Here is a 57,671-nt window from a genome sequence, read left to right on the forward strand (position 1 = left end):
TTCCAGCGTGAATTGCTGCGCGTAGTTGCGGAATTTCTTGCCGTCGGCCGAGCCGATCAATTCATTCAGGCTGGCCCAGCGCCGCTCGATGACGGCTTGCGCCTCGATCTGCGCCAGCATAGCTTGCGCGCTGTGGCGCCGCGCATCGTCCTGCGCGATGGCCAGGCGCAGGCGCGTCGCTTCCTGGTTGGCCGCCTGGCGTTCGGCGCCAAGCGCGTCGAGCGCCGCCTGCAGCGCGGCCTCGTCCATTTCGAGGGCCTCCGGCGGCTGTTGCACATGCGCGGCCAGTTGCTGCCGGCGCTCGGCCAGCACGGAAACGGCCGCCGTGTGGCGGTCGGCGATCGCTTGCAGGGCATCGCGTTCGGCGCGCATGGCGTCCGGCGCGATGGCCAGGCGCGCGCGCAGCTCGTCGAGCGTGGCGGGCGCATGGCCGGAGTGACGCTGCCGGAACTGCTGCAGCCAGTCGTGCAGGGCGGCGGTGGCGCCGCGTTCCTGTTCATGCAGGGCGGCCAGGCGCTGTGCCAGCTGCACGCATGCTTCATCGAGGCGCGTGCGCTGCTGGCTGGCCGACTGCGCCGCCGTTTGCTGCTGCGCCAGCAGCTCCTTGGCCTGCGCGATGGCGCCAGCCAGGCTGTGTTCCACCTCGGCCACGTTCTGGCCCTGCCATAGCGCGTTGCGCTCCGCTTGCAATGCCGTGCGCCGTTTGTCGGCGGCGGCAAAGGCGGCGTGGGTCTCCTGCGCCGTGTGCTGTGCCTTGCCGGCGGCCAGCAACGCCGCTTCCAGCTGCGCGGCCAGGGTCGCCAGCGCGTGACCGCGATTGTCCTGGTCCGCCTGCTGTTTCAGCCATTGCCGGCTTTCCGTTTCGCGCGCCGCGCGGAAGGCGGCGGGGCCGGCGCGCCAGTTGTCCTTCCAGCCTTCGGCGCCTTCCACGTCGGCAAACGCGGCATCGAGCTGCGCCAGCAAGCCGTCAAGCGCGCTGCGCGACGTTTCCGCCTTGTCCACGCTGGCCGCCTGCTGCGCCTGCAACTGCGCCAGCCGTGTCTGCGTTTCGGCGACGGCGCTTGTGCAGCGCGCGTGTTCGGCGCCGGCCAGTTCGTGAGCCGCCTGCGCCTGCTCGCGCCGCGCGCTGGCCTGGCGCAGCGCCGCCTCCTGCTGCGCCAGCGCCTGCAGGGCTGCCGCATTGGCTGCCAGTTGCTGCGCGAACCAGTGCGCGCGCTGGTTTTCCGGCGGCAGATGCAGGGTATCGGCATGCGGCTGCCATTGCGCGTGCAGGCTGGCGATGGCGGGCGGCAGGGCCGCCAGTTCGGCATCCGTCTGCACCTGTTCGCGCGCAGTCGCGGCCAGCGCCGCCCTGTGCGTGGCCAGTTGCTCCAGATTGCCGCGCGCGTGTGCACGGCAAGCCAGTACTTCATCCTGCAAGCTGGCCAGCATCGCCTGCAAAGCGTGATCGGCGTGGGTGTACGGGTGTTCCAGCGCGCCGCAGACGGGGCAGGGCTGCTCGTCCTGCAAGGTGGCGCGCAGCTGCTCGACGCTGGCCGCGCATGCCGCTTCCGCGCCTTTCAAGGACTTTTCCGCCTGCGCCAGGCTCGCTTCCAGCAGCGCTGTTTGTGCCGCCGCGGCGGCCAGCGCCGCGTTTTCCGTCTGCGCGGCCTGCGCCAGCTGGGCGGCCCTCGCTTGTCCATGCGCCAGCGCCTGCTGCTGGCGCGCCAGCTCCGTCCACGTCTTTTCCGCCGCATTCAACTGGCGCGCATGGTTTTCCAGCTGTCCGCGCTGTTCCTGCAGCAGTTGTCCGTCGATGGCTTGTACGGCGAACAGCGCTTCGCGCCGCTGCCCATCGTGCTCGGCGAGCGTGGCGGCGGCGGCCGTCAATGCGGCTTGCGCCGCGTGGCCCGCGTTGGTTGCCGCGCGCACCAGCTGCGCCGCTTCGGCTGCCTTGGCGTCGGCCGCATCGGCTTGCGCGGCAGCCTGGCCGGCCTGGGCGAACAGCTGGTCCGACAATTGCCACGACGTGGCCAGCGCTTGCCAATGCTGGTGCGATGCCAGCCACAGGCGGCCCGTTTCCTGCTCCGCCTGCACGGCGTGCTGGTGCTGCTGCAGATCGTGCAAGGTGGCGCGCGCCGTCTCGTTGGCCTGGTCTGCCGCCAGTGCCGCCTCCCTGGCCTGGCGGTGCGCGGGCAAGTGGGCGGCAATGCCGGCATCGAGCGCCTTGGCGGCATCGAGCTGGGGTGCCGCGTCGCGCTGCGCCGCTTCCCTGGCCTGCAAGGCCGCTGCCGCTTGCTGCACGCCGGCAGCCAGTTGCGTTTCGCTGGCCACGGCTTGCGCCGCCTGCGCGCGCGCCGTTTCCAGCGCGGCGCCGCTGCCGGCGATGTCGCTCGCCAGGCGCGCCACGTCATCGACGAAGGGGCGCGCCGGCTGCAGCAATTCCCACTGCGCCAGCGCCGTGCGGCGCTCTTCGGCAGCGGCCCGTTCGGCATCCGCGCTATCGAGCGCCTCTTGCGCCGCCGCGACCTGGCTTTGCAGCTTGTGCGTTTCCTGGTGCCAGCGCTGCTGCAGTTCCAGCACCGCCTTGCGCAAGTCGATGGTGTGCAGGGTGGTCTCGGCCGCGCTGCACAGGGCCTCGGTATCGGTACGTTCTTCCGGCGACAAGGGCCGCTGGTCGGCCAGTTTTTCGCCCAGGCGTTCGAGGACCTGCTTTTCCTTTTTTGCCCGCTCGAAGGCGCGCATGGAAATGTCGGTATAGATGCTGCTGCCCGTCAGGGTTTCCAGCAACTCTCCCCGTTCATTGTCTTCCGTCTTGAGGAAGGTGGAAAACTCGTTTTGCGCCAGCAGCACGGCGCGCGTAAACTGGTCGAACGACAGGCCGATGCGCTTTTCGATCTCTTCCTTGACTTCCGTCTTGGTGCCGCCGATGGGCTGCAGCGCTGGCAGCTGGTGCAAGCTCATGGCCGTGGCTTGCAGCGCGCCTTCGGCCTTGGTGCGCGAACGGCGCACGCTCCAGCGCGCGCGGTAGCTGGCGCCATCGTTGCCGACGAAGTCCACTTGCGCGTAGCCGTCCGGCGTGCCGCGCCGCAGCAGGGTGCGGGTGTCCTGGGCGTTGACGGTTTCCTTGCCCACGTCGGGCAGGGCGCTGCCCCGGCCCAGTACTTTCAGCAGGCGCGGCGTGGCGTCGTACAGGGCCAGGCACAGGGCATCGAGCAGGGTGCTCTTGCCCGCGCCCGTGGGCCCGCTGATGGCGAACAGGCCGGAAGACGCGAGCGGTTCCCGCTGGAAGTCGACTTCAAATTCGCCGGCCAGCGAAGCCAGGTTCTTGCCGCTGATTTTCAGGATTTTCATGGTTCTTCAGGTGTGCTCATGAGCCAGGCAGCAGCAGTTCGGCCAGGGCCGACAGTTGTTCGGGCGGCGCGGGCTGGCCGTATTTTTGCTGGTACAGGCGGCGGAAGATGTCGTCGGGCTGCAGCTGGCCCAACTGGTCGAGCGTCATGTTCTCGGGCGCGCTGCTGCGCGCGGCGCTCGATGTTTCGATCTTCGCCAGCCGCACGTGCTTGCCGTCGAGCGCCGTTTCGATGCGCGTGCGCAGGCCCGGCTCCGGCGCATCGAGGCGCACGCGCACTTCCAGGAAAGGCTGTGCTTCGGCCGGCGCGTCCGGCACGTCGAGGGCGGCAAGCTGTTCCAGCACTTCGGCAATCGGCGCCGGCGTGGCGGGCACGCGCAGCAGCGGCACGGCGCGCGGCACCTCGATGGCGCGTACCTCGCGTAATTGCTCGCCGTCGATATCGAGGCACAGCACCTGGTGGCGATAATTGACTTCGGCGAAGGACAGGGGAATCGGGCTGCCGCAGTAGCGGATATGCTGCTGGCCGCCCACGGCCTGCGCCTTGTGCAAATGGCCCAGCGCCGCATACGCGATGGCGGTATCGAAAATCCCCGACGGCAGCATCTCGGTGCCGCCGATGACGATGCGGCGCTCGGAGTCGTTCGACATTTCGCCGCCCACCATATGGCAGTGGCCCATGGCGATGATGGCTTGGCCGGGCTGGCGGCGCGCCAGCGCCAGGTCCGCCAGTTGGCGGTACAGCAGGGCGATGCCGCCCAGGTAGGCATCCTGGGTATCGCCGGCCGGCAGCTTCGGCACGTCGCCGGGGCGCAAAAAGGGCACGGCCAGGCACCAGGCCTGGACTTGCCCATCGGAGCCGGTGAGCGGCAGCAGCAGGCGTTCCAGGTCGATCTGGCCATCGTCGCCACGCAGCAAATGGCCGACCACGTGCGTGCCATGCGCGGCCAGCAGGGGGCCGGGCGCTTCCAGGCGGCCGGCCGAATCGTGGTTGCCGGCGACGACGACCAGCTGCAGCGCTGGCAGGCGCGCGCGCGCCTGCTGCAGGAATACATATAACTGCTTTTGCGAGGCGGCGGAAGGGTTGGCGTTGTCGAACACGTCGCCGGCCACCAGCAGCACGTCGACCTGTTCGGCCACGAGCGTGTCGAGCAGCCAGTCGAGGAAGCGCTGGTGTTCGTAGCCCCGCTCATAATTGTGCAGGGTCTGGCCCAGATGCCAGTCGGAAGTGTGCAGCAGGCGCATGGTGGGGCAAGGGTAGGGAGGACAGGCGCCAATATAGCAGGAATGGCGCCTGTCTCACGCCGTCAGCACGCCTGCGCGATAAGTATTGCGCCCATCCTGTTTCGCCTGATACAGCAGCACGTCGGCCCGCTGCAGCAGCACGGCGGGGGAAATGTCTTCGTCGCGGTAGAAGGCCAGGCCGATGCTGGCGGAAATGCGCACGCTGATGCCATCGAGTTCGAACGGCTGCTGCATGGCGGCGACGATTTTTTCCGCCAGCACGGCCGCGTCGTCGGGCCGGGTGATCTGTTCCATGATGATGGTGAATTCGTCGCCGCCCAGGCGGGCGATGATATCGGTGGCGCGCATGGTCTGCGTCAGGCGCTGGGCGAAGGCGCGCAGCAGGGCGTCGCCGGTGCCGTGGCCATGCGTGTCGTTGACGGGCTTGAAGCGGTCGATATCCATGTACATGACAGCCATCAGGTGCTGCTGCTGGCGGCTCGCGTGCATGGCGTCGCTGAGTTTTTGCTGGAAGCCGGCGCGGTTCGACAAGCCCGTCAACGCATCGACCTGGGCCAGCTTCAGCAGGCGCTGTTTTTCGCGCTTTTGCACGGTAATATCCTGGCGCATCACGTGAAAACCCACCACCTGCAGCTTGTCTTCGCCGATCTGCGGGATGTAGATCACTTCCATGCAGCGCTCGATGCCTTCCTTGTCGTCTTCTTCCTCGAAGCTCAGGGTTTCGCCCGCCAGTACGCGTTCGATATACGGCGCCACCGTGCGGTAGCGCGCCTCGCCCACGGTGTCGCGCACGCTTTTGCCCAGCGCCTGCCGGCCCGTCAGGCCGAATTCGCGCTCATAGGCGATGTTCAGGAAGCGGTAGACTTGGTCGGCATCGATGTACGCGATCATGGCCGGCAAGGTGTCGGCGATGGTGCGCAGGCGCGCTTCGCTTTCCAGCAGCGCCACTTCCGATTCGCGCAAGGTGGTGATGTCGTCCAGGGTCCCCACGTAGCCTTCGATCCGGTCGTCGATGAGGATGGGGGCGATTTTGACGGAAACCCAGACCAGCCTGCCATCGCGCTGCAGGCAGCGCAGGGTGGACTGGAACGGCGCGTGGCTGCGCGTGAGCTGTTCCAGCGCCACGTGCATCAGCGGATAGTCGTCCGGGTGCAGGGCGCTGGTCCAGCCGGCGCCCAGGGCGGCGGCGCGCGGCAAGCCCGTGATCGATTCGAAGGTGCGGTTGACGTAGGTGCAGCGGCGCTGGCGGTCCAGGCGCACCAGCCCGAGCGGCGAAGCGTCGTTGACGGCGGCCAGTTCGGCCTGTTTCTGGCGCAGTTCCAGTTCCTGCTGGCGGCGCTGCGAGATATCTTCGGCGATGCACAGGATATGTTCGATCTGCTGGCGCTCGTCGAACACGGGCACGGAGACGGCGCGCAGGTAGCGCAGGCTGCCGTCAGCCAGGCGCAGCGGTTTTTCCGTATGGTCGATGACCCCGCGCTCGGCCAGGATGGCGCGGTCGTCCTCGGCGTCGTGCAGGCCGAAGTCGGGTGGGAATGCCTGGCAATCGGTCTTGCCGATGACGTCGGCGGCCAGGTGGCCGGTGATATCCTCTGCGGCCTTGTTCCACACTTCCATCTTGCCGAAGTTTTCCGGGCGCGCGCTTTTCACGTAGACCAGCACGGGCAAATGGTCGATCAGCGACTGCAGGAAGCTGCGGTTGTCCTGCAGCGCCAGTTCGTCGTGCTTGCGCGCGCTGATGTCGCGCGAGGTGACGGCCACGCCGTCGGCGATCGGCACCACCTGGTGACGCAGCCAGCGCGTGCCGCCCGAGGCCAGTGGCAGCTCGAATTCATCTTCCAGCGGCTGGCCCGTTTCCATCACCAGCACGAAGCGCTTGAAAAAACGCTCGCCGCGCAGCAGCGGCATCTGCTGCAGCACGCGCTGGCCCAGCAGTTCGGAGCGTGGCTTGCCCAGCATGTCGGCGGCCCGCTCGTTGATGTCGGCGAAAATGAAATCTTCCACCGGCTTGCCCGGCGCGGGGCGCCAGGCTTTCAGCAGCAGCACGGCATCGAGGCTGCCCTGGTGCGCCGCGCGCAGCAAGGCCTGCGTCTCCTTGGCCTGGCGAATGCTGCGGCGCAGGCGCGCGCTCTGGCGCATCAGCAGGGTCGTAAAGCCGGCAATGAGCACGCTGGCGGCAAGCAGCGCGCCGACATAGACCAGGCGGCGGTGTTCGAAGCGCGCCAGGGCGACGGCGCGGTTCACGCCCACCACGGCCAGCAGCGGGTAGCGCGGCAGCTCGTGGTAGCTGTAGATGCGTGACGTCGCGTCGACGGGCGGCTCGATCAGCAGTTCTTCGGGGGCGTGCTGCGGCGGTCCCGGCATGCGGAAGTCGATGCGGTCGCTGAGGATCAATTGCTCGCCGATGCGTCCCACCGTCAGCCCGCTGTCGCGCGCCACCAGCATCAGCGCGCCCTGCTCATCGAGGTTCAGGCGGTCGTAGTCGTCGACAAAATACGTGGGGTCGACGAGGATGACGATGGCGCCGGCGAAGCGGCCTTGGGCATCGTTCAGGCGGCGCGCCAGGCGGATGGTCCAGCGCTTGCTCTCGGCGTCGAGCATGGGCGTGTCGACCAGGGCCGTGTCGGATGCATTCGCGGCCAGCGTCCTGAAAAATGCCTGCTTGGCCAGGTTTTCCGGCAGATAGGCGTGAGCGCTGTCGACCACATTGCCGTGCGCGTCGATGAGGGCGATCGGCAATTCGAGCTTCGATGGCAGCACGCTGTCGAGCAGGCCCTGGCGGCGCGTGAATTCATTCAGGCGCAGGCCACCGTCCGTTTCCTCGTATTTGAGCTTGAACAGTTGGGTGGCGTGATCCGTCTGGCGCAGGGTGAAACTGGTATGGTCGGCCAGGGTGCGCGCCAGCGACTGGCTGACGGCCACGGCGTCGCGCACGGCGCTGGCCCGCTCCTGGCCAACCTGGTAAAAGACGGCCGCCCACAGCGCCAGCAGCAAGATGAGCGCGAACAGGGGTACCAGGCTGAGACGGTACAGGCGGCGGGCAAGGCGTTGCAGGGGTCTTGTTATCGCTATCACGGGCGCTTGCAGGCTAGGGTCATGGAAAAGGGGAAGGGCGGCGTGGCGCGCATCATAGCCGAAATATGCTGACCTGCGCGCTGCCTGCTGCCCCAGCGTCTGTTCGTAGTCTGTCGCTGGCCTTATTTTGCGTTAAATCAAGTATCTGTGGTGCCGCGCACGCTAAAAAAAGCACGCCGGCGGCGACACGGGCTGGCGGCGTGGCAGAAAAAGTACAATTGCGATCCCATCCTCATTAAAATGGGCGCTTCTACCTCCCATATCGAAAGTTGTCATGCAGAGTAAAAAGCCCGACGCGGCAAGACTGGACAAGATCGTGGCCGAAGCGCGGCGCGCCGCCGACCAGCGCGAGAGCGGCTACCGCGAGCGCTCGCTGAAGATGTATCCGTGGGTATGCGGCCGCTGCATGCGCGAATTTACGCGCGCCAACGTGCAGCAGCTGACGGTGCACCACCGCGACCATAACCACGACAACAATCCGCCGGACGGCAGCAACTGGGAACTGCTGTGCCTGTATTGCCACGACAATGAGCACTCGCGCTACCTGGAAGCGGACCGTGGCGCCGGCCTGCTGTCGGCCGAGGTGGCGCCCGCCACGCACAATCCGTTTGCCGCGCTCGCTGGCCTGATCAAGAAAAAGGACTGAGCGGGCCGCGCCGCTTCCCCCATGCGCATCTTGCTGACCGAAGACGACCCGCAGCTGGGCCGCGCCACGCAGATCGGCCTGGAACAGGGCGGCTATGCCGTCGACTGGGTCACGAGCGCCGAACACGCGCACACGGCCGTGCGCCTGCACGACTATGGCTGTATTTTGCTTGACCTGGGCTTGCCGGGGCAGGATGGCATGCAGGCGCTGGGCGTGCTGCGTGACAATGGCTACAGCGGCGCCGTGCTGGTCGTCACGGCGCGCGACCAGGTGGGCGAGCGCATCGCCGGGCTCGACGCGGGGGCCGACGACTTCATCGTGAAACCGTTCGACCTCGACGAGCTGGCCGCGCGCATCCGCAGCGCCTGCCGCCGCGCCGCCGGCCGCCTGCGCGAGCACCTCGTGCATGGCGACCTGGTGCTCGATATCGCGGACCGGCAAGTGACGCAAGGGGGATTGCCCGTGACCTTGACGGTGAAGGAATTTCGCATCCTGCAACTGCTGCTGGAGCACGGCGGCCGGGTGCTGAGCCGGGAACAGCTGGAGAAAAACCTGTACAGCTGGGGTGACGAAGTGGAAAGCAATGCCGTGCAAGTGCATATCCACCACCTGCGCAAGAAGCTGGGGCGGGACTTGATACGCACCGTGCATGCGATCGGTTATTGCATCGACAAGCCCAAAGCGGCTTGACACAAAAACGGGCTACCCTGAGGCAGCCCGTTCGATGTTGGCGCTGATGGCGCGTTACGGCATCAGAAATCGACGGTGGCCGACAGCCACAGACGGCGGCCGTCCAGGCTGTTGACATAGCGGTTGGCGTAGGTCAATGCCGGTGCGCGGTATGGCTGGTAGTCGATGAAGTCCTTGTTGAGCAAGTTGTACACGGCCGCGTTCAGGGTGACGCGCTTGTTCAGCTGGTAGCTGCTGCCCAGGTGCAACATGGTGTAGCCCTTGTAGTCGCCCAGCGCGGCCTTGGCGGCGCGCGTGGAAGCCGAGGTGCCCGGATCGCGGAAACGCTCGCTGCGGTACTCGGCGCGCAGCCAGCCGTTCCACTCGCGCGAGATATCCCACGACAGGCGCGCGTTGACGGCGTGCTTGGGCGTGTCGCTCAGGGGCTTGCCGGCGTTGCTGCCACTCTTCTGTTCGCTTTCCGTGTACGTGTAGTTGGCGCTGGCCGACAGGGTCTTGCCCAGCGGGAAGCGCGTGTTCAGCTCGACGCCGCGCGTGACGGCCTCATCCACATTGACCGATTGGCCAAATGCGTCCACGTTGGGCCAGTTGCCGAAGCTGACGCAGCCGGGACGGTTCGGCGAAGGGCGGTAGTCGCAGTTGACGAGGCCCGTGCCCGTCGTGATCTTGTCCTTGAAGGTATTGTTGAACAAAGTGCCGCTGGCGGTCCAGCCGGCCAGGTTGTCGAAATATGCACCGATTTCCGTCGTCGTGCTCGTTTCCGGCTTCAGGTCCGGGCTGCCGACGAGGGGGATCGTGCCCTGGCCGCCAAAACCGTTGATGCCTGGCGACAGTTGCTCCACGCGCGGCGTCTTGTAGCCCTTGCTGACGCCGCCCTTGACGGTCCAGCTTGGCGCTGCGTTCCACACGGCATAGGCGCGGGGGCTGGTCTGGCCGCCGAAGATGCTGTGATCGTCGTAGCGGGCGCCGACGGTCAGCGCGACGTTGTCCAGCACCTGCCATTCGTCTTCCACGAACAGGGCTTTTTGCGTGAATTCGAATTTTTTCGGCGCCACGCCGTCCGTCATTTCCGCTTTCCACCATTGCGCGCCGATGGTAGCCATGTGTTTGCCCAAAGGCATGACCAGCTTGGTATCGAAGACCTGGCTTTCCACTTCCAGGGTGCGCGCGCTGCCGGTCACGGCGCCTGGCGTGCCCGGCGGAATCGTGCGGCCCAGGGTTTCCGTCTTGTTCACCATGTAGCTGCTGTCCAGGGTGCCGAAGCCGAAGCGGCCCGTGTGCGACAGGGTCCACTGGTCGCGCTTGTATTTCTGTTCCGGGCCGTAGCCGCCCTGTACGGTATTGGTGCCGAGCTGGCCCTTCGAATTGTCGTAGGTCTGGCGGCCCGCGTCCGCGTCGAGGATGACGGTGTGGTAGCGGTTCGGCGTGAAGGCCAGGCGCGCGCCAAAGTTCTCGATGTCCGAGCGCACGGGGTTGGCGCCCATGCTGGCGGGCACTTGCGCGCCGGCCGCGTTGAGGACGCGGATGTCGGCCGCGTCGCGGCGCTGCTTGCTGCCGCGCAGGGACAGGCCCAGCAAGTCGGTGGCGATGGGGCCGCTCAGGTAGAAGCGACCGCTTTTCACGTCGCCGAAATCGGACTCTTCCTGCAAGGTGTAGTCGGCCGAGACGGAGCCCATCCACTGCTTGCCCACCTTGCGCGTGATGATGTTGATCACGCCGCCCATGGCGTCCGAGCCGTACAGGGTCGACATGGGGCCGCGGATGATCTCGATACGCTCGATGGCGGCCAGCGGCGGCATGAAGCTCGTCTGCGTGCCGCCGAAGCCGTTCGGCGTGACGTTGCCGGCCGCGTTCTGGCGGCGCCCGTCGATCAGCACCAGGGTGTAGTCGCTGGGCATGCCGCGGATGCTGATGTTCATGCCGCCCGTCTTGTCGCCCGCCGCGCCCACGTCGATGCCTTCCACGCTTTCCAGCGCCTGCGTCAGGTTGCCGAAGCGCTCCTTGGACAGCTCCTGGCGCGTCAGCACCGTGATCGAGGCTGGCGCCTGCTTGATATCCTGCTCGAAACCGGAGGCGGAGACCACCACTTCCGGCATGCTGGCAGGCGTGCCCGTCTGGGCGTGAGCCGGCAGGCAGGACAGGGCGGCCAAGGCCAGGGCCAGGGTGGTGGGACGCGGCAGGCGCGCGCTGCGGGTGCTGTTGGACATGCAAACTCCTGATGGTGGATGAGTTATTGGTTTTGCTGGTGCAAGCTAATAGGAATCATTGAGGCAATAAGAATCATTTACAATTGCAGCCATGGCTTCCCAAAAAATATTTCGCTCCGGATCTTGCGCAGAAGTTCTTAAGAGATTCTTAACGGCTGGCGGCGGCCTGAAAACCTGGTCGCTGCGGCGCACTTTGCTGGGTGTGCTGCTGGGCCTGACCCTGGCCCTGTGGGTGGGCAGCGCCGCCATCGTGTACGTGGAAGCGCGCCGCGAAAGCCAGGAACTGTTCGACCAGTCGCTGATCGAGACGGGCCACCTGCTGCTGTCGCTGGTGGAAAAGGATGCGCGCCAACACGGCTTGACGGGGCCCATCGACGTGCCGCTGCGCGGCCACCCGAATCCCCATCAGTATTTGTTGTTCAAGGTGCGTGACGCGCAGCAGCGCGTGCTGTACCGTAATGACGCGGCGTCCGATATCGCCCTGTCGCGCAGCGCGCCGGACGGCCTGTCCTGGACCCGCATCGGCGGCCAGCGCTGGCGTCTGTTTTCGTTGTGGGACCCGCAGCGCACCCTGCAGCTGCTGGTGGCCGAGCCGACCAGCCACCGCGACGATATCAGCCGCGGCTTCTTTTACCGCATCGCCGTGTTCGGCCTGCTGCTGGTGGCGCTGGCCACCATTGCCATCTGGTGGAGCATCCACCGCGTGTTTCGCGTGCTGCAGGCGTCCGCCGATGAAGTGTCGGCGCGCACGCCCGATGACCTGGCCGACGTCAGGCTGGCTGGCGCACCCACCGAGCTGCATCCGCTGCTGCTGGAAATTAACCGCCTGTTCGGCAGAGTGCGGCAAAGCCGCGACAACGAGCAGCGCTTCACGGCCGATGCGGCGCACGAATTGCGCACGCCGCTGGCCGCCATCAAGACCAATCTGCAAGTGCTGCAGCGGGCCCGCAGCGAGGCTGAACGCGAAGAATTCATTGCAGCCCTGGGCGTCAGCGTGGAGCGCGCCACGCGCCTCGTCAACCAGTTGCTGGCGCTGGCGCAGCTCGACCCGCATTCGGGCGCGGCGGCCGACTTGCGCGCGGGGGACCTGTCCGACCTGCTGGCCGAGCAGGCCGCGCAGTGGCAGGCGCTGGCCGCGACGTACCGGCTGTCGCTGAGCGTGATCATGGCACCGGCGCCCTGCGCGCTGCATGCGGACAGCCTGCAGATGTTGTTGCGCAACCTGGTCGACAATGCGCTGCGCTATACGCCGGCGCCCGGCTGTGTCGTCATCAGCTGCGGCGTGGAAGCGGGGCGCAGCTATTTGCGCGTGGCCGATTCCGGTCCGGGCATCGCCGAGGAACTGCACGCGCGCGCGTTCGAGCGTTTTGTGCGCCTGGGCCGCGGGCAGCTGCCCGGCAGCGGCCTGGGCCTGTCTATCGTGCGCCGCATCGCCGAGCGGCATGGCGCGGACATCCTCCTCGGCGCCGGCTTGCAGGGCAGGGGGCTGGCGGTGACGGTCGTGTTTCCATGACGGTCCCGCCAGGGCAAGGCGTTCAGGCCGACTTTACAGCGACTTGAGGAAAGCCAGCAGCGCGTCGCGGTCCGTCTTCGACAGGTTCTCGAAACGCTGGCGCGCTTTTGTCCCTTCGCCGCCGTGCCACAAGATCGCTTCCGTCAGGCTGCGCGCGCGGCCGTCATGCAGGTAGCCAGCCTTGCCGCCGCCATTGCCCATGACTTTTTCCGTGTAGCCGATGCCCCACAGCGGTGGCGTGCGCCACATGCTGCCTTGCGCCTGGCCTTCCGTGAAGGTATCGGCCAGCTCGGGACCCATGTCGTGCAGCAGCAGGTCGGTGTACGGACGGATGGTCTGGTTGCGCAGTTCCGCAAACAAATGTCCCGCGCCCGTCTTCATTTCCACCGTGTGGCAGGCAGCGCAGCGCATGCCCTGGAACAGCTTCGAGCCGGCGGAAACCTGCTGCGGGTCGACCTTGAGCTCCTCGATCGGCGCCACGCCTTTCGGGAAACCGCTGGCGATGCTGCGCTGGGCCGGCACGGCCACCAGGGCCAGGTATTGCGTGATCGATTGCAGGTCCGCTTCCGAGATGCCTGGCTGGGCGCCGCCCGCCGCGCAGGCTACCGGCCCCGTCATGCAGGCGCGGTTGCGGTACACGGGCGAGGTGACGGCCATGTCCAGCAGCAGCGCGTCGGCGGCCTGGTGGCGCAAGGTGGCTTTCGAGGCCTTCCAGCCGAAGCGGCCCAGGCGCACGGCACCCGTCTCTGGTTCATATACATAGTTGGGCAGGCCCTTGACGCCATCGGCATCCGGCGTGCTGCGGGCGCGCGCCAGGATGTCGGCTTCCGGCACGGCTTCCAGTAAGCCCGCGCCGATCATGGGCGGCGCCGCGCGCAGCGAAACGACTTGCGGCACGGGGCCTTCGAAGGCCAGGGTCGGCTTGCGCAGTTCGACCTGCGTGCCGTCGGCCAGGGTCGTCTTGCTCGTCGTGAAACCGCCCACGCTGACGCCGTTGCCCCAGTTTTGCGGCACGCCGGAAGGCGAGACGGCGTTCATCTGGATCGCGGTGCCGTATTGCGGGTGCGGCACCTGCTGCCCCGCCGCATTGATGCTGGCGACGCGCACGGCCATCGTGTCGAGGCGCTGGTTCAGGGCCATCGGCGCGGGGCTGCGGCCATTGTTGACGTGGCAGGCGATGCAGGCCGACTGTCCGTAGCGCTGTCCCTGCAGGCCGACGGCGGGCGCGTAACGGTCGTTGCCGCCTTCGTTATGCTCGCCGGTGGTGAAGTTGGTATGCACCAGGCGCCGGCCCTCGACGAAGCGCTGCATGTTCTGCATGCCGATATTGTTGTGCGGCTGCTGGAACATGAAGAGGGCGTTGTCCGAGTAGTTATACGACACGGAACCGAGGCCGCCGGAGAGCGTTTCCTCCGGCAGTGGCACGGAATTGAGGCGCGGCTGCACGCCATACCAGGGCCGCAGTCCCGCGCCCACCACATACGTCCATTCGTACGAGTAGTAGCGGATGCCGCCGGCATCGCCTTTCGACGCCATCGAGGCGGTGGTGGAAAACATCGATGGCGACACTTCGATGATGTCGCCCGCCGTCAGCGCGCGCGCCTTGACGTCCGTGCCATTCGGCATGCCGCCGGCATCAAGGCCGCCATGGCCCGGGTACTCCTTGATCAGCAGTGTGCAGGCGCCATTGATGCCGTTGGCGTTCGTCAGCCTGTCGTTGGCCGGGTAGGCCACCGGCTTGCAGACGGGGACATTGCGGTCCACCAGTTCGCCGGGCGACATCCAGCCGTAACCCGTCACGCCGGGACGGTCGAAGCCGCGGAAGAAGGCCACGCCGCCGGACAGAAAATCGACGGTGGTGTACTGGTTGACGATCAGCGTGGGCTTGGTAACGCCGCGTACCTTGCTGTTGTCGATGATTTCCACGCCCCAGGTGCGGTTCTTGAAGTATTGCGGCACGAAAGTGAGGTAATTGCCCGGCCCCTTGTCTTGCGGCAGGCCCGTGACGGGATCGACCGTTTCATTCGGGCCGTAGCCGATTTCATTCCATTCCTCGCCCCGTTCGCGGCCATGGCGCGCCAGGCCGCGCGCGCCGAAGCGCGTCACCAGGGTGCCGTCTGCCAGGGTGAATTGCAGGCTTTCCAGCGGCTGGGCGGCGGCCGGCAGCGGTGTCCAGCCGGTGCCGTTGGCGGGGAATTTCAGGGCCGATGTCGCAGTCGACGGCAGGCTGTTGTCACTGCCCGGCGTCTTGAAGCTCACTTCCAGCAGCGAGTAGCCATACTGCGTGGCGCGCGCCACGCCCTGCAGGCTGATGTAGCGGGCATTGATGCCCAGGTTGAAGAATTCCTCGGTGCCGCCGTGGCCATTCGTCACGTAGCGCACTTGCGACCATTTCTGGCCATCGTCGGAGACCTGCAGCGCGTACTGCTTGCCGTATGCGTTTTCCCACTGCAGTTTCATGTAGCCGACGGGCGTCTTCGCGCCGAAGTCGAACTGGATCCACGCGCCGTCCTCGAACTTGCTGGCCCAGCGGGTGCCCGTCTTGCCGTCGATCGCCATGGCGGCCGACATGCCGTTGTTTTCCACGGGCGAGGAAGTGGCGGCCACGGGGCGGATATCCACGCCGGGCTGGCCCGGATCGATGGTGACCGGGGGCGGTTCGGTAACGGGCGCCGTCACCGGCGGCAGCACGGGCGTACCCGCAAATGCCTGGATTTCAAAGATGGAGTAGCCGTACTGGCCCGCGCGTTTGACGCCCTGCATGCGCAGGTAGCGGCCTTGCGCGTCGAACCCCGTGACGTCCTCGATGCCGCCCTTGCTGTCGCTGACGTTCTGGATGGTGGTCCAGTGCGTATTGTCGTCCGATACCTGCAGCAGGTAGGCGCTGGCGTGCGCGTTTTCCCAGGCGATATGTACGCGGGTAATGCGCTGCGAGGCGCCGAAATCGAGGGTCAGATATTCGTTGTCCGTAAAGCCGCTGCCCCAGCGCGTGCTGTCGTTGCGGTCGATGGCGGCGCTGGCCGACAGGTCGCCCCGTTCCGCCGAGCTGGCCGTGGCGCCGACGGGCGTCAGCGCCGTTTCCGCCGACGTTTGCGCCAGCAGCCGCTGCGCCGTGGAGGGCGTGGCCGGGTTGTCGCCGCCACCGCCGCCGCACGCGGCCAGCAGCAGGGCCAGGGCCAGCGGCAAGCGCCGCCTGGAAAAGTGGATAAAGCCGGCCGGGTGCTGCCGGGGCCGAAGCAGGGATGTGTGCATGCTATCTTCCTTGTTTTTATTGATTATGCAAGATTGGTCAGACTGGACGTCTCCGCATCCCCGTCGACGGTGTTGCGCATGCTCCACCGTCACGGCAGCGCCTTGCGGCCGGGGGGCGGCAAGGAAGGACATGGCGGCAAAGATGGGGGGAGCAGTTTTAATTGCCGTATGGCAATAATTTTCTTAAGTTATAGAAGCGCATGAGGCATGTCAAGCGGTCTCGTGGACTTGTCATCAACTGTTCATGTCGCCCGGGTTTTTTGCACTATGCTGGTGCGCAAGATGAATAATAATGGGTGATAGCATGAATAAAATTCAGCAAGAAATGCGTGGCGCGCGACGGGAATGCGGTATCTTCCTGAAATGCCTGCCGACTGCGCGTCCCCTTTTTTGAGGAAGAACTGACCTTGCCGATTCCACCCGCCATACCGATACTCCCGCCGCTCTCGCTTCCCGCCGCGCGCGCCTTGCACCTGGCCGCGCAGGGCTTGCTGCAGGCGCGCCGCAGGAAAGCCGCCAAGGCAGACGTGCTGGCAGCCATCCGCCAGATGGGCGTGCTGCAGATCGATACCATCCACGTGGTGGCGCGCAGTCCGTATCTGGTGCTGTGGAGTCGCTTGGGCGACTATCCGCAGCCGTGGCTGGAGCAATTGCTGGCCGAAGGCGCGTTGTTCGAATACTGGGCGCACGAGGCCAGCTTCGTGCCCATCGAAGACTATGGCTTGTACCGCCACCGCATGCTCGACCCGGCCGCCATGGGCTGGAAGTATTCGGTCAAATGGATGGCCGAGCAGGGCGAGGCCGTGGCTGCCGTGCTCCAGCATATCCGCGCCAACGGCGCCGCGCGCTCCGCCGATTTCGAGCGCACGGATGGCCAAGCGGGAGGCTGGTGGAGCTGGAAGCCGGAAAAGCGCTCGCTCGAAGTGCTGTTTACCTCGGGCGTGCTGATGATCGCCAAGCGCCACAATTTCCAGCGCTATTACGACCTGGCCGAACGCGTTTTGCCGGGTTGGCACGATGGCTTGCTGCCGCCCGAAGAGCAGGTGCGCCGGCGCCTGCTGCTGGCCAGCGTGAAGGCGCTGGGGCTGGCGCGGGCCAGCTGGATCAGCGACTACTTCCGCACGAAGCAATCGCGCGCCAGCCTGGCGCACGACCTGCAGGCGCTGGTGGACGAGGGCGCGCTGCTGCGCTGCACGGTCGATGGCTGGAGTGATGCCGTGTACGTGCATGCCGAGCATGGGGACTTGTTGCGCGACGCGGCCGCGGGCAAGCTGGCGCCCACCCTGACGACGATCCTGTCGCCGTTCGATCCCGTCGTGTGGGACCGGCGCCGCGCGCTGGAATTGTTCGGCTTTGACTACCGGCTCGAATGCTATACGCCGGCCGAGAAGCGCCGGTATGGCTACTTCACCTTGCCGATTTTGCGGCGCGGCGCGCTGGTGGGGCGTCTGGACGCCAAGGCGCACCGCGCGCAGGGGCGCTTCGAGATCAAGTCGCTGGCGCTGGAAGAGGGCGTGCGCCTCAGTTCCCGCCTGGTGCAGGACGTGGCTGGCGCCGTGCAGCGACTGGCGCTCTGGCATGCCTGCCCGCAGGTCGAGATAGCCCAGGCGCAGCCGGCGGCTTTCGGTGTGCAGCTGGCCGAGGCCCTGCACGACGGCGGCGCTGCCGCAAGGCGGGCCGCATGATGCTGCCGCCGGCGCCTGCCCACCTGCTCGACGCCGATGGCGTGCCTTGTTTTGGCCGCTACACGGGACAGCTGGATGCCTTCGACTGGGTGGCGCTGGCGCCGCCGCATGCGCGCGGCGCCCTCTGGCGCCTGTTCCACCACAAGCGCTGGCATTACGTGGCCCTGTCCACGCCCACGCTGTTCTGCGGCGTGGCCATCGTCGACCTGGGCTGGACCAGCACGGCCTTCGCGTATGCCTTCGACCGCCACAAGGGCAAGATCGTGGCCAGTTTTTCGCAGGATGGCATTCCCGGCCTGTGCGCGTCCGTGGCGCCGCATGCGGGTGCCAGCAGCCGTTTCCGGTTTTTCTCGCAAAAAATCAGCATCGAAGCCCAGCCGCAGCAGCGCTACCGATTGCGGCTCGATTGTGGCCATTTCGGCATCGACGCGGAATTCGGCCCGCCCGTGGCGCCCACCTTGCTGGCCGTAGGACCCGTGGGCGAGGGCGGCAGCGTGCACGCCACGCAAAAGTCGGGCGGCTTGCCCTTGTGGGGCACGGTGCGTTGCGGCGCCATGGGCTACAGCTTGGACGACGGCGTGGCCAGCTTCGATTATTCGAACGGCTTGCTGGCGCGGGAGACGGAATGGCGCTGGGCCTCGGCGCACAGCCTGGACCTGGGTTTCAACCTGCAGGCAGGCTATTTCGGCGCGCATGAAAACGCACTGTGGCTCGATGGCCAGCTGTATCCGCTGGGCCGCGCGCATTTCGACTTCAATCCCGACAATCCGCTGGCGCCGTGGCATGTATGGACGGACGACGATCTGCTGGACCTGCACTTCAAGCCGGAAGGCGCGCGGCGCGAGGATAAAAACCTGTGGATCGCCGCCAGCCGCTACATCCAGCCGATCGGCACTTTCAGCGGCTGGGTGCGCACCAGCGCGGAGTCTCCCAAGCGGATCGTGGCGCAGCTGGCCGGGGTAACGGAAAGCCACCGCTCGCGCTGGTAGGCGCACTGTTTTTTTGCGAAACGCGCGACAAGGTCAAGTTTTTTTGGCAAGGCATCCTATACACTGGGGCGTTACCAAGTAAGCCATTCCGGCAATCCATGAGGCCAGAACATGAGTATCCGTAATCTCGACAAGCTGTTCAAGCCGGCCTCGGTGGCCCTGATCGGCGCCACGGCGCGCGAGCGCAAGCTGGGCGCCATCGCCCTGTACAACCTGCTGGGCGGCGGCTACCAGGGAGAGATTTGGCCCGTCAATCCCAAGTACGACGAGCTGATGGGCCTGAAATGCTACCGCAGGCTGGCACACTTGCCCAAGGCGCCGGACCTGGCCATCATCTGCACGCCGCCCGCCACCATCACGGCACTGATCCGCGAACTGGGCGCGCTGGGCACGCGCGCGGCCATCGTCATGACGTCCGGCCTCGACCCCGTGCGCGAGCAGTCGCTGCGCCTGGCCATGTTGAAGGCGGCAAAACCGCACCTGCTGCGCATCCTGGGCCCCAACAGCATGGGCCTGCTCGTGCCGAAACTGGGCTTGAACGCCAGCTTCGCCCATGTCGGCGCCACCAGCGGCAAGATCGCCTTCGTGTCGCAGTCGGGCGCGCTGGTGTCGGGCGTGCTCGACTGGGCCAACGCGCACGGCGTGGGCTTTTCCAAGTTCATTTCGCTCGGCGCCAGCTACGATATCGATTTCGGCGATCTGCTCGACTACCTGGCCGGCGACATCGACACGGCCGCTATCCTGCTGTACATGGAAGACATCCAGGCGGCGCGCAAATTCATGTCGGCGGCGCGGGCGGCCGCGCGCAGCAAGCCCGTCATCGTCCTGAAAGCGGGGCGCGAGGCGGAAGGCGCTGCCATGGCGGCCTGGCATACGGGTGCGCTGGCCGGCTCCGACGCCGTGTACGACGCGGCCATCCGCCGCGCCGGCATGCTGCGCGTGTATTCGGCCGAAGAGCTCTTCGACGCCGTGGAAACGCTCACGCATATCCGTTCCCAGCGCGGCGAGCGCCTGGCGATCCTGTGCAATGGCGGCGGCCTGGGCGTGATGGCCACCGATGCGCTGGTGAGCAGCGGCGGCAAGCTGGCCGAGCTGTCGCCCGATACCGTGATCGCGCTGGAAAAGGCGCTGCCACGGGGCTGGTCGCACGACAACCCCGTGGGCTTGCCCGGCGACGCGGCCGTGCAGCGCTATGCCGACGCCATCAAGCCGCTGCTCGACGAGCCGCAGGCGGACGCCTTGCTGCTGCTGCACGCGCCGACGGCCATGGTCTCGTCGATCGACATCGCCGAAGCCGTCACGCCGCTGATCAAGGCCACTTCGCGCACGGTGCTGTCGTGCCTGCTGGGCGGCACCACCGTGGCGCCCGCGCGCCAGGTGTTCAACCGGGCCGGCATTCCCACCTACGACACGCCGGAAAAAGCCGTGCATGGCTTCATGCAGATCGTGCAGTACCGGCGCAACCAGGAAACCCTGATGCAGGTGCCGGCGCAGCTGCCCATGTCGGCCACGCCGCGCCGCGCGCGCGTGCGCGAAATCGTCGCCGCCGCGCTGGCGGCCGGCCAGACGGTGCTGGGCGAATGCCGCTCGAAGGAAATCCTGGCCGCCTACGGCATTCCCGTCGCCACCACGCGCATGGCGGCCGACGTGGAAGAGGCGCTGGCCGTGGCGGCCGACATCGGCTACCCCGTCGCGCTGAAAATCCACTCGCCCGACATCGCCCACAAATCCGACGTGGGTGGCGTGGCGCTCGACCTCGATACGCCCGACATCCTGCGCACGGCCGCCGCCGCCATGCTCAAGCGCGTGCGCCGCATGCGTCCCGACGCGCTGATCGACGGCTTCACGGTGCAGCAGATGGCGCGCAGGCCGCAGTCGCATGAATTGATCGTCGGCGTCACCACGGACGCCGCCTTCGGCCCCGTGATCCTGGTGGGGCAGGGCGGCATCGCCGTGGAAGTGACGGCGGACCACGCCATCGGCCTGCCGCCGCTGAACATGGTGCTGGCGCGCGACATGCTGGCGCGCACGCGCGTGTCGAAACTGCTGGCCGGCTACCGCAACCAGCCGCCGGCCGACATCGACGCCATCTGCTACACCCTGATCCAGGTGGCCGAACTGGTGGCCGACATCGGCGAACTGGCCGAACTCGACATCAACCCGCTGGTGGCCGACGCGGATGGCGTGATCGCCCTCGATGCGCGCATCCGCCTGCAGCCGGGCCAGCAGCGCGACCGCCTGGCCATCCGCCCGTATCCGCAGGAACTGGAAGAGCAGGTGACGTGGATGGACCAGCCGATCCTGCTGCGCCCCATCCGCCCCGAGGACGCGCCGCAGCACATGGATTTGTTCCACGCGCTGGACCCGGACGACGTGCGCCTGCGCTTTTTCACGTCCATGCGCGAATTGCCCGTGTCGCAGCTGGCGCGCCTGACGCAGATCGATTACGACCGCGCCATGGCCTTCATCGCCACGCACACGGGACCGGACGGCAAGCCGGAAACCCTGGGCGTGGTGCGCGCCGTGGCCGACCCGGACAATATCCATGCCGATTTCGCCATCGCCGTGCGCTCGGCCCTGAAGGGCAAGGGACTGGGACACATCCTGTTTGAAAAGCTCGTCGACTACTTCCGCAGCCGGGGCACGGAGGCGCTGGTGGGCGAGGCGATGGCGCGCAACAAGGGCATGCAGCGGCTGGTGAAAAGCTTTGGCGGCGAAGTCACGCCGTCGGAAGAGCCTGGCGTCGTCAATCTGCATATCGGCTTGCGCGCGCCGTAAAAGAAAGCGCGGCTGGCCAGCCGCGGGTTTGTGCAGGATCAAACCCGTCCCTGTCGGTAGTCTTTACACTTTCACTTCCAGGATGACATATCCAGCGCGTTTTCGGGAGTGAGTGCATGCTTACGGCAACATATATATTGGTTTCCCTGTCGGTGGAACAGGCCAGCATCCGCTTGAGCCTGCTGGCTTTTCAGAAGTACATGCATGTGCAGCTGCGCCACCAGAGCCAGCTCAGCCTGGCGCAGCTGCAGTACGCGGGCGACTGGCTGGACCGGCTGTACCAGGGCGGCTACTGGCGCAAGGTGGAGATGTACCTGATTCCCGCCATCCGCCAGGCCGCGCCGCATGCCGATGGCCTGTTGAATGAAATCAATGGCTTGAACCACGCGGCGCTGGAAAGCATCAATATCGTGCAGCAGCGCGCCGGCGCCGCCATCGAGCATTCCGAATTGCAGGCCGAGCAGCTGTGCGCGGCCATCGACGCCTTTTGCGCAGCCTTGCTGCAGCGCCTGGAAAAAGAAGAGCGCGAGCTGTTCGCGCTGGCGCGCAAGGTCATCGTCGGTGAAGCCTGGTTTGCCATCGCCTACCAGTTCCTCGCCCACGATGCGCGGGCACAGGAGGCGCGCCGCGGCAGGGCGCAGGTGCTGCCCTTTGTTGTGCCAGCGCCTTTGCCAACACCCTTGCCGGCAGCCGGTGGCAGCGCCGAAACGGCAGCGGATGGCGCACAGTCCGCGCCGGCCGTGCCGCCACCGCCGCTGCGCGCGCAGGCTTGAACGGGTAGCGAGCGCACACCCCGCCGGGTGGCGTTCGCCCGAGGGGCGTTTTTGTGATGCTGGCTGGCGCGCCGTCATAGGGGAAAATCCAGGGAAAAGATTCACTTTATTCATTTGATAACTTGTTCAGCCCTGTCCGATGCAATACCCCGGGCTTTGTTATGATGGTGGTTTTGATCCACGCGAAACCCGTCATGTTCGAATTTCTCTTCAAGCGTTCTGCCAGCAAGACTGCCGTCCCCGATCCTGTCGTGGCAGAACAGGCCGCCGCCTCGGCGCAGAGCGCATCGCGCCGCGCCGAACAGGTTGCGCGTGCTCATGCCGTGGCTGGCGACGAAGCCGCCGCCTTTGCATTCATCGTCTCCAGCGAATTTGCCGATGCCCGTCTGATCGCGGCCGAACACGTCCATGCCTTGCCCTTGCTGGAAAAAGTCCACCACGCCATGCGCAACACGGACCGCCGCGTGGCCAAGCTGATGCAGGGCCGCATCGACCTGATCCGTCATCAGGCTGCCGAGACGCAACGCGCCCAGGCCAGCATCGACACGGCCCAGCGCCTGTTGAACGATGACAAGCTGAGCCCGAATCAGGTAGCGGAGCTGGATCGCCAATGGCAAGTCATCAAGGCCACGCCGGAACTGGCGACCGCCTTCGCCGCCGCGCGCGCCGCCCTGGCCGCCCGCCTGGAAGCGCAAGTGCTGCTGCAGCGCGCCGTGATCGACGCCGTCGCCGCCGCGCGCGCGCTGGCCAGCAATGGCCAGTCCGCCGGCGAGCTGGCGCAGGCGCTGGCCCGCCTGGATGCGGACCATGCGCAGCATGCGCAATCGCCCGAGCGCGCTTCCTTGCCGAAACACCTGGAAAGCGATTTCACGCAGGCGCGCGAGCAGGCGCAGTCCGCCTTGCAAGCGCTGCAGCAACATCAGGCCGTGTTCGATGCGCGCCAGGCCGCGCTGGCCGAATGGCAGGCGCAGGACGCCGCCACGCTCGACGCCGATACCCTGAAGCGCGCCTGGCAAGCCTTGCCGCGCCTGCCCGAATCCAGTTTGTCCGACAGCTTGCAGCAGCAATTTGCGGCCGTGCTGGCCAGCGCGCCGGCGCCCGTGCAGGCAGCGGCGCCAGAGACCGCAACGGCCCATGCCGAGCCCGCTCCGCGCAAGCCGCGCCAGGAACACGCGCCCGTCTCGAAAGAAGCGACGGAACAGTTCTTCAAGACGCTCGACGCCATGGAAGCGGCCCTGCAGGATGGCTTGTTGCACGTGGCTTCCGAGCACGACAAGACCTTGCGCGATAGCAAGCACGGCCGTTTGACGCCGGCGCAGGCGGACCGCCTGGCCCACGTGCGCGGTGAGTTCAAGCGCCTGGCCGACTGGGCGCGCTGGGGCGGCAACGTCTCGCGCGAGGAGCTGGTCAAGGCGGGCGAGGAATTGCCGGCGCAAGAACTCCCAATGGCCGAGCTGGCCAAGAAAGTGGGCAGCCTGCGCGAGCGCTGGAAGTCGCTCGACACCTTGTCCGGCCCGGCTCCCAAGTCCCTGTGGGAGCGTTTCGACGCGGCCTGCAGCGTGGCGTATGCGCCGGCGGCCCAGCATTTCAAGCAATTGGCCGAAGAGCGCCACGGCAATGCGGCCAAGGCCCAGGAACTGATCGCGGAAACGGCGGCCCTGGCGGCCGAAGAGAGTACTGACTGGAAACACGTCGCCTCCGCCTCGCAGCGCTTGCGCCAGGCCTGGACGCGCCTGGGCACCATCGACCGCAAGGAAAAGAAACGCCTGGATACGGAATTCGGCGCCGCGCTGGATGCCCTGTCGAAGCCGCTCGATACGCAGCGCCAGATCGAGACGGCGCGCCGCGAACAATTGATCGTCGAAGTGGGCTTGCTCAAGCCATCGGAGCGCAACACGGTCGACATGCTGAAAGCCTTGCAGGATAAGTGGCAGGAACTGGCGAAAGCCCTGCCGCTGGAGCGCCGCGCGGAACAGGCGTTGTGGCAGCGTTTCCGCGCCGCCTGCGACGATATCTTTGCCAAGCGCAAGGAAACGGCCCACGCGGCCGACCATGAGCGCCGCGAACACCTGCATGCGCGCGAAGCGCTGTGCGCGGCGCTGGAAACGGCCGTCGTGCCCGAGGGCGACGACAAGTCCCGCACCGCCTTCATCAACCACTTGCTGCGCGACACGCGCGCCGCCTGGAACGCTACCGGTCCCGTGCCGCGCGCCAGCGAAGCGAAGATCGAGCAGCGCTACCACGCGGCCGTGGCTGGCGTGCAAGCGCAAGCGGACGCCATCGCCGAGCGCGCCGGTGCGGCCCAGGCCAACGCCTTGCGCGACAAGCTGCGCCTGGTGCAGGCGCTGGAAGCTACGCTGGCTGAGGGCGATGCCGGCGCCGATGCTGCCGCCTGGACCGAACGCTGGAGCGCCTTGCCGCCGCTCGACACGCAATACGAACGCAGCCTGCAGCAGCGCTTTGCCGCCGCCCAGGCCGCGCTGGGCGAGGGCGCTGACGCCTACGTGCAGCAATTGCAGGCCAACGAGGCCCGCTTGCTCGAGGAAGTCTTGCGCCTGGAAATTGTCGCCGGCGTCGATAGCGGCGCCGAATTTGCCCGCGACCGCCTGAAGATGCAGGTGGAAGTGCTGCAATCGTCGCTGAAATCGGGCCAGAAGCCGCTCACGCAAGTGTCGCAGCTGATGCAGCTGTGCGCGATTCCCGCCGCCACCGATGCGCGCACGGCCAGCCGCATCGAAACCCTGCTGCGCCGTATCGGAGGGCATGCCAAATGAGTACCAGTGTCCGCGTCCAGCACGCCGATTTTGACTTGAGTCAAGAAATCGCACAATTGCGTGCAGGCAACCCCAAGGTGGGGGCCGTCGTCGGCTTTGTCGGCACGGTGCGCGACATGAACGAGGGACTGGACGTGGCCGCCATGGAGCTCGAACACTATCCGGGCATGACGGAGAAATCCATCGAGGCCATCGTCGAGCAGGCGCGCGGCCGCTGGCCCTTGTCCGGTGCGCTGGTGATCCACCGCGTGGGGCCCTTGCTGCCGCAGGAGCAGATCGTGCTGGTGGCGGTCTCGTCCGCCCACCGGGGCGAGGCCTTTGCCGCCTGCGAGTTCATCATCGACTACCTGAAGACGGAAGCGCCGTTCTGGAAGAAGGAAGACACGCCCGAAGGGGCGCGCTGGGTCGATGCGCGCGACAGCGACGAGACGGCGCTGGACAAGTGGACGGTAAAAGCAAGCACCATTTGAATCGTATCTGTCGCGCACGCTAGCATTTGCCCAAATGCAGCGGTTTTCTGCTTTGTGTATGCTTGAAAAGTACTGCCTCACCCCAATTTGGTTAACAACTAATTAACCGGGAGCGCTTTTCATGCGACAAGACAAACTCACTACCAAATTACAGGAAGCCCTGGCCGATGCGCAAAGCTTGGCCGTGGGCAACGACAACCCCTATATCGAACCAGTCCACCTGCTGACGGCCCTGTTGAACCAGGACGACGGCGGCGCCCGCTCGCTCTTGCAGCGCGCTGGCGTCAACGTGGGCGGCCTGTCCAAGGCCCTGGGCGCGTCCATCGAACGCTTGCCGAAGGTATCGGGCACGGGCGGCGACGTGCAGGTCAGCCGCGAATTCGTGGCCTTGCTGAATCTGGCCGACAAGGAATCGCAAAAGGCGGGCGACCAGTTCGTGTCCAGCGAAATGGTCTTGCTGGCCATGACGGATGACAAGTCCGACTGCGGCAAGCTGGCGCGCGAAAACGGCCTGACCCGCAAGGCCCTGGAAGCGGCCATCGACGCCGTGCGCGGCGGCAACAAGGTCGATTCGCAAGAGGCCGAAGGCCAGCGCGAAGCCCTGAAAAAATACACGCTGGACCTGACGGAGCGGGCACGCAAGGGCAAGCTCGACCCTGTCATCGGCCGCGACGATGAAATCCGCCGCACCATCCAGATCCTGCAGCGCCGCAGCAAGAACAATCCCGTGCTGATCGGTGAGCCGGGCGTGGGCAAGACGGCCATCGTCGAAGGCCTGGCGCAGCGCATCGTCAACGGCGAAGTGCCGGAATCGCTGAAAGGCAAGCGCGTACTGTCGCTGGACATGGCTGCCTTGCTGGCTGGTGCGAAATTCCGCGGCGAATTCGAGGAACGCCTGAAATCCGTGCTGAAGGAACTGGCCATGGATGAAGGGCAAACCATCGTCTTCATCGACGAGATGCACACCATGGTGGGCGCGGGCAAGGCCGAGGGCGCGATGGACGCCGGCAATATGCTGAAACCGGCGCTGGCGCGCGGCGAGCTGCACTGCGTGGGCGCGACCACCCTCGACGAGTACCGCAAGTACATCGAGAAGGATGCGGCGCTGGAACGCCGTTTCCAGAAGGTGCTCGTCGACGAGCCGACCGTGGAAGCGACGATCGCCATCCTGCGCGGCTTGCAGGACAAATACGCGCTGCATCACAAGGTGGAAATCACGGACGCGGCCATCATCGCCGCCGCCGAGCTGTCGCACCGCTACATCACGGACCGCTTCCTGCCCGACAAGGCGATCGACCTGATCGATGAAGCGGCGGCGAAGATCAAGATCGAGATCGACTCGAAGCCGGAAGTGATGGACAAGCTGGAACGCCGTTTGATCCAGCTGAAGATCGAGCGCGAAGCCGTCAAGAAGGAAAAGGACGAAGCATCGTTGCGCCGCCTGGGCCTGATCGAGGAAGAGATCGTCAAGCTGCAGCGCGAGTACAACGACTTCGAGGAAATCCTGAAGGCGGAAAAAGCCGTGGTACAAGGCAGCACGCACATCAAGGAAGAGATCGAGCAAGTCAAGCTGCAGATGGAGCAGGCCACGCGCGAGAGCAACTGGCAGAAAGTGTCGGAGCTGCAATACGGCAAGCTGCCGCAGCTGGAAGCCCAGCTCAAGCAGGCTGACAGCGGCATCCCGAAACTCGACCCCGACCAGCCGAAGCTGCTGCGCACGGAAGTGGGCGCCGAGGAAATCGCCGAAGTGGTGTCGCGCGCGACGGGTATCCCCGTGTCGCGCATGATGCAGGGCGAGCGCGACAAGCTGCTGCACATCGAAGAGAAGCTGCATGAGCGCGTCGTGGGCCAGGATGAGGCGATCACGGCCGTGGCTGACGCCATCCGCCGCTCGCGCGCCGGCTTGAGCGACCCGAACCGTCCGTATGGTTCCTTCATGTTCCTGGGGCCGACGGGCGTGGGCAAGACCGAGCTGAGCAAGGCGCTGGCCACCTTCCTGTTCGATACGGAAGAATCGATGATCCGCATCGACATGAGCGAGTTCATGGAGAAGCATTCCGTGGCCCGCTTGATCGGCGCGCCGCCCGGCTACGTGGGCTACGACGAGGGCGGCTACCTGACGGAAGCCGTGCGCCGCAAGCCGTACAGCGTGATCCTGCTCGACGAGGTGGAAAAGGCGCATGCCGACGTCTTCAACGTGCTGCTGCAAGTGCTCGACGATGGACGCATGACGGATGGCCAGGGGCGCACGGTGGACTTCAAGAATACCGTCATCATCATGACCTCTAACCTGGGTTCGCATAAGATCCAGGCCATGGAGAGCGATGATCCCGGTGTCGTGAAGCTGGCCGTGATGGCCGAGGTACGCTCGCACTTCCGTCCCGAGTTCGTCAACCGTATCGACGAAATCGTCGTGTTCCACGGCCTCGACGAGAAAAACATCGGCGCGATCGCGAAGATCCAGCTGAAGATCCTCGAAGAGCGTCTGGCGCGCATGGACATGCAGCTGAGCTTGACGGACGCGGCCTTGCAGCAAATCGCCGAAGCGGGCTACGACCCGGTATATGGCGCCCGTCCGCTGAAGCGGGCGATCCAGCAGCAGATCGAAAATCCGCTGTCGAAGCTGATCCTGGAAGGCAAGTTCGGCCCGAAAGACGAGATCCGCATCGACGCCCAGAACGGCAACCTGGTGTTTACCGGGGCGCAGGTGGGGCTGGACAAGGTGTAATGTTGACCCCAGCGGCGAAAGGCTGGGGGCGGACCCTGAGGGTCCGACCCCGGTCTTTGCTTTTGGGTTGAATCTTAGCAAGGGCGCGATCAGGCTAGACCTGATCGCGCCCTTCTTGCTATCATCGTCACTATTTTCTGACTAATTCCGGAGGCGGTACGATGGCAAACACATGGCAAGCAGGGCGGCGCATTGGAGTGGGATTGACCTTGGCGGCAGCCGTGCTGGCATTGCCTGCGCACGCCCAGGAAGAAAAAGTCCTGAACATCTATAACTGGTCGGACTATATCGGCGACGATACGATCAAGAATTTTGAGAAGGAAACGGGCATCAAGGTACGCTACGACGTTTTCGACAATAACGAAATCCTCAATGCGAAACTGGTGGCGGGCAAGTCCGGCTACGACATCGTCGTGCCGACGGCTCAGTGGGCGCGCCTGCAGATCGATGCGGGCTTGCTGCGCAAACTCGACAAGAGCAAGCTGACGAACCTGGGCAACCTGGACCCGAACCTGCAGGCCAAGCTGTCGAAGATCGACCCGAACAACGATTACCTGGTCGACTGGCTGTGGGGCTACACGACGGTGGGCATCAACGTCAACAAGGTCAAGGCCGCGCTGGGCGGCATGCCCATGCCGGACAACGCCTGGGACCTGATCTTCGATCCGAAATACGCGGCGAAGCTGAAATCATGCGGCGTGTCCTTCCTCGACTCGCCGTCTGAAGTGCTGCCGGCCGCCCTGCAATACCTGGGCAAGCCCGCCTATTCGAAGACGGCCGCCGATTACCAGGAAGCGGGCAAGGTGCTGCAGGCCATCCGCCCCTACGTGACCCTGTTCAGCTCGTCCGGCTACATCAATGACATGGCCAACGGCTCCGTCTGCGTGGCGCTGGGCTGGTCGGGCGATATCAATATCGCACGCCAGCGCGCCATCGATGCGAAGAACGGCAATGTGATCCAGGTGCTGGTGCCGAAGACGGCCGCCCTGATGTTCGACACCATGGCCATCCCGGCCGACGCGCCGCATCCGACCAACGCGCACCTGTTCATCAACTACATTTTGCGCCCGCAAGTGCATGCCAGCCTGAGCAACAAGGTGTTTTACGCGAATCCGAATCCGGCCAGCATCAAGTATGTACGCAAGGATATCGGCGAGAACAAGGCCATCTTCCTGTCGGACGCCGACAAGCAGCGCATGGCCGCACCGGAAGCGACCACGGCCGATATCCGCCGCTTGATGACGCGCATCTATACGAAGTTCAAGACGGGAGTTTAAAGTACGAGCGTAAAAACAAGGATGGCGCGAGGGACGGGCCTGTAGGCCGTCGCTGGCGCCATGCGATATTGCCGAGGTGAACACTACTCGTGGTAGCGGTCCATCAGCTTGTGGTGACTGCCGCGCATTTCTTCGATCAGTTCAAAGGCGACGAAGCCGATGATGGCGGCGAAGATGGCGATGAAGAGAAAAACGAGGAAGGTTAACATGGTCTTTCAGCCGCCGTTGGACGGCTGTCCGCTGGGTTGCTCAATGTGCCAGAGCAGTGCTCCAACACGTAGTTGATGCAATTAAACTCTAGCAGATCGGCAGCGCTTTACAAGGCTGCCGAGTTGTAATTCCTGCTAGTATTTGTCCCAGCGCACTTTTTGCGCATTTCCTTCATTTCACTACCAGGTCATGCGCCATCACGGCTTTTAAATAGACGCTGATCGGATCGCCCGGTTCGCGCTGGGAAAACCACCATGCGCTGGCCTTGCGCAGTTCCCATTCCTGCTCTTCTCCCGTCAGCAGCAGGGCGGCCGCCTGGCCCAGGGTGGGCTGGTGGCCGACGATGAGCACGGTTTCCTTGCAGCCGGGCCAGTTGGCCGCCTTGAGGATATCTTCCGCCTCGGCGCCGGGCGCCAGTTCCGGCATCAGTTTGAACTTGCGGCCCAGCGCTTCGGCCGTTTGCAGGGTGCGCAGGGCGGGGCTGACGAGGATGCGGCAGTTTTCCGGCAATTGCGAAGCGAGCCATTCGCCCATGCGGCGCGCCTGTTTCTGCCCTTTGACGGTCAGGGCGCGTTCGAGATCGGGAACGCCCGGCTCGGCTTCTGCGTGTCGCCACAAGATGAGATCCATGTTGTGCTCCTCTGTGTTGAAATTGCCTATTCGCCGACCTCCGCGCCCGGCGTGCCCAGTGTGTGCATCAGGTATTGCTGGGCGCTGAACGGCGTTTGCTTGCCGCGTGGCTTGCGGCGCGCATAGTGGCCCGTCGGCTCCAGTTCCCATGCATTTGTATTATCCTTCAAATACGGATTCAGGCCCTCGGCGATCACGCGCCGCTTCAGCGCCCGGTCCAGTACGGGGAAGGCCACTTCCACGCGGCGGAACAGGTTGCGGCTCATCCAGTCGGCGCTGGCCAGGTAGACATCGTGCGCCAGGTCGTTGCGGAAGTAGTAGATGCGGCTGTGTTCGAGGAAGCGGCCGATCACGGAGCGCACCTTGATGTTTTCCGACAGGCCCGGCACGCCCGGCTTCAGGGTGCAGGCGCCGCGCACGATCAGGTCGATCTTCACGCCATCGGTCGAGGCCGCATACAGGGCGCGGATCACGGATTCGTCGACCAGTGCGTTGACTTTCACGATGATGCGCCCGCGCCGGCCCGAACGGGCAATCTTCGCCTCGTTGCGGATCGCCTTGATGATCTCGCTTTGCAGGCCGAACGGCGCCAGCCACAAATGGTTCAGGTTGTGCGGCTTGGTCAGGCTGGTCAGGTGGATGAAGACTTCGTTCACTTCCACTGCCAGGTCCTGGTTCGCCGTCAGCAAGCCAAAATCCGTGTACAGCTTGGTGGTGGTGGGGTGGTAGTTGCCGGTGCCCAGGTGGGCGTAGAAGCGCAAGGAGCCTTCTTCGCGGCGGATGACGAGCGCCACCTTCGCATGGGTCTTCAGTCCCACGACGCCGTACACGACTTGCGCGCCGGCCTGTTCCAGCTTGTCGGCCCAGTTGATATTGGCTTCTTCGTCGAAGCGCGCCATCAATTCCACGATGACGGTCACCTCCTTGCCCATCTTCGCCGCCGTGATCAGCGACTCCATCAGGTCCGAATTCATGCCCGTGCGGTAGATCGTCTGCTTGATGGCCACGACGGAGGGATCGTAGGCGGCGCTGCGGATGAAGTCGATCACCGTCTGGAACGACTGGTAGGGGTGGTGCAGCAGGATGTCGTGCTTGGTCAGCGCGGCAAAGATGTCGTTGCCGATGGCTTTATGCGCCAGACCGGGGAAAAACGGCGGAAAGCGCAGCTCCGGCTGCTTGACGTGGTCGATCATTTCCGACAGGCGCACCAGGTTCACGGGGCCGTTGACGCGGTACAAACGGCTTTGATCCAGGCTGAACTGGTCGAGCAGGAACTGCGACAATTCTGGTGGGCAATTGCGCGCCACCTCCAGGCGCACGGAGGTGCCGAACTGGCGCCCCACCAGCTCGCCCTTCAGGGCCTGGCGCAGGTTCTTGACTTCGTCCTCATCGACCCACAGGTCGCTGTCGCGCGTGACGCGGAATTGCGAATAGGCGATCACTTCGCGCCCGGCGAACAAGTCCGAGATATGCGCGTGGATGACGGACGATAATAAACAGAAAGACACGCCATCGCCGGAAATCTCGTCCGGCAGCTTGATGACGCGTGGCAAGACGCGGGGCGCCTTGACGATGGCGATCGCCGTGCCGCGGCCGAACGCATCCTTGCCGCTCAGCGAGACGATGAAATTGAGACTTTTATTGACCACTTGCGGGAATGGGTGGGCCGGGTCGAGGCCAATCGGCGTCAGCAGGGGGCGCACTTCGCGGTCGAAGTATTGCTTGACCCACGCGCGTTGCGCCTCGTTGCGGTCGCTGTCGCGCAGCAAGTGCACGCCCGCTTCGCGCAGGGCCGGCAAGACGTCGTTATTTAATATCTCGTACTGGCGTTCCACCAGCGCATGGCATTCCTTGCCGATACGCTCCAGGTTGGCAGCCAGGGCAGGGTGGCCCGCCAGCGAACCGCCGATGCTGCCGGCCGCCAGCAGGCTGGCCACGCGCACCTCGAAGAACTCATCCATGTTACTGCTGACGATGCACAGGTAGCGCAGGCGCTCGAGCAGCGGAATGTTCGGATCTTCCGCCTGGGCCATCACGCGCCGGTTGAAAGTCAGTTGCGACAGCTCGCGGTCAAGCAGGATGCCCGATTTGGTCACTTCCGTGTGCAGTTCAGGTTTCATATTCTTTTGTCTTTGCAGATAGTTAATTCTAGCCGTATTTCATCATGTATGACGCGTTGTGAGTGTAATCATGAAATATGACGTAAGCGTGACATAAGCTGTCATAAAGCGTCGCCCGCGCTGTCATTTTTCACGCCGAAAATGGCATTTCCCCGGGCGTAGCCAATTATTTCAGGAATTTTTACCCATGTCATAAAGCTGTCATATTCGCTTGCTAGACTGCGCAGCATTCAACCGGGACTTTGAGCCCTAACAACCCTGAGGACTTGATATGCAAATGAAGCAAATGTTCAAATTTATCGTCGTGGGTGCTTCGGCAGCGATGGCATTTTCTTCCGCTTCCGTCATGGCGGCAGATATGACAGGTGCTGGCGCAACCTTCCCGTACCCGATCTACGCCAAATGGGCTGAGACGTACAAAGCCAACACGGGCAACGGCCTGAACTACCAGTCCGTCGGTTCCGGCGCTGGCATCAAGCAAATCAAGGCCAAGACTGTTGAATTCGGCGCCTCGGACATGCCTTTGAAGGCAGAAGAGCTGGAAGAAGCGGGCCTGATGCAGTTTCCGGCCATCATGGGCGGCGTGGTCACCATCGTCAACCTGGACGGCGTGACCCCAGGCCAGCTGAAAATGACGGGTAAAGTCGTTGGCGACATCTACCTGGGCAAGATCACCAAGTGGAGCGCTCCTGAAATCGCCGCGCTGAACAGTGGCGTCAAGCTGCCGGACACGGAAATCACCGTGGTGCACCGCGCCGACGGTTCGGGCACCTCGTTCCTGTTCACCGACTTCCTGTCGAAAACCAACCCGGAATTCAAATCGAAAATCGGCGCTGGCTCGGCTGTGAAATGGGCCGTGGGCGTGGGCGGCAAGGGTAACGAAGGCGTCGCCGCCAACGTACAGCGTATCAAGGGTTCGATCGGCTACGTCGAGTGGGCTTACGCCAAGAAAAACAAGATGTCGCACACCCAGCTGCAAAACAAGGACGGCAACTTCCTGCAACCTGACGACGAAAACTTCAAGGCAGCAGCCGCTTCGGCGCCTTGGACGCAAACCCCAGGCTTCGGCGTGGTCCTGACCGACCAGGCTGGCAAGAACAGCTGGCCTATCACCGGCGTGTCGTTCATCCTGATGCACAAAGTCCAGGCTGACGCAGGCAAGGCAAAAGAAGTCCTGAAATTCTTCGACTGGGCCTACAAGAACGGCGGCCCTGCTGCCGTCGAACTGGACTACGTGCCGATGCCGGCATCGGTCGTGAAACTGGTGCAAGAGTCGTGGAAAGCCAACCTGAAAGACGCATCGGGCAAGTCGATCTACTGATCCGATAGTCTGAATACAGCAATATCCATCCTTGTCCCCGCCAGCAGCACGGCGGGGCAGGGAGTTAGCCAGGACCGCCCGCAAGCCCTTGCAGACGGTCCTGGCTAAAGAAGCAACAATAAAACAAGAGTTCAAAATAGCGACACCGGCAGTACCACCCACATCTGGCACAATATGAGCGCACAATCTACCTCCTCCACGATCCCCATGCCAGGCGGCACCATGACCGATTCCATCAGTCACGCGCAAATGCTTTCCACCATGCGCAAGCAGCGCTTCCAGGATTTCATGTTCCACAAGGTGACGATGCTGTTCGCCCTGTCGGTGCTGATCGTCCTGGTCGGCATCATCATTTCGCTGATCATGGAATCGATACCGGCCTTCAAGACCTTCGGCCTGCATTTCATCGTGTCCGCGGAATGGGACCCCGTCAATGACCAGTACGGCGCCCTGATCCCCATCATCGGCACCCTGGTGACCTCGGTTATCGCCTTGCTGATCGCGTTTCCCGTCAGCTTCGGCATTGCCCTGTTCCTCACGGAAATCTGCCCGGCCTGGCTGCGCCGCCCGCTGGGCACGGCTGTCGAATTGCTGGCCGGCGTGCCATCGATCATCTACGGCATCTGGGGCCTGTTCGTGTTTGCGCCCCTGTTTGCCGACCACGTCCAGCCTATCCTGAAAGCCACCCTCGGCAACGTGCCCGTCATCGGCCAGCTGTTCAGCGGTCCCATGATGGGCATCGGCTTGCTGACGGCCGGCCTGGTGCTGGCCATCATGATCATCCCCTTCATCGCTTCCGTGATGCGCGACGTGTTCGAGATCGTCCCTGCCGTGCTGAAGGAATCCGCATACGGCCTGGGCTGCACGCGCTGGGAAGTCGTACGCAAGATCGTCTTGCCATACACCAAGACCGGCGTCGTCGGCGGCGTCATGCTGGGCCTGGGCCGCGCACTGGGCGAGACCATGGCCGTTACCTTCGTCATCGGCAACGCGAATAAACTGTCGTGGTCGCTGTTTGCCGCCGGTAACAGCATCACCTCCTTGCTGGCCAATGAATTCGGCGAAGCGCAATCCGAACTGCACGTGGCCTCGCTGTTCTCGCTGGCCCTGATCCTGTTTGTCATCACCTTTATCGTCTTATCCGCCGCCAAGCTGATGCTGGCTGGCATGTCCCGCAAGGAAGGCACGAAATGAGCCAGCTCAGCCAAGTTAGCACCCACGAAGCTCCGGTCAAGCCGGCCATGAACCCTGTCTACCGCAAGCGCCTGTTGATGCACCGCATCGGCATCGCCCTGTCGGTGGCCGCCATGGCCCTGGGCCTGGCCGTGCTCGTGTGGATCCTGTTCACCCTGGTGATCAAGGGTTTCGGCGCCTTGTCCGTCGACCTGTTCACGCAAACGACGCCGGCTCCCGGCAGCGAAGGCGGCGGCCTGATCAATGCCATCGTCGGCAGCGCCCTGATGGTGGGCCTGGCCACCGTGGTCAGCACCCCGATCGGCATCCTGGCCGGCATCTACCTGGCCGAATACGGCGAAGAAAACAAGCTGGCGCAAGTGACGCGTTTTGTGACGGACATCATGCTGTCGGCGCCATCGATCGTCATAGGCCTGTTCGTGTATGCGCTGTATGTGGCCCACGTCAAACACTTCTCCGGCTATGCGGGCGCCATCGCGCTGTCCCTGATCGCCGTGCCGGTGGTCGTGCGCACGACGGACAATATGCTGCGTCTGGTGCCGAACAGCCTGCTGGAAGCCGCGTTTGCCCTCGGCGCGCCCCGCTGGAAGGTCGCTACCCTGGTGCGCTTGCGCGCCGTCAAGGCGGGCGTCATCACCGGCGTGCTGCTGGCATTGGCCCGCATCGCCGGCGAAACGGCGCCGCTGCTGTTCACGGCCTTGAATAACCAGTTCCAAAGCTTCAACATGAACGCGCCGATGGCCAACTTGCCGTCCGTCATCGCATCGTTTGCGATGAGCCCGTACGACAACTGGCGCTCGCTGGCATGGGGCGGCGCACTGCTGATCACCTTCAGCGTGCTGGCCTTGAATATCCTGTCGCGCACCGTGTTCAGCCAAAAAGTCCCTAATTAAACAGATATCGAGCGAAGCGAACCCATATGAATACGCAAATGAATCCAGCCCAAGACCTGGCGCCAAAGAAAAAAACCATCGAGATTTCGGGCCTGAACTTTTTTTACGGCAAAACGCAAAGCTTGCATAACGTCAACCTGGACATCCACGAAAAGAAAGTCACGGCTTTCATCGGCCCGTCCGGTTGCGGCAAGTCGACCCTGCTGCGCACCCTGAACCGCATGTACGACCTGTATCCGGGCCAGCGCGCGGAAGGCTCGATCCTGTACCGCGGCCGCAACGTGCTCGACGCCGACCAGGACGTCAACATGCTGCGCGCCAAGGTTGGCATGGTGTTCCAGAAGCCGACACCGTTCCCCATGTCCGTCTACGACAACATCGCCTTCGGCGTGCGCCTGTATGAAGACCTGTCGAAGGGCGAGATGGACGAGCGCGTCGAGTGGGCCCTGAAAAAGGCCGCGCTGTGGGGCGAAGTCAAGGATAAGCTGAGCAAGAGCGGCCTGTCGCTGTCGGGCGGCCAGCAGCAGCGTTTGTGCATCGCGCGCGGCGTGGCCGTGAAACCGGACGTCTTGCTGCTCGATGAGCCGACCTCGGCGCTGGACCCGATCTCGACCTCGAAAGTGGAAGAGCTGATCAGCGAACTGAAACAGGATTACACGATCGCCATCGTGACGCACAATATGCAGCAGGCGGCGCGCTGCTCCGACTACACGGCCTATATGTACCTGGGCGAGCTGGTGGAATTCGGCGAAACGGACCAGATCTTCATGAATCCGGCCCGCAAGGAAACGCAGGATTACATCACGGGCCGCTTCGGCTGATCCATCCCGCATAGCGACTACAAGACAACTGAATACGGAGAGACAGCATGATAGGCGAACATTCATCCAAGCAATACGACAACGAACTCGAAGCGATCCGCTCGAAAGTGCTCCTGATGGGCGGCATCGTTGAAACCCAGTTCCTCGACGCGATGACATGCTTTCGCATCGGCAACCCGGAGCGGGCCGACCGCGTGATGCGCGAAGACGACGTCGTCAACCAGCTGGAAGTGTCGCTGGACGACGCCTGCAGCCACCTGATCGTGCGCCGCCAGCCGGCCGCCAACGACTTGCGCACCATCATGGCCACCATCAAGGTGATTACCGACCTCGAGCGAGTAGGCGACGAAGCGACGAAAATCGCCCGCGTGGCGAAGAATCTGCACAAGCGCGGCAACGGCGTCGTCAACCATTACGAGATGGTGCGCGGCATCGCCAACACGGCCACCGACATGCTGCACGACGCGCTGGACGCATTCGCGCGCAACGATGGCAAGCAGGCTTTACAATTAATTGCACAAGATGCCATCATCGACCATGAGTTTCGGTCTATCATGCGCAACTTGATCACCTTTATGATGGAAGACCCGCGCACGATTTCGGCGGCGCTCGATACCCTGTGGGTGGCCAAGGCCATCGAACGGATCGGCGACCATGCGAAAAACATCGCCGAATACGTGATTTACGTGGTTGAAGGCAAGGACATCCGTCACACCAAGGTGGCTGCTCCCGCCATTTCCGAGGAGCTCCCTGAGTAAGCTTTATGGCATCTGATAAAACCACGGTATTGATTGTTGAAGATGAGCCGGCCATCGTTGAACTGGTGACCTATTCGCTGCGCGAATCCGGCTGGAATTGCTGTTCTGTACAAAATGTCGCCGATGCCTGGGAATTCATCCAGCACCGCACGCCGCATCTGATCCTGCTGGACTGGATGCTGCCGGACCAGACGGGCTTGCGCCTGCTGTCGCGCATCCGCGCCGACCGCAATTTCGCCGCCATCCCCGTCATCATGCTCACCGCCAAGAGTATGGAAGAAGACAAGCTAGCCGGCTTGAACAGCGGGGCCGACGATTACGTCACCAAGCCGTTCTCGCCGCGCGAGCTGCTGGCCCGCGCCAAGGCGCTGTTGCGACGCAAGAGCCCGGAACACGCGCAGGCGCCCATGCGCGCCGGCAACGTGGCACTGGACCCCGTCAGCTGCACGGTGATGATGGATGAACAGAAGATCGATATCGGCCATGCCGAATACAAGCTGCTGAAATTCCTGCTGGCCCATCCGGAGCGCGTGTTTTCGCGCAGCCAGCTGCTCGACAAGGTGTGGGGCGACCATGTGGTGATCGAGGAACGCACGGTCGATGTCCACGTATTGCGCTTGCGCAAAGCCTTGAAGGAGGCGGAAAGCCTGATCAAGACGGTGCGCAGCGTCGGCTACATGTTGTCTGAAAAGTAAAGCTGGCCTCTATGAATCCGAAATTGCTGTTCTGGGTACCGGCCGCCTTGCGCATGGTGCTGGCGCTGCTGGGCGTAGCCGTCGTCTGGTATCTGTTTGGCGCCACGTATGCGCTGGGCATCGCCTTCGTGCTGATGGCCATGATGGTGTTCGTGCAGCTGTCGTATCTGTTCCAGCTGAGTAATTGGCTGGACAATCCGCAAAGCGCCAAACTGCCCGACGGCTGGGGCGCCTGGACCAGCATCTTCGCGCGCCTGTACCGCATGCGCCGCGACGACGAGAAAAACCAGGCCGAGCTGACGGAATGGCTGGCGCGTTTCCGCCAGGCCATGCACCTGCTGCCGGACGGCGTCGTCATCATGGATGACGTGCTGTTCCTCGAATGGTGCAACCCGGCCGCCGAGAAGCACCTGGGCCTCACGCACGAGCGCGACAAGGGCATGCGCGTGACGAACCTGATCCGCAGTCCGGAGTTCATGGATTACATCATCCTGGGCCGCTACGACCAGCCGCTGACGATCACCTTCCGCAACCGCAAGCTGATCGTGCAGATCATTCCGTTTGAAAACCGCCGCCAGATCCTCGTCACGCACGACGTGACGGAAACGGAACGCATCGAAATGATGCGCCGCGACTTCATCGCCAACGCGTCGCACGAACTGCGCACGCCGCTGACGGTCATCGTGGGCTTCCTGGAAATCGCTTCCGCCGAGCTGGACCTTGACGCCGCCACCCGCGCCGCCCACCTCAAACTGATGACGGAGCAGGGCCACCGCATGCAGCATCTGATCGAGGATATGCTGACCCTGTCGCGCCTGGAATCGGTCGACTATCCGCTGCGCCCCGAGCCCGTGGATATCAAAAAGCTCATGCAGCAAGTCTTGCGCGACGCCAAGGGCTTGTCGGCGGGCAAGCATGAAGTGACCATGGAATGCAACGGTCCCGACGTGCTCGGCAGCTACGACGAGCTGTACAGCGCGTTTGGCAACCTGGCTTCGAACGCCGTGCGCTACACGCCGGCCGGCGGCACCATCACCCTGCGCTGGCAGGATGGCCCGGCCGGGCCGCAATTCATCGCGCAAGATACGGGCATCGGCATCAGCCAGGAACATATCTCGCGTCTGACGGAACGTTTCTACCGCGTCGACAAGAGCCGGTCGCGCGAAACCCAGGGCACGGGCCTGGGCCTGGCCATCGTCAAGCACGTGCTGCTGCGCCACGGCGGCACCTTGGCCATCCAGTCCGTGGCCGACAAGGGCAGCAGCTTTATCGTCAGCATGCCCAAATCCGTCGTCACGCCGCTGCAGGGCGAGCTGCTGGTCAAGTAGGCCGGAGGAGGGAAGCATCCCCTCCCTGTTACCCGTGCGACTAGTGCAAGGATGGCATAAGTCGTTACAATCAGGCCATGACTTTAATCAACGCCTCTTTTCGCCACGCCGGCGCGCAGCAACTGGCCCAGTCGCTGCAGGCCGCGCGCCAGGATACTCTTTCCCTGTTCGACTGTTACGTCACGGCCGGACTGGACGTGGTGGCCGGCTTGCCCCGGCATCCGCGCCTCACGCCACCCTTGTGGCAACTCGCGCACATCGCCTGGTTTGCCGAGTGGTTCATCTTGCGCGAAGCCGCTTCCAGCCATCCGGCCGACGCCATTTATAACTCCCTGCTGACGCGCGGCGACGACTTGTTCGACGCCAACATGGTGGAGCATCGCGCGCGCTGGAAGCTGGAACTGCCCAGCCCGGGCGCCGTGAAAACGTATTGCCACGAAGTGCTCGACAGGGTATTGGATAAACTCTCGCGCGAAGCCAATGTCGACAGCGCCCTGGCGCCGTACCGGCTGGCGCTGGCGCATGAAGACTTGTGCGGCGAGGAAATGCTGGCCGGCTTGCAATGGATGGGGCTGGAAGCACCGGAATCCCTGTCGGCCAGCCCGGCCCTGCCGCCGGGTGCGGGCGAGATCGCTTTTCCTGGCGGCACCATTGAACTGGGCTCGCCGCGCGGCGCCGGGTTTGCCTTCGACAATGAATCGCCGTCCTACAGTTGCTACGTGGCGCCGTTTTCCATCGATGCCTGCGCAGTATCCAACGCCCAGTTTGCCGATTTTGTCGCCGATGGCGGCTACCAGAACCGCCAGTTCTGGAGCGCGGCCGGCAGCGCCTGGCTGATGCAGCAGGAGCGCTCGTCGCCCCTGTACTGGCTGCGCGAAGCAACGCAGTGGCGCACGATGCGTTTCGGCCAGCGCACGACCTTGCCGCCGAACGAAGCCGTGCGCCACATCAACCTGTATGAGGCGCAGGCGTATTGCGCCTGGGCGGGGCGCCGCCTGGCGACCGAGGCGGAATGGGAGTATGCTGCGCTGTCCGGCCATCCGCGTTTCCATTGGGGCCAGGTGTGGGAGTGGACGGCGACGCCGTTCGAGCCGTATCCGGGCTTTGCGGTGGATGCCTGGCGCGAATATTCCGCGCCATATTTCATGCAACACCAGGTGCTGCGCGGCGCCGCCTTCGCCACGCCGCCGCGGCTGCATTCGGCCCGCATGCGCGCCTTCCACGCGCCCGAACGGGGCGACATCTTTGCCGGCCTGCGCACCTGCGCCTGGTAGCGCGCCGAGAACAGACATCATTTCAGGATACCCTTGAGTACAGATAACGCCCCGCAGTTCATTCCCAAACGCATCACGCCCACGCCGGAGCAGGTCGCCATCCAGACGGCGCAAAAGAAAGTGGTGCTGATCGACGCCAATGCCGGCGCGGCCAAGACGACGACCCTGGCCCTGCGTCTGGCCGAAGCGCTGCACCGGGGCCGCGCGCCCGAGCGCATGCTGGCCCTCGTGTTCACGGAGGCGGCGCGCGTGGCCCTGCGCCAGCGCCTGCTGGAAGTGGGCGTGCCGCTGGGCGTCGTCAAGCGCCTGACCGTCGACACTTTCGATGCCTTTGCCGCCAAGGTGCTGCGGCAGCTGGAAAACATGCAGGTGGCATCCATGCGCAGCGATGAAGAGTTGCTCCCGGTAGCCTGGGAAGCGCTGGAAGTGGTATCGGAGAAATACGCTCACCGCTACCCGCTGGAAATCAATACGACGAACGGGGCGATCGCCGAATTCCTGAAACTGCAATTGCGCACCAAGGCGCGCCTGGATTTTCAAAATCCTGACTTCGAGAGCAATTCCCTGGACGACAATCTGGAAATGCTGGGCATGTCGCGCACGCATTATCTGTGGCTGCGCGAATATGAAGGCTTGCGTGGCGCCGACACGGGCGACATCCAGTTCCGCGCGCCATTCGACGCCACCTACGACCTCGTGCGCATGCTCGACGGCGACGAGCCGCTGCGCCAGCAATTGCCGGCCTTCCAGATCATCGTGGCCGATGAATTGCACGATCTGAACGAAGCGTCGTTCCGCCTGCTGACCATGCTGATACGCCGCGGTAATGCGTTTTTCTGCGGCGCCGGCGACAAGGATCAAGTCATCTATACGTGGTCGGGCGCCGACCACCGCTTCCTGCGCCAGCGCTTCGAGCAGGAATTCCCCACCTTGCAGCGCCTGCCGTTGACGGCGTCCTACCGTTACGGGCCGCAGCTGGCGCATGCCGTGGGCGTGCTGAAAAACAAGGCCAGCGTGTCGGCCCTGTCGCGCGCCACGCACATCGAAGTGCTGCAATACGAGCATATGCAGCCGCAGGCTTGCAGCGCCCAGCTGATCGCCGCGCTCGAACACGCGCATGCGGGCACGACGGCCATTTTGCTGCGTGACCGCGACCAGGCCATCCGCGTGGAAACGGCGCTGTTCCAGAGCGGCATCGCGTATGGCCTGGTGGACATGAACAGCTATCTGCTGAGCCTGGAAGTGCTGATGCTGCGCGGCATGGTGGCCATCGCCCGCAAGGATTTACATACGATCAAGAGCGGCCCGCGCCGCGGCGAGATCCTCGAAGCCCTGGTGGCGTTCGCGGAAATCCCGTTTACGCGCGGTGAGCTCCAGCAAGCCAAGGCCGATGTGGCCAACTATCCCGACTTGCTGGAGGGCTTCTTGACGAACCAGCTGGCCAAGTCGCAGAACCAGGACAAGGCGGCCCTGACTCTGGCCGCCGTCGATTACCTGCGCGCGCTGCCCCCCGACGCCCTGGCAGGCGACGCCCTGCAGCACATCTTTGGCCTGATGCAGCTGGAACAGACGGCGCGCCGCATCTACGTCGACCCGGCCCAGGCGCGGGTCGTCGCCCGTTCCCTGCACGGTTTTATTGCCGTGTGCCGCGAAGCGGGCGTGGCGCTGGGCGGCTTTGCCGGCTGGCTGGGCGAGATGGAAGAAGCCGTGACGGTCTCGACCGGCAAGGCCAAACTCGTCATCGCCTGCATCGACCAGATCAAGGGCCTCGAATACAACCACGTCATCTTGCCCTACCTGGCCGTCGATGAATTCCCGCGCAGCAAGACCGATCCGCTGGAAGAGGAAAACCGCTTCTATGTGGCCGCCACCCGCGCGCGCGACAGGCTCACCCTGCTGACGCCGGAAGACCCCGCCTATCAGAGCCGCTACATCGCCGCCCTGCAGCTCAAGCAGAAGATTATTGCGCCGAAGTCATAGATCTTTTGCTGTGCGGCTGCTTTTTGCGAAGGCGGAAACGGCGCATACTTTGTCGGACTGATCACAATCGATCTGAACTTACAAAGGAGGAACGACGCCTAACAAAACCGTAGCGAGCGGCGATGATTTGTGGCTAAGAAGCGCAACCGTGCTAGAGCACGGTGAGCATCGCAGGCCGCAAAGCGCGACGCGCAGCAGGTTTTGTTTGGCGTCCACGGCATGAAAGTGTTTTTGACAGGCGCAGCGGGTTTTATCGGTAGTTCCATCGCGGCGGGCCTCGTGCGCGCCGGCCATCAGGTGACGGGCCTCGTGCGCAAACCGGAACAGGTGGCCGAGCTGGCCAGCATCGGCGTGCACGGTATCGTCGGCACCTTGAACGACCGCGCATTGCTCATCGAGCAGGCGAAGGCGGCCGATGCCGTCATCAATGCGGCCAGCAGCGACCACCGCGCCGCCGTCGAAGCGATCCTCGAAGCGCTGGCCGGCACGAACAAAGTGTTCCTGCATACAAGCGGCTCGTCCATCGTGGGCGACGCGTCGGGCGGCGAGGGCACGGAACAGATCTATTACGAAGACAAGCTGCCGGCGCCGACGGCAGACAAGGCGGCCCGCGTCGCCATCGATGACCTGATACTGGCCAGCGCAAGCCAGGGCGTGCGCGCGAGCGTGCTGTGCAACACCCTGATCTACGGCCACGGCGCCTTGCCGCGCGACAGCGTGCAGCTGCCGCGCCTGCTGAAACAGGCGCGCAAGAGCGGCATCGTGCGTCACGTGGGGCCGGGCCGCAACATCTGGTCCAACGTGCATATCGACGATGTCGTCAGCCTGTATTTGCTGGCGCTGGAAAAGTCGCCGGCCGGCACGTTTTACTTTGTCGAGTCGGGCGAAGCAGCTTTCCATGACATGACGGCAGCCATCGCTCACGCGCTGGACTTCGGTCCCGCGCAGGATTGGCCGCTGCCCGAGGCGATAGCCGAATGGGGCTATGAGATGGCGTCCTACGGCCTTGGCTCCAACAGCCGCGTGCGCGGCGAGCGGGCGCGCAAGCTGCTGGGCTGGCAGCCGCAGGGCCCGTCCGTGCTGGCATGGATCAAGAACGACATGCTCCATCCGCCGCACGCCATCGCTGTTTGATGTAGCTCAGCAAAACCCCATCAGTGTGCGCTAGCGAACGGTGCTGTATGGCGATCGGGAGTATGATGGCTCTGCTTGGTTGAGACGCACGGCCGTGAAGTTGGCGGCATGTTCGATCTTCCAGCAGGTCAGCCGGTCGCCTCAAGGATCGGCACCAGATTTCTGTTCGCGTTGGCGCCCTGTGCCACGCGGCTGTGCACTGCAACTCCAGGTCGCGGTGTGTACTGCGAACCCCTTCAAGGCCGGCCTAGCCGGTCTTTTTTTTGCCTGTTGTTTCCGCCGCTGCGCCATTCACCGCCACCTGTCCGCCATTCGCCGAAGCGGTGTTTTCCCATCACCGAAATCCGCGTATCTTTACGATCAACCAACTTCAAGGGGTGACCGTGAAACCTGAACCAGCTTATTGCCGCCGTACCCAGCTGCTGTGGGGCGTGCTGCTGATCGCCATCGGTGCCATCATCCTGCTGGACCGGCTCGATGTGATCTATCTTCACGATTATTATTCACTATGGCATTATTGGCCGGTGATACTGGTCGTCTTCGGCTTGAACAAGCTGCTCACGCCCGTGTCCGCCAAACAGGTGCTGAGCGGCCTGTGGCTGATCTTTTTCGCCGCCTGGTGGTATGTGTCGTATGAAGAACTGTGGAACCTGAGTTTTTATAACAGCTGGCCCGCCTTGCTGATCGCCTGGGGCGTGGGTCTCGTGCTGGAGCCGCTGTTGAACAAACATTTTATTGCCTACCGGGAGTCCGAGCATGAAAAATAAACCGCCGCTGCACTCGCCATCGCAGATCGTGCTGGGCGTCATCGTCATCGGCCTGGGGCTGCTGTTCCTGCTCGATAACCTCGGTTTCATCAACGTGCGCTACACCTTCCGCTTCTGGCCCACGGCGCTGATCGTGTTTGGTCTGCTGAAACTGTCGCAAAGCCGCAGCGCGAACGGCTATCTGGTGGGCGGCATGCTGGTGTTGCTGGGCGTGGCCTGGACCCTCAAGCACATGGGCATCTTCTACATGAACTGGGACTTGCTGTGGCCCTTGCTGATCATCGGCCTGGGTGTGGCCGTGGTGTCGAAGTCCCTGCCCGGCGCGCAGCAGCGGCAGCGCCGCCGTCGCTTTGCCGCGCAGCAGGACGGTACCGCCGCGCCTGACTCGTTCGGCCAGGCCAGGAATGGCGCCGTGTCGCTCGACAAGGATGCCACTGCGGCGCCCGGCGCCAGCGGGCAGGCGGACGATGACAGCATTATCGAAGTGACGGCCATCCTCGGCGGCTATGTGCGGCGCGTGTCGTCGCAGCGCTTCAAGGGCGGCGATATCAATGTCATCATGGCCGGCTGCGAAATCGACTTGCGTCAGGCGTCGATCGAAGGCGAAGCCGTGCTCAACGTATTTGCCCTGTGCGGCGGCGTCACCATCAAGATTCCGCCCGACTGGAGCGTCGTGCTGCAGGGCACGCCCATCCTCGGCGGCTTCGAAGAAAAGACCATCGTGCCGCCGAACCAGGCGAAGCGCCTGTACGTGACGGGCTACGCCATCATGGGCGGCCTGGAAATCCGCAACTAGGCGCGCATGTCGGGGCCCCTGTCGAAGCGGCGCGGCGCCGTGGTGGTTTTCCTGGTCTGCATCGCGCTGGGCCTGGCCCTGGCCTTTATCCTGGCCAAGGTGGCCCACGCGCCCTGGCTCAATGCCGTCGTGCTGGTGGTGCCCGCCACGCTCGTGTATGCGATCGGTTCGGGCTTTTCCGCGTTTTACCTGTGCCGCGCCTACCCCTTGCATGCGCGCCATCCGCTCGCCATCGCCGGCGTGATGGGCGTGGCGGCCCTGTTCGCGGGCTTGTTGTGGGCCACCTTGCTGCAATTTTTGAACAGCGTCAGCCTGTTGCTGGAGCTGCGCTGGCTGGGCGTGAACTTGACGCAATCGCTGCTGGCCCTGTTCTTCGGCCTGGGCGTGCTGCTGTATTGCCTGGCTGCCGCCGTGCATTATCTGTTGCTGGAATTCGTGCGCGCCAGGATGGCCGAGCAGCGGGGACTGGAAGCGCAACTGACGGCGCAGGAAGCGCAATTGCGCATGCTGCGCACCCAGATCGATCCGCATTTCCTGTTCAACAGCCTGAACTCCATCAGTGCCTTGACGTCTATCAATGCGGCGGGCGCGCGCCAGATGACGGTGCAGTTGGCCAGCTTCTTTCGCCAAAGCCTGAGCCTGGAAGCGCACAAGCACATCACCGTGGAACAGGAACTGGTGCTGATCCGCCATTTCCTGGCCATCGAGCAAGTGCGCTTCGGCGAACGCCTGCAAGTGGCGGAAGCCATCGACGCCGCCGCGCTGGCGTGTCTGCTGCCACCCATGCTGATACAGCCGCTGGTGGAAAATGCCGTCAAGCATGGTATCTGCGGCTTGACGGAGGGCGGCCTGATCGCCATCGAGGCCAGGCGCATGGGCAGCCTGCTGCAGATCGCCGTGCGCAACCCGGTTGACGCGGATCAAGGGCTAGAGCGCGGCAATGGGGTTGGCCTGGAGAATGTGCGCCAGCGCCTGGCCGGTGCGTATGGCCACGAGGCCAGCGTGCACTGGGGCCGGCGCGATGGCCATTTCGAGGTGATGATTTCCATGCCGGCGCAGACCGGCGACACGGAGGAAGCATGATGCAGGCAAGAATGCGGGTGGCCATCGTCGATGATGAATTGCTGGCGCGCAGCGTGTTGCGCGAATACCTGGCGCGCCATGACGATATCGACATCGTCGCCGAGTGCGCCAACGGCTTCGAAGCCGTCAAGGCCATCGCGGACCTGGAACCGGAACTGGTGTTTCTCGACATCCAGATGCCGCGCCTGGACGGTTTTGAAGTGGCGGAGCTGATCGGCGCGAAGACAAAGCTGATCTTTGTCACGGCCTACGACCAGTACGCCTTGAAGGCGTTCGAATGCCATGCCCTGGACTATCTGCTGAAGCCGTTCAGCGAACAGCGCTTCGACCAGGCGCTGGCCCATGCGCGCGCCAACCGCAGCACGCCCGAGACCGTGCTGACGCTGGCGCGCGAGGCGGCCACTCGGGCCGCGCCATTGGACCGCGTGCTGATACGCGACGGCGCCAAGGTCCACGTGATCGCCAGCGCGCGCATCGACTACATCGAGGCGCAGGATGACTACATCAGCATCCGTTCCGAAGGCAAATCCTACCTGAAAAGCCAGCGGCTGTCGGAGCTGGAAACCCAGCTCGATCCCGCCAAGTTCCTGCGCGTGCACAGGTCGTACCTGCTCAATATCGACGGTATCCGCCGCATCGAGGCGGCCACCAAGGACAGCCATGTGGCCATCCTGCGCGACGATACGAGGATACCCGTGAGCAAGGCGGGCTACCAAAAGCTCAAGTTACTGGTTGGCTAGCTGTACATCCCACCACCTCGGCAAGAGTTGCCGGATTTCCGGCCGTGAAAAACGGTCGTCGATCAGGTAGACGACCCCCTTGTCCGACTGCGTGCGGATCACCCGGCCGGCCGCTTGCACCACCTTTTGCATGCCGGGGTACAGATATGTATAGTCGTAGCCGGCGCCAAAGATGTCGCCCATGCGCTGGCGGATCTGTTCGTTGACGGGATTGATCTGCGGCAAACCGAGGGTGGCGATGAAGGCGCCGATCAGGCGCGCGCCCGGCAAGTCGATGCCTTCGCCGAAGGCACCGCCGAGCACGGCAAAGCCGATGCCGCGCGTATCCAGGCCGAAGCGGCCCAGAAATTGCGCACGCGCCCCGTCATCCATGCGGCGCGGCTGCTGCCAGATGGGCACGTCCGGGTAATGCTGGGCGAATAGTTGGGCCGTCTTTTCCATGTAATCAAAACTGCTGAAGAAGGCCAGGTAGTTGCCCGGCGTTTCCGCGTATTGCTTCGCCATCAGCTGGGCGATGGGCAGCAGCGAGGCGGCGCGGTGCTGGTAGCGCGTGGAAATGGTGTCGGCCACGCGCACGGACAGTTGTTCCGCCTGGAACGGCGATTCCACGTCGACCCAGGCCGTGTCGGCTGGCATGCCCAAGGTGTCGCTGTAGTAATTCCATGGACTCAGGGTGGCGGAAAACAGGGCCGTGCTGTGGCTGGCCGCGAAGCGCTCCTTGAGAAACGGTGCGGGAACGATATTGCGGATGCAGACGGTGGAGCCAGCAGTGGGGCCCGTGTCCGTCTTGCTGACGTCGAACAGCGAATGCTCGCCAAAGCTCTCTGCCAGGCGGTTGATCAGCAGCACGTCGAAATAAAAGCGCTGCAAATCCTCGTCCAGCGCCGCCGCGTGGTCGGCCAAGTAGTCGCCGATGGCCGTGGCCACGCCTTGCAGGGCGCCAAAGAATTTCTCCGGCAAGGCCGCATGCACGTGGTAGTCGCCATCCTGCTCCTTCAACAAGGCCGTCCACTGGCGCGAGAGGCGGTCCAGCGGCTTCTTCAGTCCCTCGGGCGCGAACTTGCGCAGCATTTTCAGGTCGATCTGCGCCAGCTCGGCCGAATACATGCTGCGCGCGCGCGACACCATATTGTGGGCTTCGTCGACCAGCACATTGACTTTCCAGTCGTGGGCCAAAGTCATGCCGTACAGCATGGCGCTGAGGTCGAAGTAATAATTGTAGTCGCCGATGACGACGTCGCTCCAGCGCGCCAGCTCCATGCCCAGGTAGTAGGGGCAAATACCCTGCTGCAAGGCGATGGCGCGCACGGCTTCCTTGTCGAGGATCAAGCCGCTGGCCAGCGCGACCTCGCGCGCCAGCGGCAAGCGGTCGTAAAAACCTTTTGCCAGCGGACATGATTCGCCGTGACAGGCTTTGTCCGGATGTTCGCAGGCGCTGCTCTTGGCGCTCAGCTCCAGCACGCGCAGGGGCAGCAGGGGCGCGCTATCTTTCAGGATGGCGCAGGCGTCGAGCGCCATTTGCCGCCCCGGCACCTTGGCGGCCAGGAAAAACAGTTTATCCAGGCCATGCGCGGCCGTTGCCTTCAACATGGGAAACAGGCTGCCCACCGTCTTGCCGATACCGGTCGGCGCCTGCGCCAGCAAGCCGCAGCCACGGCTGCTGGCCTTGTACATGGCCTCGGCCAGCTGGCGCTGGCCCGGGCGAAAGTCCGCATGGGGAAACGCCATGCTGGTCAGCTGCGCGTCGCGGCTGGCGCGGTGTGCCATTTCCTGCTCGGCCCAGTCGAGGAAGAGGGCGCAATGCTGTTCGAAGAACAGACGCAGCGCCTCGGCCGTGCATTCCTCGTGCATGATGGTTTCCTTCTGGCTCACGATATCGAAATACACGAGCGCCACGCGCAGCATGGGCAGGTTCAGTTGCTGGCACAGCAGATGGCCGTAGATGCGCGCCTGCGCCCAGTGCAGCTGGCGGTGGTTGGCCGGCATCTTGTCGAGCTCGCCCCGGTAGGTCTTGATTTCTTCCAGCTGGCGGCGCGCCGGGTCGTAGCCATCGGCGCGGCCCCGCACGTGCAGGGGGCCGAAGTCGCCGGACAGGCTGATTTCGCGCTGGTAATCGTCGTCGCGCCGGCTCGTCACGGTGGCGTGGCCGGCCATGCCTTCCTGCGCCGTGGGCGAGGGTGTGAAACGCAAGTCCAGGTCGCCCACCTTGGCCGTGAATTCGCACAGGGCGCGCACGGCGATCGTGTACCTCCTGGCGCTCATGCGGCCACCTGCCATTGCAGGTAGCACACGCTGACGGGCATGGCGTGCTCGGCGCAATACGCGATCCAGCGCAGCTGGTTGTCTTGCAGGCGGTCGCCCGGACCCTTGACTTCGATCATGCGGTAGCGCTGTTCGGCCGGCCAGAACTGGATCAGGTCGGGAAAGCCGCTGCGGTTGCTTTTGATGTCGAGCAAGATGCGCTCGAATGCCTTCTTCAGATGCGCTGCCGGAATGCAGGCCAGCGCCAGGTCCAGCAAGCCGTCGTCCAGCACGTCCCAACTGACGAAGGGCGAGACGATGCCGTGCTTGGCGGCAAGCGTGGCGCGGATGGTGGCCTGGTAACTGCCGTCGTCCAGCTGCGCCAGGCAGGCGGCAAAGTCACTGCTGCGGCGCAGGTAAAAATCGGCGCTGTGCAAGTCGGCCGGGCCACGGTGGAACGGGTGGAAGAAGGCGCCCGGCATGGCCTTGAAAATGGCGGGCCAGCACAGCAGGCCGAACAGTGAGTTGATCAGGGTGTTTTCCACGTAATACACGGGCGCGCCGTCCTGCATCAGGTGTTGCTGCACCACTCCTTCCACGTAGCACGCTTGTTCCGGGTAGGGCAGCCGCAGGTCGATGCGCTCCACGGCTGCTGCTGCGTTGGCCGCCTGCTTCGCATGGCCCAGCTTGCGCCGCAAACGGGGGACCATGCGCAGCAGCAATTGCTGTTCCGCCTCGCTTTCCGGCGCGGCCAGGGCGATCAGCAGGCGTTCGTAGGCCGCTTGCGGCTGTTCATCTTTTTCCAGGACGCGGATGGCGCGGCCACGCGCGCCCGGGTAGCGGCAATCGGCATAAGCGCGGTAGGCGGCCGGCCAGTCCTGGCATTTCTCCAGGTGCTGGGCTATCTGGAAGCGCAGCTTGTCGCGGCGGCTGGCCAGCCAGGTATTGTCTTCGGGTAATGGCAGCGCAGCCAGTTCCTGCAGCACCTCGTCGGCTGGCGCGCTGTCGTTGTAGCGCTCGCGGCACTGGTGCAGCACTTCATAGTGCTCGATATCCTGGCGCGTGCGAAAGCCCCTCGACTGTGGCGAGAATTCCACTTTTTCATATTGATACACACCGAGGTCGGACAGCACGAATTCCGACCAATCTTGGTGATAGTTGCCAAAGTAAATCAGGCGCAGGCGGTCGCACAGCGTTTGAAGTCCGATGCGGTACAGCACGTCGGTGCAGGCCGGATGCCAGGCGGAGAACGGTTGACTTTCCGCATGCAGTACGCGCAAGGCGTCCAGTTGTTCCGCCTTGCGCGCCGCCTTCAGGGGCGCGTCGAGGCGGAAGGCCTGGGCGATTTCCGCTTTCAGCAGCAAGTCGAACAGTTCATCGAGCGCAATGACGGGATCGGCCTCGACCCAGCCGGTGGCCAGCAAAGGCAGGGCGGCCGCGCGCGTATCGCCGATTTCCGGGTAATTGAGCTTGCTGGCGCGAAAGAGACAGCCCTTGCGCATGACGAGGCGCACGAACAGGGCGCGCGACGGCTGCGGCAGTGCGCCGAACGCGGCGATGAACTGCGTTTCTTCAGCACTCAGCAGATCGGCGTAGCGCGCGCTGATCCAGTTCAGCACGTCCTGGAAATTATCCAGATAGTACAGGGGATTTTCCAGGACTCTCAACATGGGGATGGCAATAGGGCAAGATGCAAGGTGATCGGTTTTACTGTGTTTATATACAGTTTAAACCTTCAGCCGCCGCTTGCCCAGCGATTTTATGTTCAGTCAGCCCCGCTGTAGGCAAAACAGCTGTCGAACTTTTCGTAGGGAATCAGTTCGGCGCGCAGGCTGGCCAGTTCGATATCGGTCAGCAAGCCCCGGTGCGTTTCCGTGCGCCCCTTCGGCAGCGCCACCTCGTAATCGATGATGTCCCTGGCCAGCAGCGTTTGCAGCACCTCGGCTTGCCGCGCCGTCAGGTAGCGCGCGTGGGTGCCCAGGGTTTTTGCCAGTTGATCCTTGAATTCCTCGTCGCCGACGTCGTTGTACGTATCCTGGTCGGCCATGCTGTTCAACAACATGTGAAACAGGAAGTCCTGCAGGTTCTTCGCCAGGTACTGGGCTTCATTCTGGTCGTGCCATAGCAGCACGATGGGCATCTCGCCATCGTGCTGGCCAGACGCGAAAAAGCAGTAGTGGTCGCCCGCGCCCGTTTGCGCGAACGGGATGAACTGGAAGGCGGGATCGATCTGCCGGTAATCGTCCGCGTCCAGCAAGCTTTCCACTTCCGCGGCAACGGCCTGGATATTGAGCAACTCAAAATCGTCCGCATGCAGCAGCAGGGTGGGGCGGTCCGTCAACGTGGGATAGACCAGCTTGTACCAGTCGGGGCCATATTCACCCACGGCCAGCATGCCGTCGCTTTCCAGCTGCCGGTACAGTGAAGGGTAGGTGAAGCCGTGTTGCTGTTCAATTTCTGACAGTGTCATGTTTGCCCTGTTAAACGTGAGTCATGGGGCAATGATAGCCGAGGCGATGGCGCGCACGGTTTACGCCATGGCGTGAACGCCTGTCATAATTAATAAACATTTTAGTTTACTTATGTGGCGTGCTCACGTAGTCTTGCCAGACAATATCCATCGAGCCCGCATGAAAAACATCATCCTGATTTCCGCCGCCTGTTTGCTGGCGCTGCTGTCGACCATCGGCGCCTCGCTGCCGTATCCGATCCTGCCGCCCCTGTTTGCGGCCGAAGCGCCGAATGCCTTCAATAATTTTCTCGGCTTGCCGTCCAAATTGCTGTTCGGCCTGGCGCTGACCATCAACCCGCTGGGATTGCTGATCGGTTCGGCCTTGCTGGGACCGCTTTCCGACCGCTATGGCCGCCGCCCCTTGCTGATGCGCACGGCCGTGGGCGCCGCCATCGGCCATGCCATCACGGCCTGGGCGCTGGTGATCCAGTCCTACCCGCTGTTCATCGTCGCCCGTTTCATCACGGGTTTGCTGGAGGGAAACGGCGCCGTGGCGCGCGCCATGCTGGCCGACCAGTTGACGGGACCGCTGCGCTTGCGCGCCATGTCGTGGCTGAACGGCGCGTTTTACCTGGGCTGGCTGGTGGGCCCGATCCTGGCGGGGGCGACCTTGCATTGGGGCGTGACGGTGCCGTTCTGGATCGCCGCCGCCGCCCTGATGCTCGTCGCCGTGCTGGTGGCCGTGGGCTTGCCGCGCGAAACGCCGTCGTTGCTGACGACGTCGTGGTGGCAAGTGGCGCGCGACCGTCATTCGCTGAACCTGCTGCGCCATGAGGAGCTGCGCACCCTGTTCATCGTGCAGCTGGCGCTGACGTGCGGCGTGGCCAGCTTCTACGAGTTTTATCCGCTGTGGCTGGTCGAGACGGCGAATTACCATGCACAGGAGATTGCCTGGGTGAATGTGGGCCTGTGCGGCACGATGACGGTCACGTCCTTGCTGGCGGGCGGGCCCAGCCGCCATGCGCCGCTGCTGCGGGCCAGCTGGTATGCCTGCGGTGTGGCGCTGGCCGTAGGAATCTTAGCACTGGGTAATATCTGGGTGGGCATCGCTGCCATCGTGCTGTTCGGCATTCCGAATGCCTTGTACAACACGGTGATCCAGGGCTGGTGCGCCGAACGCTTCAGCGCGCACGGGCAGGGCGCCGTGATGGGCTTGCTGGCCACCACCTTTTGCATCGCCAACATCGTCGTGGCCCTCAGCGGCTCCGTGCTGACCCTGATCGACACGCGGCTGATCCTCGTCGCGGGCGCCTTGTCCGCCGCCTGGGCCGCGTGGCGCATGGCGGCCTGGCGCCGCCAGCTGGCCGGCGTGGGCGACACGCAAGCCGTGGCATGAGCGCGAGCATGAATACGTCGGAGCAGATCCTGTTCCTGCTGAAGATGCGCGGGCCGCAGACGGCGCAGCAGCTGGCGGCCTTGCTCGATATCACGTCCATGGGCGCGCGGCGCCAGCTGGAAGCGGCGCTGGAACGTGGCCTGGTGGCTTTCGAGGACGTGGCCGACAAGGTGGGGCGCCCGTCGCGGCGCTGGACGCTGACGCGGGAGGGCCATGCGCGCTTTCCTGACCGCCATGCCGACCTGACCCTGGAATTGATAGCGCAGGTGAAAACCCTGTTCGGCGACGAGGGCCTGGATAAACTGATCGGCGCGCGCGAGCGCAGCAGCGAAGCCGCTTACGGCAAGCTGGTCGACCCGCAGCTTGCGCTGGCGCAACGAGTGGACAGCCTGGCGCGGGCGCGCGATGGCGAGGGGTACATGGCCCATGCGGAACCGCAGGACGATGGCAGTGTCTTGCTGGTGGAAAACCATTGTCCGATTTGCGCGGCCGCCACGGCATGCCAGAATTTCTGCCGCTCGGAGCTGGCCATCTTTCAACGGGTACTGGGGGGCGATTGCACGGTGGAGCGCAGCGAATATCTGCTGGAGGGGGGGAGGCGCTGCGTGTACCGGATCATACCCATCGGGGTCTGAGGAGTCAGGCCCCCGATAGTTGTAGGTCGGGTTAGCGCTGCGCGCATAACCCGACATCACCATTGGCGCCAACAATGCGTCGGATTAGCGCGGCCTTGCCGCGCTAATCCGACCTACATCACTTACTTTTTGGCAGCCTTCGGCTTGGCGGCAGGCGCTGCCTTTTCAGCCGCGGCGGTGGCGCCGCTCGTCGCCTTTTCCGTTGCCTGCGCCACTTGCGCGCTGGCCTTGGCGATCTGCTCTTCCACGGTTTTCACGGCCTGTTTCGTGGCCTTGGTCACCTGCTCGTAGCCGAGGAAGGCGTTGTCGATGGCGGCCTTGACGATGGCGACAGCATTTTCCGAACCTGGCGGCACGTTTTTCGTGACGTCGTAGATCAGGGCGCTCAGATTGCTTTTCGCTTCAGCCACGTGGGCTTCGGCGGCCGTGGTGAATTCCGTGTGGATTTCCTTGATGATGTCGTCGAGTTGCTGTTTATACGCTTTTGCGCCGGCCACGCCCGGTTGCAGCTGGGCAGCGGCGGCGGCCATGGCGGCCTTCGGATCCTTGGCCTGGCTGATTTCCTTGCTGGCGGCAAGGCCATCCTCGATGCCGGACTTGGCGGTGGCCATGTTCAGCGCCAATACCTGTTCCACGCCTTGCACGGCCTTGGAGGTGAGGGTGTTGAAGGTCATCAGCTGGAATTCAAACAGGGCCTTGGTGGCCGATGCGAATTGTTCGGGATTCGTAAACATGTGGTCTCCTCGGTTTGAATAGATACGTTCTTATCGTTCCATACTCTTTCGACGCCGCAATGCCATCGCTTGATCTCAAGCCGGTGCCCCGTGTGGTCATGGCCCCATTATTTAACAAGCGCCGGTTTTTCGCAACGGCTATCTTTGTACGGTCCCGAGGCCAGTTCCCAGCCAAATCCCAGGGTCGATTGAGCGCACGACAGGGTGCCGTCGATCTTGCTGCGCCATTTGTACCAGGGGGCAGGGCCGGCCGAGGCCCACGCGCAGGCGGCCAGCAGGGCCGTGGCGATCAGGTATTTCATAGTTGCTCCGAAAGAAAAGCCTGCCGGCATTGTAGCGCGCCTGCCGTTCAGGGAGCGGGCGATTGCGGCGCCGTGGCGGGCAGTTGCAGGGTGAAGGTGGTGCCGCTGCCGGCACCGGTGTTGCTGGTGGCGTCGATATGGCCGCCCAGCACACCCGTGACGATGTTGTGCGCCACATGCAGGCCCAGGCCAGAGCCGCCGGAACCGAGCTTGGTGGTGAAGAAGGGGTCGTAGACGTGCGCCAGGTCGTCGGCGGCGATGCCCACGCCCGTGTCGGCGATGGACAGGGTGATCGTCTGCCCATCGTCGCTGCCGCGCGCCGTGATGGCGATGTTGCCGCCGCTGCGGCCCTCGAAGGCATGGCGCAGGCAATTTTCCAGCAGGTTGCTCAACACCTGGCCCAGCGGGCCCGGATAGCTGTCCATGGCCAGGCCGTCCGGCACGTCCTGCGTCAGGCTCAGGCCGGCGGCCTTGAGCGGCGTGGACATGGGCAGCATCAGTTCGGCGACGAACTGGCGCAGCAGGAAGTGGCGGCGCTGCGAACTGGCGCGGTCGACGGCGATCTGCTTGAAGCTCGAGACCAGGTCGGCGGCGCGCTGCAGGTTGCGCAGCATGATGGCGTCCGCCTCGCTGGCCTGGGTCAGGTAGGCGCCCAGTTCGGAGCGGCGCAAGCCGTCGAGGAAGCTGGCCTGGATTTCGCGCGTGCGTTCGGCCATGGTGGTGGCCACCACCAGGCCGTTGCCGATCGGCGTATTGAGTTCATGCGCGATGCCGGCCACCAGCGCGCCGAGCGCGGCCAGCTTGTCGCGGCGCACCAGTTCTTCCTGCGTGATGGACAGGTTTTCCAGCGCGGCGGCCAATTCGAGGTTCGTTTGCTCCGAGTGTTCCTTGGCCTGCGTCAAGGCCGCCGTGCGTTCGGCCACCAGCTCTTCCAGGTGGGCGCGGTGGCGCTGCAGCTCGCGTTCGTGGCGCATGCGGCCGATGGCGATGCCGGCCAGGTCGGTCGCCGTGTCGATCAGTTCCAGGTCGCGCGCGTCGGGCTGGCGCACTTCGCGGTAGTACATGGCGAAGGAGCCGAGCACGGCGCCATCCTGGCCGAAGATGGGGCGCGACCAGCAGGCGCGCAGGCCGAACGGCGCGGCCAGCTCGCGGTAGGGCGCCCACAGCGGATCGCGCATGATGTCGGTGACCACCACCGGTTCGCGCAGGAACATGGCGGTGCCGCATGAGCCCACGCCAGGGCCGATGGCCACGCCTTCGAGCAGGGCCATGTACTCGGGCGGCAGGCTGGGACCGGCCGCGCTATGCATATGGATGCCGTCATCGTCGAGCAGCATGATGGAGCAGAGCACGCCGCGCGACTGGCCTTCGATCAGCAGCAGCAACTGGTTCAGGGTGGGGATCAGGGGCGCACCCTTGGCGACCATTTCCAGCAGGGTGCTCTGGCCCGCGCGCATGGCTTCGGCCAGGTTGCGTTCGGTCAAGTCGATGATGCGCGCATGCACGAGCTGGCGGCCCGGCACGGACAGGCGCATCAAGCGGATTTCGCAGGCGATCGGGTGGCTGTCGCGGTGGCAGCAGCTGGCGCGGAAGACGACGATCTTGCCTTGCAAGGTATCGCGGATCTTTTCTTCCAGCAATTGCGGCGAGGCGCTGCCATCGCTCTGATGCCTGGGGAACAGGGGCTCCATGCCGCCTTGCAGCAGCTCGGCCAGCGGCATGCCGAACAGTTCTTCGGCCAGGTGGTTGGCGTCGATCAGCAGGCGGTTGTCGATATCGAACAGCAGCACTGCGTCGGGCGAACCGGCCAGGATGGAGTGGTAATTGACTTCCAGCGTTTGCGGATGCAGGGGGCGCGGTGGCGTGGCGGGAGCGGCGAAGGGGCGGGCGGCTGGCGCCTCGGCCTTGTGCAGCGCCAGTTCCATGAGGATTTTTTCCGCCACGTCGCGCGCATTGAAGGGCATCTTGATGTAGTCGCTGGCGCCGGCGCCCACGCTGCGGCCCTGTTCCTCGGCGCTGGGAGTGGCCGACATCAGCAGCAGGGGCACGCCGTGGCGTCCGCCCGCATTGCGCAGGCGCATGCAGGTGGCGCCGATATTTGTGCCCGCCAGCGCCGCGTCGAGCAGGATCAGGTCCGTGCCGCCGGCCGCCAGTTCCACGCCTTCGTCGATATCGCCCGCCAGTCCCGTGCCCAGGTTATGCCGGTCCAGCACATACAGCAGTTCGCGCACATCATTCGGCGAATTGCTGACCAGCAGCACATTGGCCCGGTCGGTGATGGAGGAAATCAACTGGTTCATGGTGTCGCGCCCTTACGCGGTTCATGGGCCTAGTATTACATCAAGGCAAGTAGGAGTAAACGATAATTCTTGATGACCAAAAGCAATCTGTTCAAGCCGCTTTTTGCGCTGCCGGTGCCGCTTCCAGGGCCGCGCGCGCCTGTTCGATGCGCGGGTAATTATCCTCGATCCAGTCGACCAGCACGGCCAGGCGCTCGGCCGCCTCGCGTCCCAGCGGCGTCAGGCTGTATTCCACCTTGGGCGGTATCACCAGATACGCCTGGCGCAGCACGAAACCGTCGCCCGCCAGCGCTTCCAGGGTTTGCGCCAGCATTTTTTCGCTCACACCGCCCACTTCGCGGCGCAGTTCGCTGAAGCGCCGCGTGCCGCTCAGTAGCAGTACCAGCACCAGCACGGCCCAGCGGCTGGTCAGGTGGCTGAGCACGGCGCGCGAC

The 57,671-nt window shown here is 64.3% G+C and carries 42 protein-coding genes (2 of these 42 running past the window's edge); 27 read left to right on the top strand and 15 right to left on the bottom strand.

The features are described from left to right. The 3 genes in view from BLT98_RS18250 to BLT98_RS18260 are tightly spaced (at most 54 nt apart) and all read right to left on the bottom strand, a layout consistent with a single transcriptional unit that may run on beyond the window. Positions 1–3,333, bottom strand: partial view of an AAA family ATPase gene (locus BLT98_RS18250; RefSeq protein ID WP_092610206.1) — the 5' portion only. The gene continues 426 nt to the left of window position 1, outside the view; the window shows 3,333 of its 3,759 coding nt (coding positions 1–3,333); it begins with the start codon at positions 3,331–3,333; its stop codon lies off the left edge, out of view. 16 nt (positions 3,334–3,349) lie between these two features. Beyond that, a complete protein-coding gene (locus BLT98_RS18255) occupies positions 3,350–4,576 on the bottom strand; it encodes an exonuclease SbcCD subunit D C-terminal domain-containing protein (protein WP_092610209.1) in 1,227 nt (408 codons plus the stop codon). A 54-nt stretch (positions 4,577–4,630) separates the two neighbouring features. Then, a complete protein-coding gene (locus BLT98_RS18260; protein ID WP_244517559.1) occupies positions 4,631–7,651 on the bottom strand; it encodes a PAS domain-containing protein in 3,021 nt (1,006 codons plus the stop codon). Between the two features lie 274 nt (positions 7,652–7,925). Here BLT98_RS18260 and BLT98_RS18265 point away from each other — a divergent pair, with 274 nt between their 5' ends. After that, the gene (locus BLT98_RS18265; protein WP_034755042.1) at positions 7,926–8,297 is read left to right on the top strand and encodes a YajD family HNH nuclease; all 372 of its coding nucleotides are present in this window, start codon (positions 7,926–7,928) and stop codon (positions 8,295–8,297) included. A gap of 21 nt (positions 8,298–8,318) precedes the next feature. After that, positions 8,319–8,987, top strand: a complete 669-nt coding sequence (locus BLT98_RS18270; RefSeq protein ID WP_070254154.1) for a response regulator — start codon at positions 8,319–8,321, stop codon at positions 8,985–8,987. A gap of 62 nt (positions 8,988–9,049) precedes the next feature. Here the strand turns inward: BLT98_RS18270 and BLT98_RS18275 are convergent, their stop codons facing one another. Continuing rightward, the gene (locus BLT98_RS18275; RefSeq protein WP_092610212.1) at positions 9,050–11,194 is read right to left on the bottom strand and encodes a TonB-dependent receptor domain-containing protein; all 2,145 of its coding nucleotides are present in this window, start codon (positions 11,192–11,194) and stop codon (positions 9,050–9,052) included. 202 nt (positions 11,195–11,396) lie between these two features. On the opposite strand from BLT98_RS18275, the gene BLT98_RS18280 reads away from it, so the two are divergent. Next, positions 11,397–12,707 carry a sensor histidine kinase gene (locus BLT98_RS18280; protein ID WP_244517607.1) on the top strand — a complete coding sequence of 437 codons (1,311 nt, stop codon included), beginning with the start codon at positions 11,397–11,399 and terminating at the stop codon, positions 12,705–12,707. A 33-nt stretch (positions 12,708–12,740) separates the two neighbouring features. Here BLT98_RS18280 and BLT98_RS18285 read toward each other — a convergent pair whose 3' ends face one another. Continuing rightward, on the bottom strand, positions 12,741–15,959 hold the full coding sequence (locus BLT98_RS18285; RefSeq protein ID WP_092610218.1) for a di-heme oxidoredictase family protein: 3,219 nt from the start codon (positions 15,957–15,959) through the stop codon (positions 12,741–12,743). Between the two features lie 407 nt (positions 15,960–16,366). Between BLT98_RS18285 and BLT98_RS18290 the strand changes: the two genes are divergently transcribed. From BLT98_RS18290 to BLT98_RS18325, 8 genes are all read left to right on the top strand, one after another. Continuing rightward, a complete protein-coding gene (locus BLT98_RS18290; RefSeq protein ID WP_244517562.1) occupies positions 16,367–17,644 on the top strand; it encodes a winged helix-turn-helix domain-containing protein in 1,278 nt (425 codons plus the stop codon). Continuing rightward, a complete protein-coding gene (locus BLT98_RS18295) occupies positions 17,641–18,633 on the top strand; it encodes a DUF2804 domain-containing protein (protein ID WP_070280453.1) in 993 nt (330 codons plus the stop codon). The genes BLT98_RS18290 and BLT98_RS18295 overlap by 4 nt, the downstream gene beginning before the upstream one ends. 111 nt (positions 18,634–18,744) lie before the next feature. Beyond that, positions 18,745–21,411, top strand: coding sequence for a bifunctional acetate--CoA ligase family protein/GNAT family N-acetyltransferase (locus BLT98_RS18300; protein WP_034778110.1), 2,667 nt, complete (start codon positions 18,745–18,747; stop codon positions 21,409–21,411). A gap of 116 nt (positions 21,412–21,527) precedes the next feature. After that, on the top strand, positions 21,528–22,184 hold the full coding sequence (locus BLT98_RS18305; protein ID WP_139179318.1) for a hemerythrin domain-containing protein: 657 nt from the start codon (positions 21,528–21,530) through the stop codon (positions 22,182–22,184). Positions 22,185–22,345: 161 nt separating this feature from the next. Beyond that, the gene (locus tag BLT98_RS18310; RefSeq protein WP_244517564.1) at positions 22,346–24,958 is read left to right on the top strand and encodes a DUF349 domain-containing protein; all 2,613 of its coding nucleotides are present in this window, start codon (positions 22,346–22,348) and stop codon (positions 24,956–24,958) included. Continuing rightward, positions 24,955–25,428, top strand: a complete 474-nt coding sequence (gene moaE, locus BLT98_RS18315) for a molybdopterin synthase catalytic subunit MoaE (protein WP_034778112.1) — start codon at positions 24,955–24,957, stop codon at positions 25,426–25,428. Before BLT98_RS18310 ends, moaE begins: the two co-directional genes overlap by 4 nt. A 121-nt stretch (positions 25,429–25,549) precedes the next feature. Continuing rightward, positions 25,550–28,156: an ATP-dependent chaperone ClpB gene (gene clpB / locus BLT98_RS18320; protein WP_070254148.1), complete on the top strand. Its 2,607-nt coding sequence runs from the start codon at positions 25,550–25,552 to the stop codon at positions 28,154–28,156. A gap of 161 nt (positions 28,157–28,317) precedes the next feature. Beyond that, the gene (locus BLT98_RS18325) at positions 28,318–29,433 is read left to right on the top strand and encodes a polyamine ABC transporter substrate-binding protein (RefSeq protein WP_092610224.1); all 1,116 of its coding nucleotides are present in this window, start codon (positions 28,318–28,320) and stop codon (positions 29,431–29,433) included. Between the two features lie 83 nt (positions 29,434–29,516). Here BLT98_RS18325 and BLT98_RS29700 read toward each other — a convergent pair whose 3' ends face one another. From BLT98_RS29700 to ppk1, 3 genes are all read right to left on the bottom strand, one after another. Beyond that, positions 29,517–29,642, bottom strand: a complete 126-nt coding sequence (locus BLT98_RS29700; protein WP_254926692.1) for a hypothetical protein — start codon at positions 29,640–29,642, stop codon at positions 29,517–29,519. Positions 29,643–29,814: 172 nt separating this feature from the next. After that, complete coding sequence (gene sixA / locus BLT98_RS18330; protein ID WP_092610227.1) at positions 29,815–30,273, bottom strand: phosphohistidine phosphatase SixA; 459 nt, start codon at positions 30,271–30,273, stop codon at positions 29,815–29,817. Positions 30,274–30,299: 26 nt separating this feature from the next. Then, positions 30,300–32,393 (bottom strand): polyphosphate kinase 1, encoded by a 2,094-nt coding sequence (gene ppk1, locus BLT98_RS18335; RefSeq protein WP_034778120.1) that lies wholly within the window; start codon positions 32,391–32,393, stop codon positions 30,300–30,302. Positions 32,394–32,664: 271 nt separating this feature from the next. Between ppk1 and pstS the strand changes: the two genes are divergently transcribed. From pstS to BLT98_RS18405, 14 genes are all read left to right on the top strand, one after another. Continuing rightward, the gene (gene pstS, locus BLT98_RS18340) at positions 32,665–33,714 is read left to right on the top strand and encodes a phosphate ABC transporter substrate-binding protein PstS (protein ID WP_034778123.1); all 1,050 of its coding nucleotides are present in this window, start codon (positions 32,665–32,667) and stop codon (positions 33,712–33,714) included. Between the two features lie 222 nt (positions 33,715–33,936). After that, the gene (gene pstC, locus BLT98_RS18345) at positions 33,937–34,908 is read left to right on the top strand and encodes a phosphate ABC transporter permease subunit PstC (RefSeq protein ID WP_225240714.1); all 972 of its coding nucleotides are present in this window, start codon (positions 33,937–33,939) and stop codon (positions 34,906–34,908) included. Next, positions 34,905–35,801, top strand: a complete 897-nt coding sequence (pstA, locus tag BLT98_RS18350) for a phosphate ABC transporter permease PstA (RefSeq protein ID WP_034778127.1) — start codon at positions 34,905–34,907, stop codon at positions 35,799–35,801. The genes pstC and pstA overlap by 4 nt, the downstream gene beginning before the upstream one ends. Before the next feature lie 26 nt (positions 35,802–35,827). Then, the gene (gene pstB / locus BLT98_RS18355; RefSeq protein ID WP_029496304.1) at positions 35,828–36,622 is read left to right on the top strand and encodes a phosphate ABC transporter ATP-binding protein PstB; all 795 of its coding nucleotides are present in this window, start codon (positions 35,828–35,830) and stop codon (positions 36,620–36,622) included. A gap of 47 nt (positions 36,623–36,669) precedes the next feature. After that, positions 36,670–37,380: a phosphate signaling complex protein PhoU gene (phoU, locus tag BLT98_RS18360; RefSeq protein ID WP_034778131.1), complete on the top strand. Its 711-nt coding sequence runs from the start codon at positions 36,670–36,672 to the stop codon at positions 37,378–37,380. Between the two features lie 5 nt (positions 37,381–37,385). Continuing rightward, positions 37,386–38,075: a response regulator gene (locus BLT98_RS18365; protein ID WP_034755074.1), complete on the top strand. Its 690-nt coding sequence runs from the start codon at positions 37,386–37,388 to the stop codon at positions 38,073–38,075. Positions 38,076–38,086: 11 nt separating this feature from the next. Continuing rightward, positions 38,087–39,403, top strand: a complete 1,317-nt coding sequence (gene phoR, locus BLT98_RS18370; RefSeq protein ID WP_034778134.1) for a phosphate regulon sensor histidine kinase PhoR — start codon at positions 38,087–38,089, stop codon at positions 39,401–39,403. A gap of 77 nt (positions 39,404–39,480) precedes the next feature. Continuing rightward, a complete protein-coding gene (senA, locus tag BLT98_RS18375) occupies positions 39,481–40,677 on the top strand; it encodes a selenoneine synthase SenA (RefSeq protein WP_244517566.1) in 1,197 nt (398 codons plus the stop codon). Positions 40,678–40,710: 33 nt separating this feature from the next. Beyond that, the gene (locus BLT98_RS18380) at positions 40,711–42,657 is read left to right on the top strand and encodes a UvrD-helicase domain-containing protein (RefSeq protein WP_092610230.1); all 1,947 of its coding nucleotides are present in this window, start codon (positions 40,711–40,713) and stop codon (positions 42,655–42,657) included. Positions 42,658–42,876: 219 nt separating this feature from the next. Continuing rightward, positions 42,877–43,791: an NAD-dependent epimerase/dehydratase family protein gene (locus BLT98_RS18385; protein ID WP_092610233.1), complete on the top strand. Its 915-nt coding sequence runs from the start codon at positions 42,877–42,879 to the stop codon at positions 43,789–43,791. A 383-nt stretch (positions 43,792–44,174) separates the two neighbouring features. Next, positions 44,175–44,558, top strand: a complete 384-nt coding sequence (locus tag BLT98_RS18390) for a LiaF transmembrane domain-containing protein (RefSeq protein WP_070254145.1) — start codon at positions 44,175–44,177, stop codon at positions 44,556–44,558. Continuing rightward, positions 44,548–45,354: a LiaI-LiaF-like domain-containing protein gene (locus BLT98_RS18395; RefSeq protein WP_092610236.1), complete on the top strand. Its 807-nt coding sequence runs from the start codon at positions 44,548–44,550 to the stop codon at positions 45,352–45,354. Before BLT98_RS18390 ends, BLT98_RS18395 begins: the two co-directional genes overlap by 11 nt. A 6-nt stretch (positions 45,355–45,360) precedes the next feature. Continuing rightward, a complete protein-coding gene (locus BLT98_RS18400; RefSeq protein WP_092610239.1) occupies positions 45,361–46,437 on the top strand; it encodes a sensor histidine kinase in 1,077 nt (358 codons plus the stop codon). An 11-nt stretch (positions 46,438–46,448) separates the two neighbouring features. Beyond that, positions 46,449–47,177 (top strand): LytR/AlgR family response regulator transcription factor, encoded by a 729-nt coding sequence (locus BLT98_RS18405; RefSeq protein WP_092610242.1) that lies wholly within the window; start codon positions 46,449–46,451, stop codon positions 47,175–47,177. Here the strand turns inward: BLT98_RS18405 and BLT98_RS18410 are convergent. The 3 genes from BLT98_RS18410 to BLT98_RS18420 form a co-directional block, all read right to left on the bottom strand. After that, positions 47,163–49,439: an ATP-dependent DNA helicase gene (locus tag BLT98_RS18410; protein ID WP_092610246.1), complete on the bottom strand. Its 2,277-nt coding sequence runs from the start codon at positions 49,437–49,439 to the stop codon at positions 47,163–47,165. The two genes, BLT98_RS18405 and BLT98_RS18410, sit on opposite strands and share 15 nt — an antisense overlap. Beyond that, on the bottom strand, positions 49,436–51,088 hold the full coding sequence (locus BLT98_RS18415; RefSeq protein WP_092610249.1) for a VRR-NUC domain-containing protein: 1,653 nt from the start codon (positions 51,086–51,088) through the stop codon (positions 49,436–49,438). Before BLT98_RS18415 ends, BLT98_RS18410 begins: the two co-directional genes overlap by 4 nt. A 95-nt stretch (positions 51,089–51,183) precedes the next feature. Next, positions 51,184–51,888 (bottom strand): SMI1/KNR4 family protein, encoded by a 705-nt coding sequence (locus BLT98_RS18420; protein WP_092610252.1) that lies wholly within the window; start codon positions 51,886–51,888, stop codon positions 51,184–51,186. Positions 51,889–52,048: 160 nt separating this feature from the next. Between BLT98_RS18420 and BLT98_RS18425 the strand changes: the two genes are divergently transcribed. Further along, positions 52,049–53,266: an MFS transporter gene (locus BLT98_RS18425; protein ID WP_034778162.1), complete on the top strand. Its 1,218-nt coding sequence runs from the start codon at positions 52,049–52,051 to the stop codon at positions 53,264–53,266. Positions 53,267–53,274: 8 nt separating this feature from the next. Then, positions 53,275–53,901, top strand: coding sequence for a helix-turn-helix transcriptional regulator (locus tag BLT98_RS18430; protein WP_070254134.1), 627 nt, complete (start codon positions 53,275–53,277; stop codon positions 53,899–53,901). A 122-nt stretch (positions 53,902–54,023) separates the two neighbouring features. Here the strand turns inward: BLT98_RS18430 and phaP are convergent, their stop codons facing one another. The 4 genes from phaP to BLT98_RS18450 all read right to left on the bottom strand — a co-directional run. Then, entirely contained in the window at positions 54,024–54,635 is a 612-nt protein-coding gene (gene phaP / locus BLT98_RS18435) for a TIGR01841 family phasin (protein ID WP_034778166.1), read from the bottom strand. Positions 54,636–54,742: 107 nt separating this feature from the next. Then, positions 54,743–54,937 (bottom strand): hypothetical protein, encoded by a 195-nt coding sequence (locus tag BLT98_RS18440; protein ID WP_034778169.1) that lies wholly within the window; start codon positions 54,935–54,937, stop codon positions 54,743–54,745. A gap of 47 nt (positions 54,938–54,984) precedes the next feature. After that, a complete protein-coding gene (locus tag BLT98_RS18445; protein WP_034778171.1) occupies positions 54,985–57,237 on the bottom strand; it encodes an ATP-binding protein in 2,253 nt (750 codons plus the stop codon). Between the two features lie 91 nt (positions 57,238–57,328). Then, positions 57,329–57,671 carry the 3' portion of a winged helix-turn-helix transcriptional regulator gene (locus BLT98_RS18450; protein WP_034778174.1) on the bottom strand. Its footprint extends 86 nt past the window's final position, so the window shows 343 of its 429 coding nt (coding positions 87–429); its start codon lies beyond the right edge, outside the window — the gene reads right to left on this strand; the stop codon is at positions 57,329–57,331.

The sequence above is a fragment of the Janthinobacterium sp. YR213 genome (genome assembly GCF_900099875.1).
GTDB lineage: Bacteria > Pseudomonadota > Gammaproteobacteria > Burkholderiales > Burkholderiaceae_D > Janthinobacterium > Janthinobacterium lividum.

Excerpts from the sequence above, each read along its gene's own strand:
- BLT98_RS18440 (WP_034778169.1), bottom strand. The coding sequence starts at position 54,937 with ATGAAATACCTGATCGCCACGGCCCTGCTGGCCGCCTGCGCGTGGGCC.
- BLT98_RS18415 (WP_092610249.1), bottom strand. The coding sequence starts at position 51,088 with ATGTTGAGAGTCCTGGAAAATCCCCTGTACTATCTGGATAATTTCCAG.
- phoR (WP_034778134.1), top strand. The coding sequence starts at position 38,087 with ATGAATCCGAAATTGCTGTTCTGGGTACCGGCCGCCTTGCGCATGGTG.
- ppk1 (WP_034778120.1), bottom strand. The coding sequence starts at position 32,393 with ATGAAACCTGAACTGCACACGGAAGTGACCAAATCGGGCATCCTGCTT.
- BLT98_RS18275 (WP_092610212.1), bottom strand. The coding sequence starts at position 11,194 with ATGTCCAACAGCACCCGCAGCGCGCGCCTGCCGCGTCCCACCACCCTG.
- BLT98_RS29700 (WP_254926692.1), bottom strand. The coding sequence starts at position 29,642 with ATGTTAACCTTCCTCGTTTTTCTCTTCATCGCCATCTTCGCCGCCATC.
- BLT98_RS18365 (WP_034755074.1), top strand. The coding sequence starts at position 37,386 with ATGGCATCTGATAAAACCACGGTATTGATTGTTGAAGATGAGCCGGCC.
- BLT98_RS18410 (WP_092610246.1), bottom strand. The coding sequence starts at position 49,439 with ATGAGCGCCAGGAGGTACACGATCGCCGTGCGCGCCCTGTGCGAATTC.
- BLT98_RS18310 (WP_244517564.1), top strand. The coding sequence starts at position 22,346 with ATGATGGTGGTTTTGATCCACGCGAAACCCGTCATGTTCGAATTTCTC.
- sixA (WP_092610227.1), bottom strand. The coding sequence starts at position 30,273 with ATGGATCTCATCTTGTGGCGACACGCAGAAGCCGAGCCGGGCGTTCCC.
- senA (WP_244517566.1), top strand. The coding sequence starts at position 39,481 with ATGACTTTAATCAACGCCTCTTTTCGCCACGCCGGCGCGCAGCAACTG.
- BLT98_RS18385 (WP_092610233.1), top strand. The coding sequence starts at position 42,877 with ATGAAAGTGTTTTTGACAGGCGCAGCGGGTTTTATCGGTAGTTCCATC.
- BLT98_RS18300 (WP_034778110.1), top strand. The coding sequence starts at position 18,745 with ATGAGTATCCGTAATCTCGACAAGCTGTTCAAGCCGGCCTCGGTGGCC.
- BLT98_RS18420 (WP_092610252.1), bottom strand. The coding sequence starts at position 51,888 with ATGACACTGTCAGAAATTGAACAGCAACACGGCTTCACCTACCCTTCA.
- BLT98_RS18295 (WP_070280453.1), top strand. The coding sequence starts at position 17,641 with ATGATGCTGCCGCCGGCGCCTGCCCACCTGCTCGACGCCGATGGCGTG.
- pstC (WP_225240714.1), top strand. The coding sequence starts at position 33,937 with ATGACCGATTCCATCAGTCACGCGCAAATGCTTTCCACCATGCGCAAG.
- BLT98_RS18285 (WP_092610218.1), bottom strand. The coding sequence starts at position 15,959 with ATGCACACATCCCTGCTTCGGCCCCGGCAGCACCCGGCCGGCTTTATC.
- BLT98_RS18445 (WP_034778171.1), bottom strand. The coding sequence starts at position 57,237 with ATGAACCAGTTGATTTCCTCCATCACCGACCGGGCCAATGTGCTGCTG.
- BLT98_RS18425 (WP_034778162.1), top strand. The coding sequence starts at position 52,049 with ATGAAAAACATCATCCTGATTTCCGCCGCCTGTTTGCTGGCGCTGCTG.
- BLT98_RS18255 (WP_092610209.1), bottom strand. The coding sequence starts at position 4,576 with ATGCGCCTGCTGCACACTTCCGACTGGCATCTGGGCCAGACCCTGCAC.
- BLT98_RS18400 (WP_092610239.1), top strand. The coding sequence starts at position 45,361 with ATGTCGGGGCCCCTGTCGAAGCGGCGCGGCGCCGTGGTGGTTTTCCTG.
- pstS (WP_034778123.1), top strand. The coding sequence starts at position 32,665 with ATGCAAATGAAGCAAATGTTCAAATTTATCGTCGTGGGTGCTTCGGCA.
- pstA (WP_034778127.1), top strand. The coding sequence starts at position 34,905 with ATGAGCCAGCTCAGCCAAGTTAGCACCCACGAAGCTCCGGTCAAGCCG.
- pstB (WP_029496304.1), top strand. The coding sequence starts at position 35,828 with ATGAATACGCAAATGAATCCAGCCCAAGACCTGGCGCCAAAGAAAAAA.
- BLT98_RS18405 (WP_092610242.1), top strand. The coding sequence starts at position 46,449 with ATGCGGGTGGCCATCGTCGATGATGAATTGCTGGCGCGCAGCGTGTTG.
- BLT98_RS18305 (WP_139179318.1), top strand. The coding sequence starts at position 21,528 with ATGCTTACGGCAACATATATATTGGTTTCCCTGTCGGTGGAACAGGCC.
- BLT98_RS18265 (WP_034755042.1), top strand. The coding sequence starts at position 7,926 with ATGCAGAGTAAAAAGCCCGACGCGGCAAGACTGGACAAGATCGTGGCC.
- phoU (WP_034778131.1), top strand. The coding sequence starts at position 36,670 with ATGATAGGCGAACATTCATCCAAGCAATACGACAACGAACTCGAAGCG.
- BLT98_RS18325 (WP_092610224.1), top strand. The coding sequence starts at position 28,318 with ATGGCAAACACATGGCAAGCAGGGCGGCGCATTGGAGTGGGATTGACC.
- BLT98_RS18430 (WP_070254134.1), top strand. The coding sequence starts at position 53,275 with ATGAATACGTCGGAGCAGATCCTGTTCCTGCTGAAGATGCGCGGGCCG.
- BLT98_RS18270 (WP_070254154.1), top strand. The coding sequence starts at position 8,319 with ATGCGCATCTTGCTGACCGAAGACGACCCGCAGCTGGGCCGCGCCACG.
- phaP (WP_034778166.1), bottom strand. The coding sequence starts at position 54,635 with ATGTTTACGAATCCCGAACAATTCGCATCGGCCACCAAGGCCCTGTTT.
- BLT98_RS18395 (WP_092610236.1), top strand. The coding sequence starts at position 44,548 with ATGAAAAATAAACCGCCGCTGCACTCGCCATCGCAGATCGTGCTGGGC.
- clpB (WP_070254148.1), top strand. The coding sequence starts at position 25,550 with ATGCGACAAGACAAACTCACTACCAAATTACAGGAAGCCCTGGCCGAT.
- moaE (WP_034778112.1), top strand. The coding sequence starts at position 24,955 with ATGAGTACCAGTGTCCGCGTCCAGCACGCCGATTTTGACTTGAGTCAA.